This is a genomic window from Streptomyces sp. NPDC050509, from assembly GCF_044457965.1.
In the GTDB taxonomy this organism is placed as follows: Bacteria; Actinomycetota; Actinomycetes; order Streptomycetales; family Streptomycetaceae; genus Streptomyces.
Map to the genome: position 1 here is coordinate 115,344 of NZ_JBITHL010000006.1, position 56,980 is coordinate 172,323.

General features: G+C 71.4%; 46 protein-coding genes, 1 tRNA gene and 1 pseudogene (1 of these 48 running past the window's edge). 16 read left to right on the forward strand and 32 right to left on the reverse strand.

Annotated features, from left to right (window positions below; genetic code table 11):
• Positions 1-183, forward strand: partial view of a histidine phosphatase family protein gene (locus ACIBJC_RS18725; protein ID WP_399293437.1) — the final stretch only. It extends 414 nt beyond the left edge of the window; only the last 183 of its 597 coding nucleotides appear in the window; the start codon falls outside the window, past its left edge; it ends in the stop codon at positions 181-183.
• A gap of 41 nt (positions 184-224) precedes the next feature.
• On the opposite strand, the gene ACIBJC_RS18730 is transcribed toward ACIBJC_RS18725, so the two are convergent.
• Entirely contained in the window at positions 225-1,655 is a 1,431-nt protein-coding gene (locus tag ACIBJC_RS18730; protein ID WP_399293440.1) for a tetratricopeptide repeat protein, read from the reverse strand.
• 303 nt (positions 1,656-1,958) lie between these two features.
• Here ACIBJC_RS18730 and ACIBJC_RS18735 point away from each other — a divergent pair, with 303 nt between their 5' ends.
• The gene (locus ACIBJC_RS18735) at positions 1,959-2,399 is read left to right on the forward strand and encodes a hypothetical protein (protein ID WP_399294246.1); all 441 of its coding nucleotides are present in this window, start codon (positions 1,959-1,961) and stop codon (positions 2,397-2,399) included.
• 94 nt (positions 2,400-2,493) lie between these two features.
• The gene (locus ACIBJC_RS18740) at positions 2,494-3,351 is read left to right on the forward strand and encodes a spermidine synthase (RefSeq protein ID WP_399293442.1); all 858 of its coding nucleotides are present in this window, start codon (positions 2,494-2,496) and stop codon (positions 3,349-3,351) included.
• Between the two features lie 24 nt (positions 3,352-3,375).
• On the opposite strand, the gene ACIBJC_RS18745 is transcribed toward ACIBJC_RS18740, so the two are convergent.
• The gene (locus ACIBJC_RS18745; RefSeq protein ID WP_399293445.1) at positions 3,376-3,978 is read right to left on the reverse strand and encodes a hypothetical protein; all 603 of its coding nucleotides are present in this window, start codon (positions 3,976-3,978) and stop codon (positions 3,376-3,378) included.
• 122 nt (positions 3,979-4,100) lie between these two features.
• Between ACIBJC_RS18745 and ACIBJC_RS18750 the strand changes: the two genes are divergently transcribed.
• On the forward strand, positions 4,101-4,814 hold the full coding sequence (locus ACIBJC_RS18750; RefSeq protein ID WP_399293448.1) for a response regulator transcription factor: 714 nt from the start codon (positions 4,101-4,103) through the stop codon (positions 4,812-4,814).
• Positions 4,811-6,244, forward strand: coding sequence for a sensor histidine kinase (locus ACIBJC_RS18755; RefSeq protein ID WP_399293451.1), 1,434 nt, complete (start codon positions 4,811-4,813; stop codon positions 6,242-6,244). Before ACIBJC_RS18750 ends, ACIBJC_RS18755 begins: the two co-directional genes overlap by 4 nt.
• 70 nt (positions 6,245-6,314) lie before the next feature.
• Here ACIBJC_RS18755 and ACIBJC_RS18760 read toward each other — a convergent pair whose 3' ends face one another.
• The 4 genes from ACIBJC_RS18760 to ACIBJC_RS18775 form a co-directional block, all read right to left on the reverse strand.
• Entirely contained in the window at positions 6,315-7,724 is a 1,410-nt protein-coding gene (locus tag ACIBJC_RS18760) for a GH1 family beta-glucosidase (RefSeq protein WP_399293454.1), read from the reverse strand.
• 129 nt (positions 7,725-7,853) lie between these two features.
• A complete protein-coding gene (locus tag ACIBJC_RS18765) occupies positions 7,854-8,837 on the reverse strand; it encodes a carbohydrate ABC transporter permease (RefSeq protein ID WP_399293458.1) in 984 nt (327 codons plus the stop codon).
• Positions 8,838-8,846: 9 nt separating this feature from the next.
• Entirely contained in the window at positions 8,847-9,899 is a 1,053-nt protein-coding gene (locus tag ACIBJC_RS18770; protein WP_399293460.1) for a carbohydrate ABC transporter permease, read from the reverse strand.
• A 3-nt stretch (positions 9,900-9,902) separates the two neighbouring features.
• Complete coding sequence (locus ACIBJC_RS18775) at positions 9,903-11,234, reverse strand: extracellular solute-binding protein (RefSeq protein WP_399293463.1); 1,332 nt, start codon at positions 11,232-11,234, stop codon at positions 9,903-9,905.
• Positions 11,235-11,570: 336 nt separating this feature from the next.
• Here ACIBJC_RS18775 and ACIBJC_RS18780 point away from each other — a divergent pair, with 336 nt between their 5' ends.
• Positions 11,571-12,635: a LacI family DNA-binding transcriptional regulator gene (locus ACIBJC_RS18780; RefSeq protein WP_399293466.1), complete on the forward strand. Its 1,065-nt coding sequence runs from the start codon at positions 11,571-11,573 to the stop codon at positions 12,633-12,635.
• 190 nt (positions 12,636-12,825) lie between these two features.
• On the opposite strand, the gene ACIBJC_RS18785 is transcribed toward ACIBJC_RS18780, so the two are convergent.
• The 3 genes from ACIBJC_RS18785 to ACIBJC_RS18795 all read right to left on the reverse strand — a co-directional run bounded on the left by ACIBJC_RS18785 (position 12,826) and on the right by ACIBJC_RS18795 (position 14,828).
• Positions 12,826-12,898: transfer RNA gene (locus ACIBJC_RS18785), tRNA-His, on the reverse strand.
• 96 nt (positions 12,899-12,994) lie between these two features.
• Complete coding sequence (gene orn / locus ACIBJC_RS18790; protein WP_399293469.1) at positions 12,995-13,597, reverse strand: oligoribonuclease; 603 nt, start codon at positions 13,595-13,597, stop codon at positions 12,995-12,997.
• Positions 13,598-13,607: 10 nt separating this feature from the next.
• On the reverse strand, positions 13,608-14,828 hold the full coding sequence (locus ACIBJC_RS18795; protein WP_399293472.1) for a GlxA family transcriptional regulator: 1,221 nt from the start codon (positions 14,826-14,828) through the stop codon (positions 13,608-13,610).
• A gap of 1,069 nt (positions 14,829-15,897) precedes the next feature.
• Here ACIBJC_RS18795 and ACIBJC_RS18800 point away from each other — a divergent pair.
• Positions 15,898-16,419, forward strand: coding sequence for a universal stress protein (locus ACIBJC_RS18800; RefSeq protein WP_030354999.1), 522 nt, complete (start codon positions 15,898-15,900; stop codon positions 16,417-16,419).
• A gap of 535 nt (positions 16,420-16,954) precedes the next feature.
• On the opposite strand, the gene glmS is transcribed toward ACIBJC_RS18800, so the two are convergent.
• From glmS to ACIBJC_RS18860, 12 genes and pseudogenes are all read right to left on the reverse strand, one after another.
• Entirely contained in the window at positions 16,955-18,784 is a 1,830-nt protein-coding gene (glmS, locus tag ACIBJC_RS18805) for a glutamine--fructose-6-phosphate transaminase (isomerizing) (RefSeq protein ID WP_399293477.1), read from the reverse strand.
• A gap of 65 nt (positions 18,785-18,849) precedes the next feature.
• Complete coding sequence (locus ACIBJC_RS18810) at positions 18,850-19,125, reverse strand: hypothetical protein (protein WP_329826955.1); 276 nt, start codon at positions 19,123-19,125, stop codon at positions 18,850-18,852.
• A 136-nt stretch (positions 19,126-19,261) separates the two neighbouring features.
• Positions 19,262-20,176, reverse strand: a complete 915-nt coding sequence (locus tag ACIBJC_RS18815) for a DUF4429 domain-containing protein (protein WP_399293481.1) — start codon at positions 20,174-20,176, stop codon at positions 19,262-19,264.
• Positions 20,177-20,282: 106 nt separating this feature from the next.
• Positions 20,283-22,106, reverse strand: a complete 1,824-nt coding sequence (locus tag ACIBJC_RS18820; RefSeq protein ID WP_399293485.1) for an IucA/IucC family protein — start codon at positions 22,104-22,106, stop codon at positions 20,283-20,285.
• Positions 22,107-22,231: 125 nt separating this feature from the next.
• Positions 22,232-22,822, reverse strand: a pseudogene (locus tag ACIBJC_RS18825) (GNAT family N-acetyltransferase); the annotation flags it as partial.
• Positions 22,819-24,114 carry a lysine N(6)-hydroxylase/L-ornithine N(5)-oxygenase family protein gene (locus tag ACIBJC_RS18830; protein ID WP_399293488.1) on the reverse strand — a complete coding sequence of 432 codons (1,296 nt, stop codon included), beginning with the start codon at positions 24,112-24,114 and terminating at the stop codon, positions 22,819-22,821. The gene ACIBJC_RS18830 and the pseudogene ACIBJC_RS18825, both read right to left, overlap by 4 nt.
• Positions 24,098-25,540 (reverse strand): pyridoxal phosphate-dependent decarboxylase family protein, encoded by a 1,443-nt coding sequence (locus tag ACIBJC_RS18835; protein ID WP_399293491.1) that lies wholly within the window; start codon positions 25,538-25,540, stop codon positions 24,098-24,100. The genes ACIBJC_RS18830 and ACIBJC_RS18835 overlap by 17 nt, the downstream gene beginning before the upstream one ends.
• 170 nt (positions 25,541-25,710) lie before the next feature.
• Positions 25,711-26,643, reverse strand: coding sequence for a siderophore-interacting protein (locus tag ACIBJC_RS18840; protein WP_399293494.1), 933 nt, complete (start codon positions 26,641-26,643; stop codon positions 25,711-25,713).
• A 242-nt stretch (positions 26,644-26,885) separates the two neighbouring features.
• Complete coding sequence (locus ACIBJC_RS18845) at positions 26,886-28,046, reverse strand: acyl-CoA dehydrogenase family protein (protein WP_399293498.1); 1,161 nt, start codon at positions 28,044-28,046, stop codon at positions 26,886-26,888.
• Positions 28,047-28,050: 4 nt separating this feature from the next.
• Positions 28,051-29,052 (reverse strand): hydroxymethylglutaryl-CoA lyase, encoded by a 1,002-nt coding sequence (locus ACIBJC_RS18850; RefSeq protein WP_399293501.1) that lies wholly within the window; start codon positions 29,050-29,052, stop codon positions 28,051-28,053.
• The gene (locus ACIBJC_RS18855; RefSeq protein WP_399293504.1) at positions 29,049-31,157 is read right to left on the reverse strand and encodes a biotin carboxylase N-terminal domain-containing protein; all 2,109 of its coding nucleotides are present in this window, start codon (positions 31,155-31,157) and stop codon (positions 29,049-29,051) included. The genes ACIBJC_RS18850 and ACIBJC_RS18855 overlap by 4 nt, the downstream gene beginning before the upstream one ends.
• 28 nt (positions 31,158-31,185) lie before the next feature.
• Positions 31,186-32,889 carry a carboxyl transferase domain-containing protein gene (locus ACIBJC_RS18860; protein ID WP_399293507.1) on the reverse strand — a complete coding sequence of 568 codons (1,704 nt, stop codon included), beginning with the start codon at positions 32,887-32,889 and terminating at the stop codon, positions 31,186-31,188.
• Positions 32,890-33,029: 140 nt separating this feature from the next.
• Between ACIBJC_RS18860 and ACIBJC_RS18865 the strand changes: the two genes are divergently transcribed.
• Entirely contained in the window at positions 33,030-33,701 is a 672-nt protein-coding gene (locus ACIBJC_RS18865) for a TetR/AcrR family transcriptional regulator (protein ID WP_399293510.1), read from the forward strand.
• Here the strand turns inward: ACIBJC_RS18865 and ACIBJC_RS18870 are convergent.
• Positions 33,688-34,173: a peroxiredoxin gene (locus tag ACIBJC_RS18870; RefSeq protein WP_399293512.1), complete on the reverse strand. Its 486-nt coding sequence runs from the start codon at positions 34,171-34,173 to the stop codon at positions 33,688-33,690. The two genes, ACIBJC_RS18865 and ACIBJC_RS18870, sit on opposite strands and share 14 nt — an antisense overlap.
• A 170-nt stretch (positions 34,174-34,343) precedes the next feature.
• On the opposite strand from ACIBJC_RS18870, the gene ACIBJC_RS18875 reads away from it, so the two are divergent.
• Positions 34,344-35,123, forward strand: a complete 780-nt coding sequence (locus ACIBJC_RS18875; RefSeq protein WP_399293515.1) for a phosphatase — start codon at positions 34,344-34,346, stop codon at positions 35,121-35,123.
• A gap of 54 nt (positions 35,124-35,177) precedes the next feature.
• Here the strand turns inward: ACIBJC_RS18875 and tesB are convergent, their stop codons facing one another.
• The 3 genes from tesB to ACIBJC_RS18890 form a co-directional block, all read right to left on the reverse strand.
• The gene (gene tesB / locus ACIBJC_RS18880; RefSeq protein ID WP_399293518.1) at positions 35,178-36,077 is read right to left on the reverse strand and encodes an acyl-CoA thioesterase II; all 900 of its coding nucleotides are present in this window, start codon (positions 36,075-36,077) and stop codon (positions 35,178-35,180) included.
• A gap of 9 nt (positions 36,078-36,086) precedes the next feature.
• Entirely contained in the window at positions 36,087-37,244 is a 1,158-nt protein-coding gene (locus tag ACIBJC_RS18885) for an acyl-CoA dehydrogenase family protein (RefSeq protein WP_399293521.1), read from the reverse strand.
• 113 nt (positions 37,245-37,357) lie between these two features.
• Positions 37,358-38,296, reverse strand: coding sequence for an NmrA family NAD(P)-binding protein (locus ACIBJC_RS18890; RefSeq protein ID WP_399293524.1), 939 nt, complete (start codon positions 38,294-38,296; stop codon positions 37,358-37,360).
• Between the two features lie 137 nt (positions 38,297-38,433).
• Here ACIBJC_RS18890 and ACIBJC_RS18895 point away from each other — a divergent pair, with 137 nt between their 5' ends.
• Positions 38,434-39,000 (forward strand): TetR/AcrR family transcriptional regulator, encoded by a 567-nt coding sequence (locus ACIBJC_RS18895; protein WP_399293526.1) that lies wholly within the window; start codon positions 38,434-38,436, stop codon positions 38,998-39,000.
• A gap of 45 nt (positions 39,001-39,045) precedes the next feature.
• On the opposite strand, the gene ACIBJC_RS18900 is transcribed toward ACIBJC_RS18895, so the two are convergent.
• Together ACIBJC_RS18900 and ACIBJC_RS18905 are read right to left on the reverse strand one after the other, a co-directional pair.
• Positions 39,046-39,264 (reverse strand): DUF397 domain-containing protein, encoded by a 219-nt coding sequence (locus tag ACIBJC_RS18900; protein WP_399293529.1) that lies wholly within the window; start codon positions 39,262-39,264, stop codon positions 39,046-39,048.
• The gene (locus ACIBJC_RS18905) at positions 39,242-40,051 is read right to left on the reverse strand and encodes a Scr1 family TA system antitoxin-like transcriptional regulator (RefSeq protein WP_399293531.1); all 810 of its coding nucleotides are present in this window, start codon (positions 40,049-40,051) and stop codon (positions 39,242-39,244) included. Before ACIBJC_RS18905 ends, ACIBJC_RS18900 begins: the two co-directional genes overlap by 23 nt.
• Positions 40,052-40,198: 147 nt before the next feature.
• Between ACIBJC_RS18905 and ACIBJC_RS18910 the strand changes: the two genes are divergently transcribed.
• Entirely contained in the window at positions 40,199-40,525 is a 327-nt protein-coding gene (locus ACIBJC_RS18910; RefSeq protein ID WP_399294249.1) for a hypothetical protein, read from the forward strand.
• Between the two features lie 1,075 nt (positions 40,526-41,600).
• Here the strand turns inward: ACIBJC_RS18910 and ACIBJC_RS18915 are convergent.
• The 5 genes from ACIBJC_RS18915 to ACIBJC_RS18935 all read right to left on the reverse strand — a co-directional run bounded on the left by ACIBJC_RS18915 (position 41,601) and on the right by ACIBJC_RS18935 (position 47,163).
• Positions 41,601-42,221 carry an SRPBCC family protein gene (locus tag ACIBJC_RS18915; RefSeq protein WP_399293534.1) on the reverse strand — a complete coding sequence of 207 codons (621 nt, stop codon included), beginning with the start codon at positions 42,219-42,221 and terminating at the stop codon, positions 41,601-41,603.
• Positions 42,222-42,272: 51 nt separating this feature from the next.
• On the reverse strand, positions 42,273-42,635 hold the full coding sequence (locus ACIBJC_RS18920) for a hypothetical protein (protein ID WP_399293537.1): 363 nt from the start codon (positions 42,633-42,635) through the stop codon (positions 42,273-42,275).
• Between the two features lie 284 nt (positions 42,636-42,919).
• A complete protein-coding gene (locus tag ACIBJC_RS18925) occupies positions 42,920-44,200 on the reverse strand; it encodes a hypothetical protein (RefSeq protein ID WP_399293540.1) in 1,281 nt (426 codons plus the stop codon).
• 654 nt (positions 44,201-44,854) lie between these two features.
• Positions 44,855-45,490 (reverse strand): hypothetical protein, encoded by a 636-nt coding sequence (locus ACIBJC_RS18930; protein ID WP_399293543.1) that lies wholly within the window; start codon positions 45,488-45,490, stop codon positions 44,855-44,857.
• Between the two features lie 179 nt (positions 45,491-45,669).
• Complete coding sequence (locus ACIBJC_RS18935; RefSeq protein WP_399293547.1) at positions 45,670-47,163, reverse strand: PucR family transcriptional regulator ligand-binding domain-containing protein; 1,494 nt, start codon at positions 47,161-47,163, stop codon at positions 45,670-45,672.
• A gap of 176 nt (positions 47,164-47,339) precedes the next feature.
• Between ACIBJC_RS18935 and ACIBJC_RS18940 the strand changes: the two genes are divergently transcribed.
• The 5 genes from ACIBJC_RS18940 (at position 47,340) to ACIBJC_RS18960 (ending at position 56,889) form a co-directional block, all read left to right on the forward strand.
• A complete protein-coding gene (locus tag ACIBJC_RS18940; RefSeq protein ID WP_329826979.1) occupies positions 47,340-48,818 on the forward strand; it encodes a sodium:solute symporter in 1,479 nt (492 codons plus the stop codon).
• 157 nt (positions 48,819-48,975) lie between these two features.
• Complete coding sequence (gene speB, locus ACIBJC_RS18945; protein ID WP_399293550.1) at positions 48,976-50,001, forward strand: agmatinase; 1,026 nt, start codon at positions 48,976-48,978, stop codon at positions 49,999-50,001.
• The gene (locus ACIBJC_RS18950; RefSeq protein ID WP_399294251.1) at positions 49,998-51,680 is read left to right on the forward strand and encodes a thiamine pyrophosphate-binding protein; all 1,683 of its coding nucleotides are present in this window, start codon (positions 49,998-50,000) and stop codon (positions 51,678-51,680) included. Before speB ends, ACIBJC_RS18950 begins: the two co-directional genes overlap by 4 nt.
• A gap of 136 nt (positions 51,681-51,816) precedes the next feature.
• Positions 51,817-52,842, forward strand: coding sequence for a serine hydrolase (locus tag ACIBJC_RS18955; protein WP_399293552.1), 1,026 nt, complete (start codon positions 51,817-51,819; stop codon positions 52,840-52,842).
• Positions 52,843-53,025: 183 nt separating this feature from the next.
• Positions 53,026-56,889: an ABC transporter ATP-binding protein gene (locus ACIBJC_RS18960; RefSeq protein ID WP_399293555.1), complete on the forward strand. Its 3,864-nt coding sequence runs from the start codon at positions 53,026-53,028 to the stop codon at positions 56,887-56,889.
• Positions 56,890-56,980: the final 91 nt, after the last annotated feature.

The window sequence follows — 56,980 nt, forward strand, 5'->3', positions numbered from 1 at the left end:
CGCGACGTCCTGGTCTTCGCGCACGGCCACATCCTGCGTGCCATAGGGGCGCGTTGGCTGGGCGAGGACATCGCGTTCGCGGCCCGCATCCGGCTCGACCCGACGTCGATCTCGGTGCTGAGCTGGGCGTACGACCTGCCGGCGATCCAGGTCTGGAACGACACGGGGCACCTCGTGTCGTGAGCGGGGCCCGCACGGCCACCCCGCCCGCTACCCGCTACCCGCTATCCGCGCGCGTTGACCGTCGCGTGGCGCTCCAGGAACGCGCCCACCTCGGGCATCCGCCGGTGCGGCAGCAGCACCCGCGCCGTCGCGGCGAGCTTCGTCAGGATGCGCGAGGACTGGACGTCGTCCAGCAGGTCGAGCACCTGGTGCCCGGCCGCCGCCGCCTCGTCCGGCGCGCCCGCGCGGGCCAGGTCCGTGGCCAGCTCGGCGCGGTACAGGGCGAGGTTGCGGGCGAAGTGCGGCTGCTGGAGGACCGTCGCGCGGTAGGCGTGGCGCGCGGCCCGCGCCCAGTCGCCGAGCGCCGCGTGGCACAGCGCCTCCTGTGCCTCCAGCTCCGGTTCGCCGAAGAACGACATCCACTCCGGGTCGGAGTCCGAGGGCCCGCGCTCGAAGTAGCCGTGGGCCTGGGACAGCGCCTGCTCGCACCCCGTACGGTCGCCGAGCCAGGCCCGGCCGCCCGCCTCCCGCAGCGCGAGCAGCGACAGCAGCCGCTGCGAGGAGAGCCGGCCCGCCGCCCGCCGGCCCGCCTGTGCGGCGCGTACGGCTTCCCGGTACCGGCCCGCGTCCCTGGCCAGGAACGACGTGTTGCAGAAGGCGTGTGCCTCCAGGGCGTGATCGCCCGCGATCCGCGCCGTGGCCAGCGCCTCCGCGTAGTGCGAGCGCGCCTCGTCGAAGCGGCCGGAGTCATGGGCGAGCCAGCCCACCGAGATCGACAGTTCGCCCGCGCCCGAGTAGAGCCGGTCGGCGGTGGCGCGCCGGGTCGTCGTGCCCGCGTCGAGCAGGGTGTACGCGGCGCGCAGCGGCTGGGCGGCGCTCCGGTAGAGCCCGTCGGCGCCGTGCCGGTCGTCGAGCAGCCGGATCCGTCGTACGGCCTCCTCGACGGCGTGCACCTCGGCCTCGCCGACCCGCCGGGGGGCGGGCACGGAGGCGACGGCCGTACCGTCGAGCCCGAAGGAGGCGGCCATCACCGTGGCGGGGCCGCTCGTCATGAATGCGCGACGCAGCACGTCGCTCTCCTCGCTGGTGTCGCTGGGGTGGTTCGTCGGGGCCGTGGACACGGGGGTCCAGGCCGGTGCGGGTTTCGGGATGGAGGACGGGGTGGGGGAAGGGATGGAGGACGGGGAGGGGGAGGACAGGGGGCGGCGCTGGGCCGTGACCCGCGCCGCCCTGCCGCGTACGTCCTCGCGCGCCGAGAAGCCCAGGTCCCGCAGTGTCAGCCCGGGGAACATGTGCAGGAAGACCCGTTCGTACGCGTAGTTGGGGCAGCGGATCTCGCCGGCCTCCACGCGTCCGATGTATCGGGCGTCGCACGCGACGTGTTCACCGATCTCCCGCGCGGCCCTGCGCACGGCGGCGGCGAACTCCCCCGGCGAGCGCTGCCCGCGCAGTTGGCGGAAGGCGAGGTTGGGAACTGCCCGGGACGACGTCATGGCCGAGCCTCTCCTGGTGCAGCCGATCCACAGCCGATGTACAGCCGAATACGGCCGGTCCCCGGCCGGCGTGCGGCCGGTGTCCCGGCGAGCACGAACGTACCCTCCGTGACGGTGCCTATACGCAGGGTTTGCCTACAAATCGGATTTCTCGCCCACGATCCGCCATGAACTGCCATCCTTTGCGGCGGCGTTTCGCCGTAGCCGTTGACACCGCGTCGCGTTGAACCTGAAGGAGACGCTCAACGTGTCTGCGTTCGACGAGGAGGGCTTGCCTTGTTGGAGTGGGAGTGGGAGGTCCGTATGGAGACCAGTGGTGGCTCACGCACGACTGCTCAGCACGCACATCATCAGGAGTCCAGCGCACGCCCCGACGACACCGGGGAACCGTGCGACCTGGTGACCGTCCCGGCGCGCCAGGGGCTGGAGGCGGTGGACATCCTGCGGCGCGGCGCGGCCCCGGCGGGCGCCGTCCCCCGGGTGGGGCCGGTGCTGCACGACGGCTCCTGCGACACGCTCGGCTTCCTCGTGCCGCCCGGCACGGCGGCCGGCTGGGACCTGCCGGGCAGCGCCTGTACGCAGACGTTCGGCCGGGGCCTGCGGATCCCCTCGGAGCCGCCGGTCACCGGATCGGGCTGGCTGCTGCCGCCCGACGTCACGGGTCCTGTCACGGATCCGGTGGTGCTGCGGGCGGCGCTGGGGGAGGCGGCGCGGCTGATCGAGGCCGCCGACCGGTGCTCCTGAACGGGCGTTTCTGAACGGGCCTTCCTGAACGGGAGCTTCCGACCGGTACCGGCCCGAGTTTCCGCCCCGCCCACGCCTCCCCGATAATGGGGGCGTGGCACGCAGCAGGCGGGACCGGGCGGACGCCGTCGTCGAGAGCGTCGACGCCGGTGTCGCCGAGCTGACCCCCGACCGCGAGCGCGCCCGCGCCTGGACGCTGCTGATCGACGGCGCCCCGCAGTCCCATGTCGACCTCGACGACCCCGCGCACCTCTCCTTCGCGTACCAGCGCAGGCTCGGCCATGTCATCGACCTCGTGGCCCCCGCCCAACGGCCCCTGCACGTCGTGCACCTCGGCGGTGGCGCCTTCACGCTCGCCCGCTACACCGCCGCCACCCGCCCCCGCTCCACCCAGCAGATCGCGGAGGTCGACGCGGCCCTCGTCCGGTTCGTGCGGACCCATCTGCCGCTGGACCCCACCGCCCGGATCCGCGTCCGCTCCGCCGACGCCCGCGCCGCGCTCGCCAAGGTGCCCGACGGCTGGGCGGATCTGGTGATCGCCGACGTGTTCGGCGGTACGCGCACCCCCGCCCATCTCACCAGCGCCGAGTTCCTGACCGACGTACGGCGGGCCCTCAAGCCGGACGGCTGGTACGCCGCGAACATCGCGGACGGCCCGCCGCTCACCCACCTCCGGGGCCAGATCGCCACCGCCGCGGGCGCGTTCGGGCAATTGGCGCTCGCCGCCGATCCGGCGGTGCTGCGCGGACGGCGCTTCGGCAACGCCGTCCTGGTCGCCGCGGACCGGGAGCTGCCCGTCGCGGAACTGACCCGCAGGGTCGCGAGCGATCCGCATCCGGGACGCGTCGAACACGGGCGCGCGCTGGCCGACTTCAGCGGTGGGGCGGCCGTCGTGACGGACGCGGGAGCGAAGGCGTCGCCGCTGCCCCCGGCCGGTACGTTCACGTCCTGAAGCCGCCCGGTGCGCATCGCGGCGTCAGCGGTCGTCGAACTCCACCTTCGGCGGATGGTCGTGCCACGTGCAGAACACCGAGACCTCCCGGCCGTCCCGCGTGAACGTCACCCGGATCCAGTACTCCTCCGACCACGCCTGCACCTGCCAGCCCGCGTTCGGCGTCGCGGAGACCAACTCGGCGGAGGAAGAACCCAGTTCGAGGACGACCCGGCCGCCGTCCACCGCATAGCTCTCCACCGTGCCCTCGGAGCCGGAGCCGGAGCCGGAGCCGGAGCCGGGTCCTGGGGACGCGGACGGCTCCCGGCTCGCGTCCGGTTCCGTACCGGCGGGGGCGGACGGCGAGGCGGTACGGCCGCCCTCCGGAGTCTCCGGTGACGGTGACGGCGCCGTGGGCGAGGGCGTCGGCGGCTTCGCCGACGGGCTCCGGGGCCGCCGCGTCGAGGAGTCCAGCGGCGCGCGGGACGCGGCGGACACCTCCTGCGCGCCGTCCACCGGCAGTGGCAGCGCGCGCGGCGGGTCGTACGCCGTCCCGGCCATGACGGTGTGGACGCCCCACCAGGTCAGCGTGGTCGCCGCGCCGGTGGCGAGCAGCCAGGCGATCGTGTGTACGAGTCCTCTGCGCATCGGGGCCATAGTGCCCCACGTACGTCACCGCTGTCCCGCGGGTCGTCCCGGTCGCCCCGGTCCGGCGCCCGGCCCCGTGGGCCCGCCTCCCCGCGTCTCCCCGATGGCGTACGGTGCCGCCCATGCCCAGTGTGCTCGTGGTCGAGGACGACCAGTTCGTACGCTCCGCCCTCATCAGGCACTTGACCGAGGCTTCCCACACCGTACGGAGCGTCGGCACGGCCCTGGAGGCGCTGCGTGAAGTGGCCCATTTCCGGTTCGACGTCGTCATCCTCGACCTCGGACTGCCCGACCTCGACGGCTCCGAGGCGCTGAAGATGCTGCGCGGCATCACCGACGTACCGGTGATCATCGCCACGGCCCGGGACGACGAGGCCGAGATCGTCCGGCTGCTCAACGACGGCGCCGACGACTACCTCACCAAGCCGTTCTCCGTGGCCCACCTCTCGGCCAGGATCGCCGCCGTACTGCGCCGCTCCCGCGCCGCCGGGGGCGGGGCGCCGGCCCCGAACGTCCTGCGGGTCGGCGGGCTCGCCATCGATCCGCTGCGCCGCCAGGCCGAGTTGGACGGTACGCAGCTGGACCTCACCCGCCGCGAGTTCGACCTGCTGACCTTCCTCGCCGGGCGTCCCGGCGTCGTCGTACCGCGCAAGGAGCTGCTCGCCGAGGTGTGGCAGCAGTCGTACGGCGACGACCAGACCATCGACGTCCATCTGTCCTGGCTGCGACGGAAGCTGGGCGAGACGGCGGCCAGGCCCCGCTATCTGCACACCCTGCGCGGCGTCGGCGTGAAGCTGGAGCCGCCCGTGGAGTCCGGCGGGGAGCCGCGCCTATGAGATGGGCCCTGGTCAGGGTGTCCCTGGCGGTCACCGTGATGGTCGTCGTGGCCTTCGCCGTACCGCTCGGCCTCGTCATCAAGGAGATGGCCAGGGACCGGGCCTTCACCAACGCCGAGCGGCAGGCCGCCGCCATCGGACCCACCCTCTCCATCACCACCGACCGCGCCGAGCTGGAGCGCGCCGTCGCCTCCACGCAGGCGGGCGCCGACGGGCGGATGGCCGTACACGTCCCGGCCGCCGGGGCGGAGGAAGCGGCTGTGGAGATCGGCACGCGCCGGGCCGACCGGGACGACCTGGCGACCGTACGGCGCACCCCGCGCGCCGCCACGGCCGAGGTGGCGGGCGGCTCCGTGCTGCTCCAGCCGACCGCCCTCGGCCCGGGCCGTATCGCGATCGTCGAGATCTACGTCCCCCAGGACGAGGTCACCAACGGGGTCACCACCGCCTGGCTGGTCCTCGCGGGCGTCGGCGTCGCCCTGATCGTCGGCTCGGTCGCCGTCGCCGACCGGCTCGGCGTACGGATGGTCGAGCCCGCGCGGCAGCTCGCGGGCGCCGCGGGCGCCCTCGGCGAGGGGAAACTCGGGGCGCGCGTCCCCGAGGAGGGTCCGGCCGAACTCCACTCCGCGGCTGTCGCGTTCAACTCCATGGCCGACCAGGTCGTCCAGCTCCTCGCCAATGAGCGGGAACTCGCCGCCGACCTCTCGCACCGGCTCCGTACCCCGCTCACCGTGCTCCGCCTCAACGCCGCCTCGCTCGGCGAGGGCCCGGCCGCCGACCAGACCCGGGCGGCGGTCGAGCAGTTGGAGCGCGAGGTCGACACGATCATCCGGACGGCCCGCGAGTCCAAGCCCCAGACGGTCGCGGCGGGGCCCGCCGGGGGGTGCGACGTCTCCGAAGTGGTCAGGGAGCGGATGGACTTCTGGTCCGCGCTGGCCGAGGACGAGGGCCGTACGGTACGGGTCGCCGGCATCGGCCGGCCGGTGCGCGCCCCGGTGGTACGGACCGAACTGGCCGCCGCCCTCGACGCGTTGCTCGGCAATGTCTTCCGGCACACCCCGGAGGGCACCGCTTTCTCGGTCGACGTGCACAACGGGGAGGACGCGGTCCTCGTCCTCGTCTCGGACGCGGGCGCCGGGATCACCGACCCGCGGGCCGCGCTCGCCCGGGGCAACAGCGGGGGCCGCGAGGGCTCCACCGGCCTCGGGCTCGACATCGTGCGCCGGGTCGCGGAGTCGACGGGCGGCGACGTACGGATCGGCCGCTCCGTCCTCGGCGGTACGGAGATACGGATCTGGATCGGCCTCGACGGCTGGCGCTCCCCGGACGAACGGCGCGGCCACCGGCTGCGCGGACGGGGGCGCGGGCGCGGGAGATGGCCGGGGCGGCCGGGCCGGGGAGCGCGTACGTCCGAATCCGCGGAGGCGTGAACCGGCGGCCGGGGCGGGCAGGTTCCCGTCCCCCGGTCGCAGGTCCCCTCACTCAGCTCGCCCAGCTCGCTCAGCCGAGCGGCGGCTCCGGCAGCTCACCGGTCGCCGCGACCTTCGCGTACCACCGCGCGCTCGACTTCGGCGTACGGCGTTGCGTCTCGTAGTCCACGTGGACCGCGCCGAACCGCTTGCCGTACCCGTACGCCCACTCGAAGTTGTCCATCAGCGACCAGAGGAAGTAGCCGCGTACATCGGCCCCTTCCGAGATCGCGCGGCGCACCGCCGACAGATGGCCGTGCAGATAGCGGATCCGGTCGGGGTCGTGGACCGCGCCGTCGGCGGCCGGCTTGTCCTCGTACGCCGCGCCGTTCTCCGTGATCATCAGGGGCAGCCCCGGCGCCTCCCGCGAGTAGCGCATCAGCAGGTCGTACAGCCCGCTCGGGTCCACCGTCCAGCCCATCTCGGTCAGTTCGCCGGCCGGCTGGTGGAAGGCGATGTCGTCCACGCCGGGCCAGGGGGAGTGGTCGCTCGCGCCGTGGCCGTCGTGCCGGTCCGTGTCGGCCCCGGTGGCGGCCGAGACGACGGCGGGCTGGTAGTAGTTGATGCCCAGCGAGTCCAGCGGCTGACGGGCCACCGCCGCGTCGCCCGCGTGGACGAAGGACCAGTCGGTGAGCCGGACCGTATCGGCGAAGAGGTCGTCCGGGTACGCGCCCGAGAGCATCGGCCCGCTGAAGATCCGGTTGGCGAGGGCGTCGATCCGGCGCCGGGCGTTCAGGTCCTCGGGCGCCTGTGTACGGGCCCGTACACAGGACGGGTTGAGGCTCACCGAGACCTGCGCCCGCGCCGGGAGCACCGAGCGCAGCGCCTGCGTGGCAAGCCCGTGGCCCAGGTTGAGGTGGTGGGCGGCGCGCAGGGCGGCCACCGGGTCCGTACGGCCCGGGGCGTGCACCCCTGACGCGTACCCCAGGAACGCGCTGCACCAGGGCTCGTTGAGGGTCGTCCAGCGCTCCACGCGGTCACCGAGTGCCTCGCCGACGTACCGCGCGTACTCCGCGAACCGGTACGCCGTCTCGCGCTCCGGCCAGCCGCCCGCCGCCTCCAGCTCCTGCGGGAGGTCCCAGTGGTAGAGGGTGAGGACGGGCTCGATGCCGTGGGCGAGCAGGTCGTCGACGAGTTCGCGGTAGAAGTCCAGGCCGCGCTGGACGGCGGGACCGCGTCCGGTGGGCTGCACGCGCGGCCAGGAGACCGAGAAGCGGTACGCGTTCACGCCGAGGTCCGCCATCAGCCGGACGTCCTCGGCCCGGCGGTGGAAGTGGTCGACGGCGACGTCGCCGGTGTCGCCGTTGAACGTCTTGCCGGGCGTATGGCTGAAGACGTCCCAGATGGAGGGCGTACGGCCGTTCTCCTGGGGCGCGCCCTCGATCTGGTACGCGGCGGTGGCGGTGCCCCAGAGGAAGCCGGGCGGGAAGGTCTCGGACATGGTGCAGCTCCCAGTGACCGTAGGGATGGGGGGTGTGGGTGGGGGGTGAGATGCGGGGGAGACCCGGCGGGCGGCGGCGCGGAGTCAGCGGGGCGCGGGGCGCGGGGCGCGGGGGCGGGGGTCGCGGGGTCAGCCCTTGACCGCGCCCTGCATGATGCCGCCGACGATGTGCTTGCCGAACAGGACGAAGGCGATCAGCAGCGGCAGCGTGCCCAGCAGCGCGCCCGCCATGATCACCGACTGGTCGGGGATGTAGCCGCGGCCGAGCCCGGTCAGCGCCACCTGCACGGTGGGGCTGCCGTTCTGGGTCAGCGCGATGATCGGCCAGAAGAAGTCGTTCCAGGCCATCACGAACGTCAGCATCCCCAGGACGGCCATCGCGGGCCGCGCGGCGGGGAAGACGACGTGCCAGACCACCCGCCAACTGGCCGCGCCGTCCACCCGGGCCGCCTCGATCAGCTCGGTGGGCAGCGCCCCGATCAGGTACTGGCGCATGAAGAACACGCCGAAGGCGCTGACCAGCGTGGGCAGGATGACGGACTGGAGCCGGTCGGTCCAGGACAGCTCGGCGATCAGCATGTACAGCGGGACGACGCTGAGCTGCGGCGGCACCATCATCGTGCCGATGACCAGCAGGAGCAGCAGGTTCTTGAACCGGAAGCGGAGTTTGGCGAAGGCGAATCCGGCGAGCGTGGAGAAGAGCACCGTACCGGCGGCGATCGAACCGGCGACGATCGTCGTGTTGAGCAGGGCCGTCCCCATGTTGGCGTCGGTCCAGGCGATCTCCAGGTTCTTGAACAGGTTCCCGCCGAACCAGAACGGCGGCGGGGTCTGCGCGAGCCGGGTGTTGTTACGGGACGCCGCGATCGCCGTCCACACCAGCGGGAACAGCGAGCCGACGGTGAACACGATCAGGACGGCGTACGTGATCCGGCCACCGTGGAGCTGCCGCCCGGCGCCGCGCCCGCCCGTGCCCCGGGCGCCCTCGGACGGCGGTCCCGGTGTCCGGGCCCCCGCCGGCGACTTCCGCTCCGACTCGGACGACCGCGACTCGGACGACTGCGGCTTTGACGACTGTGGCTCTGACGACTGTGACTGTGTCGACGTGGACATGTGTCTCCCTCACCGGCCCTGCGAGCTCGTGCGCAGACGACGGCTGATCAGCCAGTTCACCGCGCCGACGACCAGCAGGATCAGGAACATCGTCCAGGCGATCGCCGAGGCCCGGCCGAGGTGCAGATTCACCCAGCCCTGCTCGTACAGATAGAGCCCGAGCGTCTGGAACTGATGGTTGGCCCCGCCGTTGGCGCCTCCGGCGCCGTTGAACAGCAGCGGTTCGCCGAAGAGCTGGGTCGCCCCTATCGTCGAGACCACGACCGTGAACAGAATGGTCGGCCGCAACGACGGCACGGTCACATGGATGAACTGCTGCCAGCGCGAGGCCCCGTCCAGCGCCGCCGACTCGTAGAGATCGTCGGGGATCGACTGCATCGCCGCCAGATAGATCAGCGCGTTGTAGCCCGTCCAGCGCCAGATGACGATCGTGGAGACCGCGAGCTGCGAGGTCCACGCGCCGTTCTGCCAGTCGACCGGATCGATCCCGGCCATGCCCAGCGCCCAGTTGATCATCCCGTAGTCGCGGCCGAAGAGCAGCACGAAGACGAGCGTCGCGGCGGCCACCGAGGTGGCGTACGGGGTGAGCACGGCGACCCGGAAGAACATCGAGCCGCGCAGCCGGTAGTTGAGCAGATGGGCGATGCCCAGCGCGATCAGGAGCTGCGGAACGGTCGACAGCACCCCGATGGAGAGCGTGTTCCTCAGAGCGTTCCAGAAGAACTCGTCGCTCAACAGCCGGGAGAAGTTCCGCAGCCCCACCCACTCCATGTCGCCGGGCGCGGTCAGCTCCACCCGGTGCAGCGAGGCCCAGCCGGTGTAGAGGAGCGGGAAGAGGCCGAAGGCCAGGAAGAAGACGAAGAAGGGCGCGACGAACGCGTACGGGCTCCACCGCACGTCGCGGCGGTACCAGCGGCTGCGCCGCTCCGCACGCTTCCCGTCGCGCTTCTCGTCACGGTGTGTCCGCGCGCGCCAGGTGCCGGCCGTGGCGTTACTCGGGGCCGGGGCCGGGGCCGCGCCCTCCTCCTCGGAGGGCGCGGCGGTGGGTGCGTCACTGGCCATCGGTCACTGGTCCAGCGCGTTGTCGATCGCCTTCACGGCCGCGTTCCAGCCGTCCTTCGACGAGGTCCCCTTCTGGTCGACCTGGAGCATGCCGACATCGGCCAGGTTCTGCGAGATGATGCCGTCCTTCGGGCCGAGGATCTGCACCGGCACCCCCTTGGCGGCCTGGACGAAGACCTCCCCGATCGGCGCGTTGCCGAAGTAGGCGTGCTTCGCGCCGGAGACCGCGGGCAGCGCGTACGCCGCCTGCGAGCTGGGGAAGCTGCCGCGCTTCTCGAAGAGCGTGGCCTGCTGCTCGGGCGCGGTCAGCCAGGCGGCGAGCTTGGCGGCGGCCTCCTTGTTCTTGCCCGCCTCGGGCACGGTGAGGAACGAGCCGCCCCAGTTGCCGGGCTTGGGCGCGGCGGCCACGTCCCACTTGTCCTTGCCCGCGTCCCCGGCCTTGTCCTGGATGTAGCCGAGCATCCAGGGCGGGCAGGAGACCGTGGCGAAGGCGTTGTTGGAGAAGCCCTGGTCCCAGGAGGGCGTGAACTGCTGGAGCTTGGCGGTCAGGCCGTTCCCGGCGAACGCGGCGGCGTCGTCCCAGGCTGCCCTCACCGCCGGGTTGGTCTTGTAGACGACCTTGCCGTCCGCGTCGTAGAAGCGCTCCGCGGAGCTGCCCATGACGGCGGCCAGCACGCCGCTCGCCGAGTCCACGAAGGCCGTTCCCTTGGGCGCCTTGGCCTTGAAGGTCTTCCCGGCCTCCAGGTACTTCTTCCAGTCACCCGCCCACAGCGCGCCGACCTCCTTGCGGTCGGTGGGCAGCCCCGCCCGGGCGAAGAGGTCCTTGCGGTAGCAGATGGCCTCGGGGCCGATGTCCGTACCGAGCCCTATGGTCCTGCCCGTCTTGGCGGTGGCCTGCTCCCACTTCCACGGTACGAAGCTGTCCTTCTGGACGCCGGGCGCCTTGCCCAGGTCGACCAGTTTGTCGCTCTGGGTGGCGGTGACCTCGGCGATGTTGGCGACCTCGACGGCCTGGATGTCCGCGAGCCCGCTGCCGGAGCCCAGGTGGGTGAGGAGCTGCGGGTAGTAGTTCTCGTTGCGCTCGATGGAGGTCTGCTTGATGACGACATCGGGGTTGAGCTTCGTGTACTGGTCGTAGAGCCCGGCCTCCTTGAGGCCGAAGGCGCCGAAGACACCCACGGTGATCGTGGTCCTGCCCTTGCCGCCGTCTCCTCCGCCGGTGGCGCTGCCGGAGGGTTCGTCGTCGGCGGCGCAGCCGGCCAGGGCGCCCGCGGCCAGGGCCGCGGCGGCGGCGAGGGCCGCCAGCCGACGGGACGAACGAGTACGTGTACGCATGACGTCCTCCTAGTGCCACCGACGTTGCCGGCCTCCGGCCAACCGCGTGCGTGCTGCGTGCTGTGTGCCGCTGTCCGCGGTGCGAGGGGGGATCCGGCGCGGTCGGGCCACGTGCGGGGCATGTATGGGTCAGGTACGGTGGGAGCGCTCCCACATGTGATGTGTTGAAGCGTCGCGGGTCCCCGTAGGGGTGTCAAGGGACAGGGCTGGACTCGGAACGGATTCCTCGGGCGGGCCGCCGCGGCGGCGCACCCGGACGCACGGGATCGGCCGGGATCGGGCATGACAGGGCGTGATCGGGCGGGTGCGTGTTCGGTGACTGACGGGGAGGCACGGATGACGTCTCGGATGTTCCGGCCGCGGGGCGGCAAGCTGCCCACGCTCGAAGAGGTGGCGGCGCGCGCCGGGGTCGGCCGGGGCACGGTCTCCCGGGTGATCAACGGTTCCCCCAAGGTGAGCGCCCAGACCAGGGCCGCCGTCGAGCGGGCGATCGCGGAGCTGGGGTACGTACCCAACCGCGCGGCCCGCGCGCTCGCCGCCAACCGCGCCGACGCGATCGCCCTGGTCGTACCGGAACCGGAGGCGCGGTTCTTCGCCGAGCCGTACTTCTCGGGCATCGTCAGCGGGGTCGGCGAGGCCCTGTCGGAGACCGGGATGCAGCTCCTGCTCACCTTCGCGGGCGGCGCCAGGGAGCGCCGCCGCCTCGCCCAGTACCTGGCCGCGCACCGCGCCGACGGCGTCCTGCTGGTCTCCGTGCACGCCGACGACCCGCTGCCCGAGCTGCTGGCCCGGCTCCCCATCCCGACCGTCATCAGCGGCCGCAGGTCCGAGGCCGAGCCGCTGCCCTCGGTCGACTCCGACAACGTGGAGGGCGCCCGTACGGCCGTGACGCACCTCCTCGTCCGGGGCCGCCGCACCATCGCGACGATCACCGGACGGCTGGCGGTGTTCGGCGCGGCCTGCCGCCTGGACGGCTACCGCCGGGCCCTGGCGGAGGCGGGCCACCCGCCCGACGAGGGGCTGGTCGCGGTGGCCGACTTCACCGAGGAGGGCGGCCGGCGGGCGATGACCGAGCTGCTGGCCCGCCGCCCGGACCTGGACGCGGTCTTCGCGGCCTCGGACGTCATGGCGGCGGGCGCCCGCCAGGCCCTGCGCGCGGCGGGCCGCAGGACACCGGACGACGTGGCCCTGGTCGGCTTCGACGACTCGGCGATAGCGCGCCTGATGGACCCGCCGCTGACCAGCGTCCGCCAGCCGATCGAGGAGATGGGCCGGGCGATGGCGGGACTGGTCCTGGCGGAGATCGCGGCCCGCGGGAACGGCGCGGGGACGCGCCTGGCGGGGGCGGGCCCGCGCCAGATCATCCTCCCGACGGAACTGGTCGTACGGGACTCGTCCTGACGGCTCCGCTGCCCGCGGCGGGCACGCGACGCGCTGACCGGCCGTCAGCTCCGGCCGCCGGTGCCGGGGCCGACGCCGGCGGCCGGAGACCCCGTACGGGTCGCTCCGCAAGCGAGGGCCGCAACGAAGATCACCCAACGAAGATCGCCCCCGGTGCCTGACCTACAGGCTCCGGGGGCGATCTCTCAAGGGTGAGTAACGGGACTTGAACCCGCGACATCCTGGACCACAACCAGGTGCTCTACCAGCTGAGCTATACCCACCACGACCGGTCTTTTCTTTCCCTGACCGGCCGAGAAAAAGTGTACAGGGTCCGTGAGGGTGCTCGCACCCGCGTTGTCGTGGGTGCGAAACGGGGCCTATTCCGCGCGCAGGACGTGCTTCGCCGCGATCTGCTTCGCCTTGTCGGAGTCCGGCCCCGGCTGCGGTACGAAGACCGCCTCCCGGTAGTAGCGCAGCTCCGCGATGGACTCGCGGATGTCCGCCAGCGCGCGGTGGTTGCCGCTCTTCTCCGGGCTGTTGAAATAGGCCCGCGGGTACCAGCGGCGGGCCAGTTCCTTGATCGAGGAGACATCGACGATGCGGTAGTGGAGGTAGCCCTCCAGCGTCGCCATGTCACGGAACAGGAAGCCGCGGTCGGTGCCGACCGTGTTGCCGCACAGCGGCGCCTTCCTGGGCTCCTTGACGTGCTCGCGTACGTACGCCAGGACCTGCTCCTCGGCGGCGGCGAGCGTGGTGCCGCCCGCCAGCTCGTCGAGGAGCCCCGAGGTGGTGTGCATCTGCCGCACCACCTCGGGCATGGTCTCCAGCGCCGCGTCCGGCGGGCGGATCACGATGTCCACCCCTTCACCGAGCACGTTCAGCTCCGAGTCGGTGACCAGCGCGGCCACCTCGATGAGTGCGTCGTCCGCCAGCGAGAGCCCGGTCATCTCGCAGTCGATCCACACCATTCGATCGTTCATACGCCTTACCCTACGGGGCGCTCCGCTGGCCGGGCAGACTCGGACGGCCCGAGCCTGTCGCGTACATGTCGGGACCGGCCTTGCCGTGGTCCGGCAGGGCCGCGGACGCCGCCGGGTGCCCCGGCGCGCTGGAGGCCGCCGCCGCCCGCCTGGAGTGCGCGGACGCCTGGGCGGGCACCATCGACTCCATGACCCCCGGTGGCATGGGATCGCCCTGCGGGCGCCTGGCCCGGTAGGCGGACCGGTACGCCGCGGGGGAGGAGCCGAGCTGCCGCCGGAAGTGCCCGCGCAGCGCCACCGGTGAGCGGAAGCCGCAGCGGCCGGCGACCTCGTCGACCGAGTAGTCGGAGGTCTCCAGGAGCCGCTGCGCCTGAAGCACCCGCTGGGTGATCAGCCACTGGAGCGGCGCGCTGCCGGTGAGCGAACGGAACCGACGGTCGAAGGTGCGGCGGCTCATGTACGCGCGCGCCGCGAGCGTCTCCACGTCGAACTGCTCGTGGAGATGTTCCAGCGCCCAGGCCACGACCTCGGCGAGCGGGTCGGAGCCGATCTCCTCTGGTAAAGACCTGTCCAGATAGCGCTCCTGACCGCCACTGCGGCGCGGCGGTACGACCAGCCGCCGGGCCAGGGCCCCCGCTGCCTCCGCGCCGTGGTCGGTCCTGACGATATGCAGGCACAGATCGATTCCGGCCGCTGTTCCGGCGGAGGTGAGCACGTCACCGTCGTCGACGAACAGCTCCCGTGGGTCCACATGGACGGACGGATAGCGTTTGGCGAGCGTCGGGGCGTACATCCAGTGCGTGGTGGCCGGGCGGCCGTCCAGCAGTCCGGCCGCCGCGAGCACGAACGCGCCGGTGCACAGTCCGACGATTCTGGCGCCCTCCTCATGGGCACGGCGCAGCGCGTCCAGTGCCTCCGGTGGTGGCGGTGATGTGATCGACCGCCATGCCGGCACGACCACGGTGCCTGCCCTGCTGATCGCCTCCAGGCCGTACGGCGCGGTCAGTTCGAGCCCGCCGGTGGTGCGCAGCGGGCCGTCCTCCCCACCGCAGACGAGCAGGCGGTAGCGGGGAACCCCGGCGTCCTGGCGGTCGATTCCGAACACCGAGAGCGGAATGGAGCTCTCGAAGATGGGGCCGCCGCTGAAAAGCAGCACGGCGACGACTTCCCGGCGTCGACGCCCGGAAAGCTTCCGTACTGACTCCGGTACGGCAGTGGAGTCCTGGCTCATGGCGCTAAGCCCCCCTCGGTGTTCTCGTCTCCCCGTTCTTGTCGGGCCTTTCGCTCCTGCACGATTCCCCTCGGTTTTGCACGGGTCCCCAGCCGTCGATCCTCATGATCGAATCTACTGTGTTCCGTGGTGCCGGCGTGACAAGTTCTCCAACCGGCGCTATGTCGACAAGGCAACTTGGCGCGAAGCATTCGATCACGAAGCGTTCCACTCGCGAGCCGAGAGTGGAAGTGGGCCTCGCATGCATGGCCCATCCCCGTAGGGTGCGGAGGGCCGTAGCGGTCCTTTCCTCCCTGGTGGCAAGGGGGTTGGCAGGCCATTTCATCAAAGGTTGGGCCCAAGTGCGAAGTTGGCTGAAAAGTGATGGGTGCGTCTGTGCGATGCGCTCAATCCCCCGGCGCACCTCCCTCGTACGCGCGTGAGACCTCCCGCGCCCCCTGTCCATCTGGTTGAACCCTCCACGAGTGACGGCTTCCGGACGGTCCGTACGTTCCGTACATCCTTGCGTACGGCGCCACCGTGTCCGACGGGGGTCGGCCCCCGGGCGGCGAGGATCCGCGAGACCCCGTGACGGGCCCGTGGAGGGCCTGTCGGAGGTCCGTGGGACCGCTCCCAGTATTCCGTGCGGCACGCCCTTCCGGGGGCCGGGAGGGGTCTGGAGGCGGGCCACCGGCCCCCGCCGCGGCCCCCGCGCACCCCGTGGCGCGTGGCGCCCCTGAGGGGCGGGCGCCGGATGGTGCGGATGCGAGGGGTCCCCGGGGGCGGCGGCGTGGCCGACGGCCGACGGGAAGCGGAACCCTCCGGTCACCCGTGGGGGTGATCCCGGATCTCCGCGGGGCTACCGGGGCACCGCTCGGGAAGCCTGTAGGGGCCATCCGGCATTGCGATCCGGGACCGCCTCGTGCATGCTCCCTGGAACGCCGCGTGTGACGCGGCGGGCTCTGGGCATGAGAGGAGTGTCGCCGTACCCTTTGGGGTATGGGGTTGGGAAGATGATTCCCGGACACAGCTCCGTCCGCCCCGCCACTCGTTGCTCCTTCTCAAGAGGACTTCTTTCGCCGAGACATCCATGGCCGGTCACGAAATCCCAGAACCCGCAGACCGCGAGCAGGTAGCCGACCCCCTGTCGGACCTCCAAGCGGCGGAACAGACACGCGCCTCCTGTGATCCGGCCTTCCGGCACGGAGTGGTGGTCGGCTTCGACGGCTCCATGTCCAGCGAGCGCGCGCTCGCCTACGCCATCGGCATGGCCCGGCGCCTCGGCTCCGGCCTGATCATCGTCCATGTCGCCAACCGGCTCCCGACCACGGTCTGGGCGGGGTGCGAACCCCCGGTCTTCGTGGACGTGCCCGACCACCGCACCGAAGTGCTCGGCCTGGAGTTGGCCTGCGCTGACTACCTCGCCGAGGTGCCGTGGATCCTCGTCGAACGAGGCGGCGACATCTGCCACGAACTCGAAGAGGTCGGGCAGGAGTACTCCGCCGACGCGATCGTCGTCGGCTCCACCCACGGCATCGTCGGGCGGATCTTCGGCTCGGTCGCCGGGCGGCTCGCCCGCCGCGCGCAGCGCCCCGTCGTCGTCATCCCGTAACGGCCCCTCGATCCGGTAACGGCCCTTGGGGGACGTCCGGTCGGTTCGGTCGGTTCCGAGGAGCCGTCACCCCCGGTGCTGAGGCACCGTCAACTCTCTTGCCCGTGGCGTGAATTTACTCACGCGTAGAGGTGCGGTGCGCACGGGTGAAGGGTACGTAACGGTCGCGGGGACTCCCTGCGCCCGTACCTCGTGAAGGGAGCCCGCCGTGGACGGTGACGCCTCTGCGGGAAGCGCCAATTCCGCTTCATTTCTCGGCCATCTTGCTCCCGGGCCCGCCCCGCTCGCCCGTGACGGCGCGCTGCCGGCCGGGGTGTGACGGCCACCGGCCAGGTCGGAGACCCGACCGTGGCAGCCGCGGGCCGGTGCCCGGGCAAGCACCGGCCCCTTCGGAGAGCGCCCTCGGTGTGACGGGTGGCACGCACCGGGGGCGCTCTCACCGCGACCGGACGGCTGCCGCGCGCCGGTGACCGGACGGCTGCCGCCCGACCGCGAAGGGACGGCTGCCGCGCGAACGCGACCGGCTTCTGTTCGACTACTCGACCGTGACCGACTTCGCGAGGTTACGGGGCTTGTCGATGTCCCGGCCCAGCGCCAGCGCCGTGTGGTACGCCAGCAACTGGAGCGGGATGCCCATCAGGATCGGGTCCAGCTCCGTCTCGTTCTTCGGCACGACGATGGTGTGGTCGGCCTTCTCCTGCTCCTGGTGCGCCACCGCCAGGATCGGGCCGCTGCGCGCCTTGATCTCCTCCAGCGCCGCCCGGTTCTTCTCCAGCAGCTCGTCGTCCGGGACGATCGCGACCGTCGGCAGCGCCGGCTCGATCAGCGCGAGCGGACCGTGCTTCAGCTCGGACGCCGGGTACGCCTCGGCGTGGATGTACGAGATCTCCTTCAGCTTCAGCGACGCCTCCAGCGCCACCGGGTAGCCCCGTACCCGCCCGATGAACATCATCGAGCTGGCACCCGCGTACTCCGCCGCCAGCTTCTCGATCTCGTTCTCCGTCGCCAGGATCTCCGCGATCTGCTCGGGCAGCCTGCGCAGCCCCGCGATGATCCGCTTGCCGTCCGCCACGGACAGGTCGCGGATCCGGCCCAGGTGCAGCGCCAGCAGCGCGAACGAGACCACGGTGTTGGTGAAGCACTTGGTGGAGACCACACAGACCTCGGGGCCCGCGTGCACGTACACCCCGCCGTCCGTCTCCCGGGCGATCGCGGAACCCACCACATTGACCACGCCCAGCACCCGGGCGCCCTTGCGCTTCAGCTCCTGCACCGCCGCCAGCACGTCGTACGTCTCACCGGACTGCGAGACCGCCACGTAGAGCGTGTCCGGGTCCACGACCGGGTTGCGGTAGCGGAACTCGGAGGCCGGCTCGGCGTCGGCGGGGATCCGGGCCAGCTCCTCGATGAGCTGCGCCCCGATCAGACCCGCGTGGTACGAGGTGCCGCAGCCGAGGATCTTGATCCGGCGCACCCCGCGCGCCTCACGGGCGTCCAGGTTCAGCCCGCCGAGGTGCACGGTGGAGAACCGGTCGTCGATCCGGCCGCGCAGCACGCGGTCCACGGCGTCGGCCTGCTCCGAGATCTCCTTGTGCATGTACGTGTCGTGGCCGCCCATGTCGTACGACTCGGCCTCCCACTCCACGGTGGTCGGCGTGGCCGAGGTGGACGACCCCTCGGTGGTGTACGTACGGAAGTCGTCGGCCTTGAGAGTGGCCATCTCGCCGTCGTCCAGGGTCACGACCTGGCGGGTGTGCGAGACCAGCGCCGCCACGTCGGAGGCGACGAACATCTCCTTCTCGCCGATGCCCAGCACCACGGGGGAGCCGTTGCGGGCGACGACGATACGGTCCGGGAAGTCCGCGTGCATGACGGCGATGCCGTACGTGCCCTCGACGAGCTGGAGCGCCTGGCGGACCTTCTCCTCCAGGGTGTCCGCCTGGGAGCGGGCGACGAGGTGGGTGACCACCTCGGTGTCGGTCTCGGAGAGGAAGACGACACCGTCCGCCGCCAGCTTCACGCGCAGCTCGGAGGCGTTGTCGATGATGCCGTTGTGGACGAGGGCGACCTTGCCCTCGGCGTCCATGTGCGGATGCGCGTTCTCGTCGCTCGGGGCGCCGTGCGTGGCCCACCGGGTGTGCGCGATACCGCTGGTGCCGGCGAAGCGCTTGGGGACCCGGGCCTCCAGCTCGCGGACGCGGCCCTTGGCCTTGACCATCTTCAGCGTGGCGGCCTTGCCCGCGGCCGGCTTGCCGGTGATGACGATGCCGGCGGAGTCGTATCCCCGGTACTCCAGTCGCTGCAGGCCCTCCAGCAGCAGTGGTGCCACGTCACGCTTGCCGATGTATCCGACGATTCCGCACATACGGTCTCTGCCCCTCCTGAAGTTCTCACGGTGTGTGCCCGGACCCGGTGGCCGGTGGGCCGGTGTCAGCCGTAGACGATGCGGCGCAGTTGCCGGAGCGACAGCTCCGGGGGCGCCACCGCGCGGTGCGGCAGTTCGGCGGCGATCCGTTCGAAGATCTCCGCGTTGGCGGCCCCGCCGGACTGCAGTTCCCGGTGGCGGCGCCGTACGAACTCCTCGGTCGTCTCGTCGAAGTACGCCAGGACGTCGAGCACCACACGGGCGGCCTCACCGCGCTGGAGCGCGGTGCTGCGCACCAGATGGTCGATGAGGTCGTCGTACGACGGGCGGCGTTCGAGCACTCGTCGATATTGCGGGCGCGCGAGGGTGTTTGCAAGATTCCTGCCCGGAATCGGGCAGGATCCGCTGAAAGTGAGAGCTGAATGAGGGAAGGACTCAGAGAGAGGCCGGGGGAGCGGGGGCGGTCCGGCCGTCTCCTCAGAGGCGTCCGAGGACGGCCTTCTTGGCGGTGGCGAACTCCTCGGCGGTGAGTATCCCCGACTGATGCAGCTCGCCCAGCTCCCGCAGCCGGCGCAGCAGGGCGTCATGATCATCGCCGCCGCCCCCGGCCGCGGTCGCCGGAGCGGGCGTGCTGTCGGGGGCCTCCACCGGCCCGGCGCCCGGAGCCTCCCCGATCGGGGACGCCGCCCGCGGGTGCGGCAGCCGGGCCACCACCGCGGCGCCCACCAGCGCCATCAGGGGGTCCTTCCGGAACCCGTACAGATCCACCGCGTGCGGGTCGTACTTCGGCGGGGTCGATGCCGCCGACGTGCCACCCGTCACCACGAAGCGGAGATAGCCGTTCTCCAGGCCGGCGCTCGCCAGCCACTCCACCGCCGCGACATCGTCGAGGGCGAGCGTCCGGGGCCCGCCGGAGGACTTGGACTCCTCGGTCTTCCAGTTCCACTCCAGCCGGATCCGCTCCCCGTCGAAGGAGACGGTCGCGTCGCCCGCGCCCACCGTGATCGGCAGGGCGGGGCCCGGCAGCAGATAGCGGTCGACGGGGCCGGGGTCCACCTGGTCGAGCAGGAGCGCGTTGCGCACCTCGTCCACCAGGTACTCCGCCACGCCGAAACGGTCCTTCTCGACGGTGAGCCGGTACGGCTCGGAAGCGTCGTCCAGCTTGCCGCCGGTGATCCGCAGCAGCGGATCGGCGCCGTCCCGCAGGCGCAGCCGCAGCCGCCCCGACTTGCGCCCCGCCTCGAAGGAGATCCCCGCCAGCGCCTCCAGGGGCACCGCGATCTCGCCGAGTGTCCTGCGGAACAGACTCACCCCCTTGTCCTTGCCGGGCACGATGCGGACCGTGTCCCCGTCGAAGGTCCAGGTGCCGTCCCTTTGGATGATTTCCGCCATGCGGGGATTCTTCCATCAGGCGTGGAGCGCGGGCGAGACGGGAACGGGCGCCGGGGCTCTGCCGAACCCCGGCGCCCGCGCGCGTCAACCCCTGTTCCCCCTGCGCCTATTGCGCGAACCGGGCCAGCGGGTTGGTCAGCGTGCCGATGAGCTGGAGCGCGCCCGCCGGGTCCGCGATGTCGACCATCTGCTCGTTGTTGCGGAGCTGGAGCCGGTTGAGGCAGGACAGCGCGAACTCCTCGTCGAACAGGTCGTACTGGCGGAATTTGTCGGCCAGTTGCGGCAGCGACTCCTGGTACCCCCGGACGCACTCCGCAACCGTACGCCAGAACGTGTCCTCGTCGGGCAGTGTGCCGTCCGAGACGAGGTCCGCGCTCAGGAAGCGGAGGAAGCAGTCGAAGACATCGGTGAAGATCGACAGGACCTTCATGTCCTCGGGCACGTCCGCGCGGATCCGCTCGACCGCGGGCGGCAGCACCGCGTCCGGGTCCATCACCGCGATCTCCTCGGCGATGTCCTTGAAGATCGCCCGCTGGACGACACCGTCCTCGATCACCAGGATGACGTTCTCGCCGTGCGGCATGAACACCAGGTCGTACGCGTAGAAGGAGTGCAGCACCGGCACCAGGTACGCGTCCAGGTAGCGGCGCAGCCAGTCGGCCGGCGCCAGCCCCGACGCGGCGATCAGCGCGCCGGCGAAGGACGAGCCCTCCCGGTCGGTGTGGAGGAGGGACGCCATCGTGGCGAGCCGCTCCCCGCCCCGGAGCGAGGGCACGGGGCTCTCGCGCCAGAGCGCGGCCAGCATTTTCAGGTACGGGGAGCCCTTGGCGGTGGCGGCCTCGTACTGCCGGTGGTGGTACCCGATCGCCGCCCGCTCGCGGATGATCGAGAAGCGGGCCGCGCGCAGGGTGTCGTCGCGCTCGATCAGACCGGCGAGCCAGTCGTTGATCGCGGGCGTGGCCTCCATGTACGCGGCGGAGAGGCCGCGCATGAAGCCCATGTTGAGGACGGACAGCGCGGTCTTGACGTAGTGCTTGGCCGGGTCGGTCGTGTTGAAGAAGGTACGGATCGACTGCTGGGCCAGATAGTCGTCGTCGCCCTCCCCGAGACAGACGAGATGGCGCTGGGCCAGCTCGGCGGCGAAGGTGACGGAGAGTTTGTTCCACCACTGCCAGGGGTGCACGGGGATCAGGAAGTAGCCGTCCGGGTCGAGCCCCTGGGCGTGCAGGATCCCGGCGAACCGCTCCATCGTCGCGGCGGACAACTCCTCGCGTATCAGGGAGGAGTAGTCGAGCCCGGCGCCCGCGGTGAAGGTGGCCCGGTCGCGGCGGGCGGCGAGCCAGACGAGCCGGATCGGGCTCGCGGCCTCGGGGGCGTACGCGCGGTACTCGTCCACGCCGAAGCCGAGCCGGCCGTTGTTGGCGACGAAGCAGGGGTGACCCTCGGTCATCCCCGTCTCGATCTCCTGGAATCCGGCGCCGGCCAGCTCCGCCGAGATGACCGGCTTCTTGGTGAGTTTGTACGCCGTGCCCGCGAGGGTGGAGGAGATCTCCTCCAGGTAGACGGGCAGGATCGCGGCGGAGAGCCCCAGCGTCTCGCGCAGCTCGATGAAGAAGTCGAGCGCGTCCAGCGGCAGTTCCGCGTCGCCGCGGTGGCGCTGTACGGAGTCGGCGGGTATCTGCCAGTGGTCGAGGGCGAACCGGCGCGCGGTGAAGCGGTACTCGGTCGCGTCGTCGTCGCTCCGTACCCGGTAGCGGTCCCCGCCGAGGGAATCGGGGGTCAGGATGCGCTCGTGGGAGAACTCCGCGAGGGCTTTGCGGATGAGCAGCCGGCCGGCCTGCTCCCAGAGCGCCGGGGTGAGATGGGCGACGCTGTCCGTGGTGTTCGCGGGTGCTTTGCCGGGGGCGGGGGAGACGGTCGGGCTGCTCATCGGGTGACTCCTTGTGCTGCTTGAGCGGTCTGCTCGGCCGGGGTGGCCTGCTCGGCCGGTGCGTCCTGCTCGGTCTGTACGGCCTGCTCGGTCTGTACGGCCTGCCCGGCCGGTGCGTCGTGCTCGGTCGCTGCGGCGAGCGCGGCGTGGAACATCTCGCGCGTGCAGATGCTCAGATAGGCGTCCTTCTCCGGCTTCTCGAGTTTTTTCTCGATCCGGAAGCCGACCGCCTCGTTGAGGGCGTGGACGGCGGCGTTGCGTACGTCGGGCTCGACGACCACGCGGCGTACGGACGGATCGTCGAAGAGCAGCGCCATCACCGTGGTGATCACGGCGCGTGTGAAGCCGTGCAGCCGCCGCGAGCCGTCGACCGGGGCGACCAGGAAGTGCATCCCGATGTCGCCGGTCTCGGCCTCGTACAGGCCCTTCAGCTCCACCTCGGCGGGGTTGTACCGCTCGATCAGGAAGGCGGGGACGCCGTTGTGCAGCCCGATGAACGCGTCGTGGTTCGAGGCGGCGGCGATGCCCAGGTACTCCCGCTCGACATCCGGCAGCGTGGCGCCCTGCATCAGCCAGAAGGCCGCTTTGGGGTGGGTGACCCAGCCGTGCAGCAGTTCGATGTCGGCGAACGGGTCGACGGCGCGTACCTCGAAGAGGCCCAGCCGCTCGTCCGTACGGGAGAACAGGATCTCCGGCTCCGGGGTGCGCTCGGTCATCGAAGGGTGCCTTCCGGTGCGGCGAACTCCTGGAACGCGATGGCCTTCTCGACCGGGTAGTACTCCCGCCCCAGCAGCTCACCGATGATGTACGCGTTGCGGTACGGGCCCATGCCCAGGTCGGGCGAGGTGATGCTGTGCGTGTGCACGGCGGCGTTCTGGAGGAAGATCCCGCGCCCGGTCGTGTCGATGCTGTAGTTGCGGGCGACGTCGTACCGGCCGTGCCCGTCCAGCCTGATCCGGTCCGCGACCGGCTCCAGGAAGGCGGGGGCGACGTACTTGTAGCCGGTGGCGAGGACCAGCCCCTGCGTGGCGAGGGAGAAGTCCTGCTCCTGCTCCTCCTGGCGCAGCCCGAGCGTGTACGTCCCGTGTTCGTACGACGCCGAGGTCAGCGCGGTGTTGGCCATCAGCCGGGTCCGGACCGGGCCCTTGAGGTTCTTCTGGTAGAGCAGGTCGAAGATCTCGTTGATGAGATCCGAGTCGATGCCCTTGAACAGCCCCTTCTGCCCCGACTCCAGCCGGTAGCGGGTGGCCTCCGGCAGCGCGTGGAAGTAGTCGATGTACTCCGGGGAGGTCATCTCCAGCGTCAGTTTGGTGTATTCGAGCGGGAAGAAGCGCGGCGACCGGGTGACCCAGTTGAGCTGGTAGCCGTGCGCGTCGATGTCGGAGAGCAGGTCGTAGTAGATCTCCGCGGCGCTCTGCCCGCTGCCGACGAGGGTGATGGACTCCTTCTTCTGGAGCTCCGCCTTCCCCTGGAGATAGCGGGAGTTGTGCAGGAAGTCACCGCCGAGCCCCTGGCAGGACTCCGGGACGTACGGCGGGGTCCCGGTGCCGAGCACCAGGCGCCGGGCGCGGTACGTCTCGTCCGCGGTGCGGACCACGTACAGCTCGCTCTCCTCCTCGTACGAGACGGAGGTCACCGTACGGTTGAAGCGCACGCCGGCGAGTTTGGCGGCGGCCCAGCGGCAGTAGTCGTTGTACTCGGTCCGCAGCGGATAGAAGTTCTCGCGGATGTAGAACGAGTACAGCCGCCCGGACTCCTTCAGGTAGTTGAGGAAGGAGTACGGCGAGGTCGGGTCGGCCAGGGTGACCAGGTCCGACAGGAACGGCGTCTGGAGGTGGGCGCCTTCGAGGAACATCCCCGAGTGCCATTCGAAGTCGGGTTTCGACTCCAGGAAGACTCCGTCGAGTTCGTCGATCGGCTCGGTCAGGCAGGCGAGTCCCAGGTTGAAGGGGCCGAGCCCGATGCCGACGAAGTCGTACGGCGCGCTGCGCTCAGGAAGCGTGGACAAGGTTCTCTCCCAGGTACTGCTCGGCGTGGCCGGAGATCAGATCGAGGACGGCGGCGATGTCGTGCACGGTGGTCTCGGGGTTGAGCAGGGTGAACTTCAGGTACTGACGCCCGCCCACGGTCGTCCCGGCGACCACGGCCTCGCCGGAGGCGAACAGTGCTTTACGGGCGTGGAGGTTGGCGCGGTCGATCTCGGTGGGGCTGGTGATGTGCTCGGGGATGTAGCGGAAGACGAGCGTGGAGAGCTGGGGCTCCACGACGACGTCGTAGCGCGGGTCGGCGGCGAGGAGCTGCCACCCCTCGGCGGCCAGGTCGCAGACCTCGTCGAAGAGTTCCCCGATGCCGTCGGCGCCCATGACGCGCAGGGTCATCCACAGTTTGAGGGCGTCGAAGCGGCGCGTGGTCTGGAGGGACTTGTCGACCTGGTTGGGGATGCGCTCCTCGACGGTCCTGCGCGGGTTCAGATAGTCCGCGTGGTACGTGGCGTGCCGCAGGGTGGCCCCGTCCCGTACCAGCACGGCCGACGAACTCACCGGCTGGAAGAAGGACTTGTGGTAGTCGACGGTGACGGAGTCGGCGTGCTCGATGCCGTCCAGGAGCGGGCGGCGGGTGAGGGAGGCCAGCAGTCCGCAGCCGTACGCCGCGTCGACGTGCATCCAGGTGTCGTACTGCTCGCAGAGCGCCGCGATCTCCGGCAGCGGGTCGATGGAGCCGAAGTCGGTGGTGCCCGCGGTCGCGACGACGGCCATCGGGGTCAGCCCCTCGGCGCGGCAGCGCTCCAGCTCGGCGGCGAGGGCCACGGTCTGCATGCGCTTGTCGCGGTCGCAGGGGATGGAGACCACGGCGTTCGGGCCGAGCCCGAGCAGGGTGGCCGACTTCTGCACGCTGAAGTGGCTGCACTCGGAGGCGAAGACGCGCAGTTTCGACAGCTCGTCCGCTTTGGCCTCCTCGCGGGCGAAGAGCAGCGCCTGGAGGTTGGACTGGGTGCCGCCGCTGGTGAAGACGCCGTCGGCACAGGCGCCGAGCCCGATGCGCCGCGTGGTCCAGTCGATGAGCCGGCGCTCGATCAGGGTTCCGCCGGCGCTCTGGTCCCAGGTGTCCAGGGAGGAGTTGACGGCGGAGAGCACGGCCTCGCCGAGGACGGCGGGTATGACGACCGGGCAGTTGAGGTGCGCGAGGTACCGCGGGTGGTGGAAGTAGACCGCGTCCCGCAGATAGACGCTCTCCAACTCGTCGAGCGCGGCCGAGGCATCTCCGAGCGGCTGGTCCAGGTCGACCGCGGAGACCACCGGGGCCAGTGCGTCGGGGGTGATGCCGCTGAACGGCTTTTTCGTTGTGGCGAGTTGGTTCGCCACCCGCTCGACTCCTTCGGTCACGGAGCGCCGATAGCGGTCCGCCGTCGCGCCATTGAGCAGGTGCGCACGCATGCTGGGGTCCTCCCGGATGTGGGGGTGCGGGGGTGAGGGGTGGGGCTCGATGAAGGCTTGGTTAGGTTAGCCTAACCTAACTTCATCTTTCAATCTCGCATCGGAGTCGCCCCGTTACGCAGGTGGCAGGGCGGAGGGCATGCCTGTGGTGCTGAAGGCCGTATACGGGGCTACGCGGCCCGCGCCGCCTCCTCGGTCCTCTCCCGGACCGTTGCCCCGGCGGTTTCCCTGGCGCTCTCCCTGACGGTCTCTCCGGCAGCCTTCCTGGCCGACTCGGTCGCCGCCTCGCGCAGTTGCTCCTCGCTCAGACCGAGCCGCCAGTAGCCGACGAAGGTCACCCGGCGCCGGTCGACACCCCGCTCGTGCACGAGATGGCGGCGCAGCGCCTTGACCGTGCCCGACTCCCCGGCGATCCACGCGTACGGGGAGCTCCCGCGCTGCTCGAAGGCGCGGACGGCCTCCAGTGCGGACGGCGCGCCCTCGTCCCGCACCAGCCAGGTGATCCTGGCGTCGGCGGCGGTGGTCAGCGGCTGCCGGTCGGCGGCGTGCGGCACGTCGATCCAGACGTCGGCCTTCAGGCCGGCGGGCAGCCACTCCAGGATCGCCGACGCGGCGGGCAGCGCCGTCTCGTCGGCCCAGATCAGTACGGAGTCGGCGTCGGCCGGCGGTCGGAACCGTACCGCCGTGTTGTCCGCCACGGCCGGCCCCAGCACCAGCACCCGGTCACCGGGCGACGCCCGGCCCGCCCAGCGGCACGCGGGGCCGCCGTCGGGGTGCAGCGCGAAGTCGATGTCGACCTCGTCCGGGTCACGGCGCTGCTCCCGCAGGGTGTACGAGCGCATCACGGCCCGTACGTCGTCGGGCAGCGCCCGCCAGGCGCTCCACCAGCCCTCGCCCTCCTCGACCGGCACGACGGGCGCGTCCTGGCCCGGGTGCGGGAGGAAGAGCGACAGGCTCTGATCGCGGCCCCCGGCGGCGAAATCGACGAGATCGTCGCCGCTTCGGCCCCCGAAGGTGACGCGGACCAGGGACGGGCTGAGGCGCCGCGTCCGTACGACCTGGAGGGAGAAGAAACGGAACGGGGCTGTCTCAGCCGTCTTCATGGGGGTTAGCCGACCTTCCTCGCGGTTTCGGTTGCCTGGGCCGGACCGGAGTCTGTGGGCATGACGTTTCCATCCCTGGGTGGTGGGAACGGCCTGTCACGGCCGGATTGCTCATCCGAAGGTAGGTTAGCCTAACCTCACTGAGTATCCCAGGGTGCGTCCGGCACTCGGACGCGGAAAAGCAGGGGCAGGTCGGCCGGCCCCCGCCGAGCGGCGTGACCGGCGGTCGGGGAAGGCCCGTATCAGTCCGGCAGGCCCAGTTCCCGCGCGATGAGCATCCGCTGGACCTCGCTGGTGCCCTCGCCGATCTCCAGGATCTTGGAGTCGCGCCACATCCGGGCCACCGGATACTCGTTCATGAAGCCGTAACCGCCGTGGATCTGGGTGGCGTCACGGGCGTTGTCCACGGCGACCGTCGAGGAGTACAGCTTCGCGATCGCCGCCTCCTTCTTGAACGGCTCCCCGTGCGTCAGCCGCGAGGCCGCGTCCCGCCAGCCGATGCGCGCCATGTGCGCCCGCGTCTCCATGTCCGCGATCTTGAACTGGATCGCCTGGTTGGCGCCGATCGGCCGGCCGAAGGCGTGCCGCTCCCGGGCGTACCTGACCGACTCGTCCACACACCCCTGGGCGAGTCCCGTCGCCAGCGCGGAGATCGCGATCCTGCCCTCGTCCAGGATCCGCAGGAACTGGGCGTATCCACGGCCCTCCTCGCCGAGCAGGTTCGCCAGCGGGACCCGTACGTCGGAGAAGGACAGCTCGCGGGTGTCCGACGCGTTCCACCCGACCTTGGAGTACGGGGCGGCGACCGTGAAGCCGGGGGTGCCGGACGGGACGATGATCGCGGAGATCTCCGGACGCCCGTCCTCCTTGCGGCCGGTGACGGCGGTGACGGTCACCAGGCCCGTGATGTCCGTCCCCGAGTTGGTGATGAAGCATTTGGTGCCGTTGATCACCCAGGTGTCGCCGTCGCGCACGGCCGTGGTGCGCGTACCGCCCGCGTCGGAACCGCAGTCGGGCTCGGTCAGCCCGAACGCGCCCAGCAGCTCGCCCGAGCAGAGCCGGGGCAGCCACGCGAGCTTCTGCTCCTCCGTGCCGAACCGGTACACGGGCATGGCGCCCAGCGAGACCCCGGCCTCCAGGGTGATCGCCACGGACGAGTCGACGCGCGCCAGCTCCTCCAGGGCGATCCCGAGCGCGAGATAGTCGCCGCCCATGCCGCCGTACTCCTCCGGGAACGGCAGCCCGAACAGCCCCATCCGCCCCATCTCGCGGACGATCTCGTACGGGAACTCGTGCCGCTCGTAGAAGTCGCCGATCTTGGGCGCGACCACTTCGCGGGCGAACTCCTCGACGGTGCGGCGCAGTTGTTCGTGCTCGACGGAGAGGCGGTGGTCCAGGGACATCGGGTCACTCCTTGGGAGGCTGGGCCATGGGGGGCCGGGACGCGGGGGCCTGGGCCGGGGCGGACGCCGTCCGGCCCGACAGCGCGCGGACGGTACGGGACGGGCTGGGGCGGCCCAGCTCCCCGGCCAGCCAGATGCTGGTGTCCGCGAGCCGGCCGAGATCGACGCCGGTCTCCACCCCGAGGCCGTCGAGCATCCACACCAGGTCCTCGGTGGCGAGATTCCCGGTGGCGCTCTTCGCGAAGGGGCAGCCGCCCAGCCCGCCGGCCGACGCGTCCACCGTCGTCACGCCGTGCTGGAGCGCGGCCAGGGTGTTGGCGAGCGCCTGGCCGTAGGTGTCGTGGAAGTGCACGCCGAGGGCGCTGGTCGCCACGCCCTCCTCGTTCAACTCGGCCAGCAGCGCCTGGACATGGCCGGGGGTGGCGACCCCGATGGTGTCGCCGAGGCTCAGCTCGTCGCACCCCAGGTCCATGAGCGCCTTGGCGACGGTGACGACCTGGTGGACCGGGACGGGGCCCTCCCACGGATCGCCGAAGCACATGGAGAGGTAGCCGCGGACGTGCATCCGCTCGTCACGGGCGCGGGCGACGACCGGCGCGAACATGGCGAGCGATTCGTCCACGGTCCGGTTGAGGTTGGCCTTGGCGAAGGACTCGGTGGCGCTGGCGAACACGGCGACCCGGCGGGCCCCCAGCGCCAGCGCGCGGTCCAGACCGCGCCCGTTCGGCACGAGGACCGGCAGCGCCACCTCGCCCTGGAGATCCGCCACCAGAGGGAAGAGCGCCTCGGCGTCGGCCAGTTGGGGGACCCACTTGGGGTGGACGAAGCTGGTGGCCTCGACGGTGGTCAGCCCGGCGTGCGCGAGCCGGTGGATGAACTCGGCCTTCACCTCGGTCGGTACGACCGCCTTCTCGTTCTGGAGCCCGTCCCGCGCCCCCACCTCGTGGATACGGACCCGGGGCGGCAGCCCCTGCGCGGGAACGGCCATGGGCAGCCCGTCGGTCATGACTCCTCCTGTGCGCCGGACTGTGTGCCGGACCGTGTGGCGGACGGCGCGGGTACGGCGGGTACGTGGGGTACGGCGGGTACGGGGGTGGCGTCGCCCGGTTCGGGGACCGGCTCCCGGGGCGGCCGTGTCGCGGGCGGTTCGGCCGGGGTGACCACGGCCAGTACCTGGTCCATGGCGACCGTGGAGCCGGGCGTGACATCCAGCTCGGCGACCGTGCCGTCGTGCGGGGCGGAGATGACGTGCTCCATCTTCATCGCCTCCACGACCAGCAGACTCTGCCCCGCCACGACCGCGTCCCCGACGCCCACCTTCACGACGGTGACCGTCCCCGGCATGGGCGCGGTCAGCGCGTCCACGCCGCCGCCCGCCCCGGCGCCGCGCAGCGCCGCCTCCACCGGGTCGAAGTCCTGTACGTGCCAGCTCTCGCCGTCCCTGCCGAGCCACCGCCCCGCCCGGTGGAAGGTGTGGGTCACACCGTCCAGGGTGACGGTGACAAGACCGGGCTCCACCCGGAACCCGTCCGAGGGCGAGATCTCCTGAGTGACGGGTTCCTGTCCCGCGATACGCAGCGTGTGCCGTACGGGGGCGGGCGCACCGCCCAGCCGCCAGCCGCTCGGCACGGAGAAGGGATCCACCCACCCCGTGGCGGCTCCCGATCCCGCCGCCCCCGGCTCCAGCTCCGCCTGGCGGACGGCCGCCGCTGCCGCGTACACCTCCGGCGGTACCCCGTCGGGCACCAGGCCGGCCATCTCGCGCTCCACCAGCCCCGTGTCCAGCTCGCCCGCGACCACCGACGGATGGGCCAGCAGCCGGCGCAGGAACCCGGCGTTCGTCGGGACGCCGAGCGTGACCGTGTCCGCGAGGGCCGCCCGCAGGGTGCGCAGCGCGGTGGCGCGGTCCGGGCCGTGGGCGACGACCTTCGACAGCATCGGGTCGTACGTACTGCCGACCTCCGTGCCGACCGCCAGGCCGGAGTCCGTCCGTACGCCGCCGCCCTGCGGCTCGTGCAGCGCCAGCACCGTGCCCCCGGAGGGCAGGAAGCCCCGGCTGCCCTCCTTCACGGAGACCGTCTCCGCGTAGATCCGGGCCTCCACCGCGTGTCCGGTGAAGGTGATGTCGTCCTGGGTGAGGGGAAGTTCCTCCCCGGCGGCCACCCGGAGCTGCCACTCCACCAGGTCGAGGCCGGTGATCAGCTCCGTGACCGGATGCTCGACCTGGAGGCGGGTGTTCATCTCCATGAAGAAGTACGACGCGGGGTCGTCGCCCGGGACGATGAACTCGACCGTCCCCGCCCCCGCGTAGCCGCACGAGCGCGCCGCCCGCACCGCCGCCTCGCCCATCGCCGCCCGCGTCGCCCCGTCCAGCAGGACGGACGGCGCCTCCTCCACGACCTTCTGGTGGCGCCGCTGGAGCGAGCACTCGCGCTCGCCCAGATGGACCACGTTCCCGTACGTGTCGCCGAGGACCTGGATCTCGATATGGCGCGGCCGGTCCACCCACCGCTCCAGCAGCAGCGTGTCGTCCCCGAAGGAGGAGCGCGCCTCGCGCCGCGCCGCCGCGATCTCCTCCGCGAGCACCGCCTCCGCGCGCACCAGCCGCATGCCCTTGCCGCCGCCGCCCGCCGACGGCTTCAGCAGCACGGGCATCCCGATCCGGGCCGCCGCCTCGGTCAGTTGGGCGTCCGTCAGCCCGCTGCCCGAGGAGCCGGGCACCACCGGGACGCCCGCCGCCCGTACGGTCTCCTTCGCGCGGATCTTGTCGCCCATCAGCTCGATCGCGGCGGCGGGCGGCCCGATGAAGACCAGCCCCGCGTCCGCGCAGGCCCGCGCGAACGCCGCGTTCTCCGAGAGGAAGCCGTACCCCGGGTGGACCGCCTCCGCGCCCGTACGCGCCGCCGCTTCGAGCAGCCGGTCGGCGCGGAGATAGCTCTCCGACGCCGCCGCCGGGCCGATCCGTACCGCCGTGTCCGCCTCGCGCACATGGCGGGCGTCCGCGTCCGCGTCGCTGAAGACCGCGACCGAGCGCACGCCGAGGGCGCGCAGCGTACGGATCACGCGGACCGCGATCTCGCCGCGATTGGCCACGAGGACCGTGTCGAACATTCCCGCTCCCACCCTCACCATCGCCCTCTCACATCCGGAAGACGCCGAAGCCCGCTGCGCCCAGCGGGGCGTTGGCACACGCGGTCAGGGCGAGACCCACGACCTGGCGGGTCTCCAGCGGGTCGATCACGCCGTCGTCCCAGAGGCGCGCCGTCGCGTAGTAGGCGTTGCCCTGGGTCTCGTACTGCGCGCGGATCGGGTCCTTGAACGCCTCCTCGTCCTCGGCGCCCCACTCCTCGCCGCGCGCCTCGATCTGGTCCCGCTTCACCGTCGCGAGGACGGAGGCGGCCTGCTCGCCGCCCATCACGGAGATCTTGGCGTTGGGCCACATCCACAGGAAGCGGGGGGAGTAGGCCCGGCCGCACATCGAGTAGTTGCCCGCCCCGTACGAGCCGCCGACCACGACCGTCAGCTTCGGGACCCGCGCGCAGGCCACCGCCGTCACCATCTTCGCGCCGTGCTTGGCGATGCCGCCCGCCTCGTAGTCCCGGCCGACCATGAAGCCCGAGATGTTCTGGAGGAAGAGCAGCGGGATGCCGCGCTGGTCGCACAGTTCGATGAAGTGGGCGCCCTTCTGGGCGGACTCGGAGAACAGGATGCCGTTGTTGGCGACGATCCCGACCGGGTGGCCGTGGATGTGCGCGAAGCCCGTCACCAGCGTCGTACCGAACTCGGCCTTGAACTCGGCGAACCGCGAGCCGTCCACCACCCGCGCGATCACCTCCCGCACGTCGTAGGGCGTACGGGAGTCCACCGGCACCGCGCCGTACAGCCCGGCCGGGTCCACCGCGGGCTCCTCGACCGGCTCCACCGACCAGGGGAGCGCCCCGCGCGCGGGCAGCGTCGAGACGATGGTGCGCACGATCCGCAGCGCGTGCGCGTCGTCCTCCGCGAGATGGTCGGTCACCCCGGACGTACGGGAGTGGACCTCGCCGCCGCCCAGCTCCTCGGCCGTGACCACCTCGCCCGTCGCCGCCTTCACCAGCGGCGGGCCGCCCAGGAAGATCGTGCCCTGCCCGCGCACGATCACCGCCTCGTCGCTCATCGCCGGGACATACGCCCCGCCCGCCGTGCAGGAGCCGAGGACGGCGGCGATCTGCGGGATGCCGGCGCCCGACATCCTGGCCTGGTTGTAGAAGATCCGCCCGAAGTGCTCCCGGTCGGGGAAGACCTCGTCCTGGAGCGGGAGGAAGGCGCCGCCCGAGTCGACGAGATAGAGGCACGGCAGCCGGTTCTCCAGGGCCACCTCCTGGGCGCGCAGATGCTTCTTCACCGTCATGGGGTAGTACGTGCCGCCCTTGACCGTCGCGTCATTGGCGACGATCACCACCTCACGGCCGCTGACCCGGCCGATCCCGGCGATCACCCCGGCGGCCGGGGCCGCCCCTCCGTACATCCCCTCGGCCGCGAGCGGCGCCAGCTCCAGGAAGGGCGAGCCGGGGTCGAGGAGCGTGTCCACCCGCTCGCGCGGCAGCAGCTTCCCGCGCGCGGTGTGCCGGGCGCGGGCCTTCTCGCCGCCGCCCAGACGCGCCGCGCCGAGCCGGGCGCGCAGGGCGTCGGCCAGCGCGCCGTGCGCCACCTCGTTGGCCTTCCAGGCCGCGGACGCCGGGTCGGCGGAGCTGGTCAGTACGGGGGCCCGCTGCGCCGCCGGCCGCACGGCTTCCTGTACCGCCGTGGCACCCGCCGTCTGCCCGTTCACCTGCTCGTTCACCTGCCTGGTCGGCTGCTGCATCGCTGGTGGCTCCCTTGCTCCGGCCCTGCTCCGGCCCCCGTGTGTCCCACCCGCAAGGGTTTCTGCCCAGACGTTAGTGAGCGTTAACCTCGCTCGTTCAGGTTAACGATCGCTAACGACCCTGTCTAGAATGATTTCTCATGAGCACCCGGACCGCCGCCCCGACCCGCCGCGAACAGATCCTCAAGCAGGCCGCGCGCCTCTTCGCCGAGCGTGGCTTCCACGGCGTGGGCGTCGACGAGATAGGGGCGGCGGTCGGGATCAGCGGGCCGGGCCTGTACCGCCATTTCGCGGGCAAGGACGCGATGCTCGCCGAGCTGCTGGTCGGCATCAGCGGCCGACTGCTGGACGGCGGCAGGCTGCGGGTCCGCGAGGCGAACGGGGCGGAGGCGGGGGAGGGCCAGGACCCGGCCGCGCTGCTGTCCTCGCTGATCGACGGGCACATCGACTTCGCGCTGGACGACCGTCCGCTGATCACCCTCCACGACCGCGAGCTGGACCGGCTCAGGGACAGCGACCGCAAGCTGGTGCGTCAGCTCCAGCGGCAGTACGTGGAGCTGTGGGTCACGGTCGTGAGGGAGCTGTACCCGCGCGTCCCGGAGGCGCAGGCGCGCGGCGCCGTGCACGCCGTCTTCGGGCTGCTCAACTCGACACCGCACCTCGGCTCGTACGGCGGCAGCCTGCCGGGCCGGGCCAAGACGGAGGCGCTGCTGCGCCGTCTGGCCCACGGCGCCTTCGCCGCGCTGGGCGACGAGGGCGCCGCGGACGGCGAAGGCGCCGGGGACCCGGTGCTGCGGTTCAGGCGGCCTTGAGTCCCGACAGCTCCCTGGCCAGGGTCTCCACGGGCTGGAAGGTCACCCCGAGCAGCGCGACATGCTTCCAGTGCAGCGAGCCGTCCGGCGCGACGAGGAACACCGAGCGGCGCACCCCGATGCCGGGCGCGGCCACCCCGAACGCCTTCGCGACCGACCGGTCGGTGTCGGCGAGCAGCGGAATCCGCAGGTCGTGCTTGCGCGCGAAGGCCTCATGGCTGTCGACGTCCTGCGGGCTGATGCCCCAGACCTCGGCCCCCAGGTCCGTGAAGGTCTCCAGGCCGCTGGAGTACGAGCAGAGCTGCTTGGTGCAGACGGTGGTGTCGTCCCCGGGGTAGAAGGCGATGACCAGCGGATGCCCCTGCCGTTCTTCGAGCCGGTACTCCCGTCGTACGAAGGTGTCGCCGTCGAACACGCCGCCCGGCAGGGCGAACGGCTCCAGGGGACGGCCGAGATCGGGTGAAGCTGCCACAGGACACTCCCGGTTGAGGTGGGACGGACGTCGGACGTACGGACGTACGGACAGTGGACCACTGCGCGCGGCCCGTACGGCACCGGGGTCCCGCCCGACCACCCGGGGAAGTTCGTCCCGGGGGGCGGGACACCCGGCGCGCCGCGCGGGCCTGACGGCACAATGGGCACATGCCGATACCCAGCCGCCCCGCCCTCGTCGACCATCTCGTCCGTACGCGCATCGCGGGCAACGTCGCCACGCCCCGCGACAACAACCTCAGCCACTACCGCAAGCTCGCCAACGGCGACCGCCACTACTGGCTGGGCCTGGAGCTGGGCGACCGCTGGACCGACGAGCAGGACGTGCTCGCCGTGATGGCCGAACGCTGCGGTGTGAGCGACGACCCGGAGCACCGCGTCGGCCAGGACACCATCGACCCCGAGCTGACCGTGGACGGCCTGGAGCGGATGGCCGCGCGGCTGCGCAAGGCCGCCGACGCCCAGGAGCGCGTCCTCTTCGCGACCGGCCACCCGGGCGGGCTGCTGGACGTGCACCGGCAGACCGCCGACGCCCTGCGGGCCGCGGGCTGCGAGATCGTGACGATCCCCGCCGGGCTCACGGCGGACGAGGGCATGGTCTTCCAGTTCGCCGACGTCGCGGTGCTGGAGCGCGGCGCGACCCTGTGGCACACGCACTCGCCGGAGCCGATGCGGGCGATCCTGGACGGTCTGGAGCGCGACGGCAGACCGCAGCCGGACCTGGTGGTCGCGGACCACGGCTGGGCCGGGTGCGCGGGGCAGCGCGGCCTCGACTCGATGGGGTACGCGGACTGCAACGACCCCGCGCTCTTCCTCGGCGAGGCGGAGGGCACGCTCAGCGTGACGATCCCGCTGGACGACCATGTCACGGACCCGCGCTTCTACGACCCGATGACGGCGTACCTGCTCAACGCGGCGGGGCTGCTCTGACGGCAGCGGCTGCTCCGACCCACCGTTCCGGGGGACAGGGGAGGGACGGCCGGCTCAGTCGCGCGGTACGCGGATCAGGCCCTCCTGGATCACCGAGATCGCCAGCCTGCCGTCCCGGGTGAAGATCCGCGCCTGCCCCAGCCCGCGCCCGCCCGACGACGACGGGGACTGCTGGTCGTACAGCAGCCACTCGTCCGCCCGGAACGGCCGGTGGAACCACATCGCGTGGTCCAGACTCGCCCCCACCACGTCACCGACCGTCCAGCCGCCCCGCCCGTGGGCCAGCAGCACCGAGTCGAGCAGCGTCATGTCGGAGACGTAGGTCGCCAGACAGACGTGCAGCAGGGGATCGTCGGCCAGTTTTCCCGCCGTACGGAACCACACCTGGGAGCGCGGCTCGCGCGGCTTCCCCACGCCGGCGTACGGCGGCGCGTCCACATAGCGCAGATCGACCGCCGCGCGCGCCTCCAGCAGCCGGTCCACCACCCCCGGGTCGACGAACCGTTCGGCGTACCGGGGCAGCAGCTCCGCCCCGGTCGGCAGCGTCTCCGGATCCGGCGCCTCCGGCATCTCCGTCTGGTGCTCCAGGCCCTCCTCGTACGTCTGGAAGGAGGCGGAGAGATGGAAGATCGGCCGGCCGTGCTGGACGGCCACGACCCGCCGCGTGGTGAAGGAGCGCCCGTCCCTGATCCGGTCGACGGTGTAGACGATCGGGGCGCCGGGATCGCCCGGCCGCAGGAAGTACGCGTGCAGGGAGTGGGCCGTACGGTCGGCGGGGACCGTACGGCCCGCGGCCACCAGCGCCTGGGCGGCGACCTGCCCGCCGAAGACGCGCGGGACGACCGCGGACGCGGAGGAGCTCCGCCCGCGGAAGATGTCCCGCTCGATCCGCTCCAGGTCGAGCAGACCGAGCAGGGTGCCGAGGGCGTCGGCGGTGTCCGGGGCGTCGTTCATCGGTGCGGCTTACAGCCCCATCGACTTGGCGATGATCATCTTCATGACCTCGCTGGTGCCGCCGTAGATCCGGTTGACGCGGTTGTCCGCGTACAGGCGGGCGATCGGGTACTCGTTCATGTAGCCGTAGCCGCCGTGGAGCTGGAGGCACTTGTCGATCACGCGGTGCGCGACCTCGGTGGTGAAGAGCTTCGCCGAGGCGGCCTCGGCGGCGGACAGCTCGCCCAGGTCGTGCGCCTCCAGCGCGCGGTCCACGACGGCCTCCGCCGCGTCCACCTCGGCCTTGCAGGCGGCCAGCTCGAACTTGGTGTTCTGGAAGGACGCGACGCTCTTGCCGAAGACCGTACGGTCCTGCACGTACGCCTGCGCGAACCGGATCGCCGCTGCGGCCTGCGCGTACGCCCCCACCGCGATGCCCAGCCGCTCCTGCGGCAGGTTCTGGCCGAGGTAGGAGAAGCCCTTGTTCTCCTCGCCGAGCAGATCCCCGACCGGCACCTTCACGTCGGTGAAGGACAGCTCGGCGGTGTCGGAGGTCTTCAGCCCCAGCTTGTCGAGCTTGCGGCCGACCGCGTACCCCTGCGCCTTCGTGTCCACGACCAGCAGCGAGATCCCGTACCGCCGGTCCTCGGGCGTCGGCGCGGCGGTCCGCGCGCAGACGATGACGCGGTCCGCGTGGACGCCGCCGGTGATGAAGGTCTTCGCGCCGTTGAGGACGTAGTGCGTGCCGTCCTCGGAGAGCTTGGCGGTGGTCTTCATCCCGGCCAGGTCGGAGCCGGTGCCCGGCTCGGTCATGGCGATCGCGTACATCGTCCGGCCGCTGACGAAGTCGGGCAGCCACCGCTTCTTCTGCTCGTCGGTGGCGTACGCCTTCAGATACGGCAGACAGAGCGCGACATGCACGCCCGACCCTCCGAAGGAGACACCGGCGCGGGCGCACTCCTCGGTGATGACGGACTGGAACTTGAACGACTCCTCGCCGGCGCCGCCGTACTCCTCGGGCACCTCGATCCCGAAGATGCCCAGCTCACCGAGGGTGTAGTAGAAGTCGCGGGGCGCCTGCCCCGCCGCGTACCACTCGTCGTACACGGGCACGACCTCGGCCTCGATGAAGGCGCGTATGGTCTCCCGGAACGCCTCGTGGTCCTCGTTGTAAACGGTACGGCGCACGGGAAAACCTCCTGCGGTTCGCGACTGGCCGGAGCATTCGATTAAGCGCTTGCTCAGCCCAAGTTACCCGGCGGTTCGTTCGGGTGTCCAGAGGTGGAGATGGCGTGGACCGGTCACGCGGTGGCGTGCATGTGACCCCGCGCCCACTCCTCGAAGGAGGTGAGCGGGACGCCGAGGGCCCGCGCGTACGCGGGGCGGGCCGGCTGGCCGGCCACGTTCATGAACGCGTGCGCGGCGCCCATCGCCGGCATCCCGGCGGCGAGCGCCTCCTCCTCGGTCAAGTCGGGCGCGGCCAGCTCCGTACCGAGGGCGCGGGAGAGGACCGCCGCGACCTCCGTCATCGTCAGACGGTCGCTCGCCAACTCCAGCTCGACCCCGTCGAACCGCTCCGGCGCGGCGATGGCGGCGGCGGCCGTGGCGCCGATGTCGCCGACCGCGACCAGCGACAGGCGGGTCCCGGGCTTGATGACGCTCACCAGGCCGCCCGCGACGCCGCGCGGGAACAGGAAGGCCATGGAGGGCAGGAAGTTGTCCATGAAGAAGGCCGGCTTGATGAGCGTCCAGTGCGCGAAGCCCGCCTCGCGCACCCGGTCCTGGAGCCCGGACTTGGTGGTGTAGTACGGCTCCATCGCCGCCCAGCGGCCTTCGGTCCATCCGGGAGCCTCGGTGTGCTGCCCGGCGCCGGAGACCGAGGTGTGCACGAACTGCTCCACCCCGGCGGCCTTCGCGCCCTCGATCAGGTTGACGCCCTGGGTCAGCTCGCCCGCGTAGTCGACGCCGTCCCCGGTCATCTCGGGCATCTGTACGGAGAAGACGGCGCGGGCCCCTTCGGCCGCCCTGGTCACGGAGGCACGGTCGAGGAGGTCGCCGGTGACCAGCTCGGCCCCGAGCGCTTCGACTGCCTTCGCCCGCTCGGTCGCCGGGTCGCGGACCAGCGCCCGGACGGGGACGCCCGCCGCGAGCAGGGCGCGGGCGGTGGCGCCGCCCTGCCGGCCGGTGGCGCCGGTGACCAGGACGGGTGCGGGACCGGTGGGTACGGCATCTGCGGACATGGCGGCTCCTCGGGCAGTGCGCGGCCGGCCCACTGGCGAGGTGCGGCCGATGCGCGACGTTAAACGGCGGGGCCCGCCGTTTCTTGTTTCGGTAAGATACGGAGGGCCCCGCCACTTAGCAACCCCGGAGGTACGCCATGCCCGGCCAGCGCGCGGACGCCCGGCGCAACTACACGCGCATCCTCGCCGTGGCCGAGGCGGAGGTCGCCGAACGCGGCGCCGACGCCTCCCTGGAACGGATCGCGCGCGTCGCAGGCGTCGGCTCCGCCACCGTGCGCCGGCACTTCCCCAGCCGCCGCGCGCTCCTGGACGCCGTCTTCCACGAGCAGGTCGACGCCCTGTGCACCCGCGCCCACGAACTGGCCGACACCGCCGACACCCGGGCCGCGCTGCTGGAATGGCTGGGAGCCCTCACCGCGTACGCCGCGTCCGCCCGGGGCCTGGCCACCGCGCTGACCCCCGACGCCCCGCTCACCTCCGACGCGGCGCACGCCAGCGCCTGTGCGGCGAAGTTCACCGAAGCGCTCGCCCCCCTGCTACGCCGCGCCGCGCGGGACGGCGCGGTAGCACCGGACCTGACCGTCACCGACCTGCTCACCTTGGTCGCGGGCATCGCCTGGGCCACGGAACACCACCACGACGCGGCTGCGGAGGCGGACCGGCTGCTCGGCGTGATGGTGGCGGGGGTCAGCCCGGGGAGGTGAGGGCGGCGGCCGTTGGTCGTCGGCCGTCGCCTGTCGGCCGTCGGCCTAGAGGAACGCCTCGTCCTTGACGGCGGCGACGAAGGACGCCCAGCCGACCGGGGGGAAGAGGAGGCTGGGGGCGTGGGGGGTCTTGGAGTCGCGGACGGGGACGCCGGTGGGGTGGTTGTCGAGTACTTCTAGGCAACTGTCCGCGTCGTTTCCGCTGTAGGAAGACTTGCGCCAGCGGCTTACCCTGGTGGCGTCAGGGGCGGTCTTCTCGGTCATGGTGTCTGTATTCCTCTGCTGCTGCCCTGAGAAGGGCTAGTGATTCCCTCGTGGGCAGTGCGTCGCCCAGCGCCAGATCGTAGGCGGCTTGGATCCGTTCGACCATGGCTGGTTCATCGTGAACCTTGGCCATGTAGATCGCTTCTGAATAGGCCACAGGGGGCTGATCCTCGAACCACATCAACGTCAGCATGCTCTGCTGGAGCGGGTGGGCTCCCAGGCTGTGCGGTAGCACGTAAACCCGTACGCGCCGATTCTCGGCCAAGCGCACAATATGCATGATCTGTTCCGTCATGACCTCCGGTCCGCCGACCGGGCGACGCAGTACCGACTCGTCAAGCAGCGCCCATACTACGGGGGTCACCGGGGAGTTGAGGATCTTTGCCCGCTCCAGCCGTGTGACGACGATCCTGTCACTTTCTTCCTTGCTCCAGGGTGGGGATGCCGTGTCGAGAACCGCACGCATGTAGCGTTCCGTCTGAAGAATTCCAGGCACGAGGGAGAGCGCGAACTCGCGGATCGCCGTTGCTTGTTGTTCGAGTTGCCGTGCGGTTTCGAATCGATCCGCAACAACCGAGTCATCCCGTGGCAGGAAGCTGCGTAGTACGTTTCCCGTGTTCAGCGCCTTGTCCAGCCGTCGTGCGTCCTCCTTGGACGGGACGCGACGCCCTGCCTCGATATGTGAGATGTGCGAACGCGTCATAACTGCCGCAATCGCCAACTCCTGCTGAGTCAACCCCGCCGCCACGCGCTGCTCTTTGAGCCAATCACCGTAGATGCTGCCCATTTGCTGACTCCCGTGCGACAAACGCTCTGTCACCTGCTACCTACTGGCGAGCCTAGCCAGATTCGTCGCAGCCTGTGAGGGAATCGCTACGCAGGGCGTTCCTGTGGGCGTGACCATCAACCAACAGGAGTTGACGTCGTGTTCAGTATGTCTGCCCTCGATGGCTCAGGAGAGGCATTGCGATTGCTTCCCTGGTCCGGCACGGATGGCAAGCCGTGCTACCTCGCCGGTGGCGGGAACGGTTACATCTCCCGGATGGCCGATGAGATGGAGGACGCGCAACTCGACATGGCTGCCGAACTCATGGGGCACGCGGCCGACATGCTCGCCGACTCCAAGGCCACCTCGGTGCAGCTCCGCTTCCTGGCGAACCGCATGTCCGAGGCGCTGCGCGACGTCTGCCGTATCGCGGAGAGCCGAGGTGCGCGCATTCCTGAGCCTTCGTATCCCGATGCGGATGGCTCTGAGGGCTGATCTGGGGGTTCGGGCGGGTCTGTCGGGGTGGGCCGGTGGTGAGTTGGGCGCCGTAGCCCGCCCCCTCCCTGGTTCGATGATCGCGGCTCCGGGGTGTGCGTCAAGGGCGCTCCTGCGTCGCGTCGGCTTCGCCGATGGCCTCCGGCCACCCTTGACTCACACCCCTGCGCCGCTGGAAAAGGCGTGGGGAGGGGGCGGGGGGGAGGGGTCCCCTGGGAAACACGGCTGTTCCTCCGCTCCGTTCCAGGCTTGCGGTCGGCTCGCCCTGCGGGGCGCGCGGTAGTGGAGTGGGGTGGTGGCGCGTCTCGTCAAGCGTCCGTCGACCGGTCGTGCGCTGGGCTTCATGCCCCGCTGTTCACTCGCCGTGGGTGGGGCCGGTGGTGAATGCGGCGTGGAGTGGGGCTGACTTGGCGGAGCTGGCCGGCTTGGCGGAGAAGGTCTGCCTGGCGGAGCCGGGGTGGTGGGGTGCCGGGGCAGGGTGCGGTGCTGGGAGGCCCGATTGGGTGCCTCCTCACCAAAAAGCATGCCTTATGCCCCAGTTTGCCCTGGTTGGTTGGGGGGTTGGTTGTCGTTGTTCCGTGACTGCGCGCAGCCAGCGCACTGTGCCGGGACTCTCGGCACACACTTCCCTGTTGCGCACCCCTCCCGCCCCGCACGTCACATCAACCCCGAGTCCACCCGGCCTCCTCGCTCACGGCGGGTGACCAGCGGGGCATGAAGCCCGGCCGTCATCCGGTGGGGAGCCGCTTGACGAAAGCCGGGCCACCCCACTCCACGACCGCGCGCCCCGCAGGGCGAGCCGACCCGCAAGCCTGGAACGGAGCCCAAAGGCATCGGTGTTTCCCAGGGGACCCCTCCCCCCCGCCCCCTCCCCACGCCTTTTCCAGCGGTGGAGGGGTGTGGGTCAAGGGTGGCCGGAGGCCATCGGCGAAGCCGACGCGACGCAGGAGCGCCCTTGACGCACACCCCGGAGCCGCGATCATCGAACCAGAGAGGGGGCGGGCTACGGCGCCCAACTCACCACCGGCCCACCCCGACAGGCCCGCCCGAACCCGCCCACACCCCCACCACCGGCTCAGCGGCCTGCGCGGGCCTCCGCCGTGGCCTTCAGTTCGCTCAGCCAGGCTTCGAGGCCGTCGTGGAGGATCTTGGTCGCGGTGGGGACGTCCGCTTCGACCTGGGCTCCGGTGTGGGTCTCCTCGGTGCGTACGAGGACGCCGCCCTTGACCTTGGTGAAGTTCCATACGTGGACGCCGTCGATGTGCAGTCCCTCGGCGATCGCGGGGCCGGTCCAGCGGATGCAGGAGTTGCGCTTGATCTGCTGGACGGTCGAGGTGACCTCCAGGCTGGTGGCGGTGGTCGCGGGGTTGGGTGGCAGCGGAGCCGTCCACCTGAACGCCGAACCCTTTCGGAAGGGGCCGTGGTCGAGGCGTTCCACGGTCTCGACCGGGGTCTGCCAGGTCGGCCAGCGCTTCACGTCGGTCTGCAGTTTCCAGATGGTGCTCAGCGGCGCGTGGATCACGGCCTCGATCCTGGAGCGGACGAGGGCCTTGGAGTCGACGCCCTCTCCGCGACAGGTGAGGGGCCTGTCGGGGTGCGGGGTGGCTCCGGCGGGCGCGGCGGCGGTGCCGAGGAGGCCGGCGATGACGAGCGGGAGGGCGAAGAGGGCGGCGCGGGTGCTGCGGGTGCGGGGCATGGCGTTCTCCTTGTCAGGTGCTGTGGTGGCGTGCGGGGTCGGGCGGTGGCGTCACTGGGCGGGGAGGCGTCGGCGGGCCCGGTGGAGGGTCAGGAGGTGGGCGGCGGACGCGGCGATGATCAGTCCGGCGAACGCGGGGTGCATGTCCTTGGACAGGCTCGGCGCCCCGTCGGGCCGCGTCAGCCATACGACGAGCGGGACCGCGAAGGTGGCGGCGACGAGCGTGGCCGCCCGGCGCACCGCCCGGTCGTGGACGTGGCGGAGCGAGCCGGCCAGTGCGATCACGACCGGGACGCCTGAGACGAGGGCGAACTGACCGACGATCATGACCGGGACCGCCCAGGCGGAGATGGTCACCGACAGCGGAACGCTCCGGCCTGTGCGGGTGGGGTGCGACTCGACCGTGGTGGTCATGGTGCTCTCCTCGTCCGGCGGTGTGCACGGTTGCGCGGCACGCCGCGCACTCCGCATCGAGCTAGAGGCCCGTGCGTTAGTTAGAGGTTATAACGTCATGGGGTGGGGGAGCAACAGGGCGGTGGATCCCGGCCCGTTGACCGGTGACGCGTTCGGTGCGTTCGGTGCGTTCGGGGTGCTCGGGACGCGAGAAGCGGCCTGCTCCTCCTGATGTCAGGGGGAGCAGGCCGCTTGGTCGGTGCCGTACAAGGCGTGGTGGAAGGTGCCGGGGTATCGGGCCGGGCTCAGATGGGGGTGACCGAGCTGCACTTCTTGAACGGGAGCCAGGGGCGGCTCCCGTCCTCGCGCGGCGCGCCCGCGTAGGTCGGGTCGCCGATCAGCTTCTGCTCCTCGTGCTCGTGGCTGGTCTCCAGGCCGAAGAGCTTGAAGCCCGTGCTCAGCTTGTGGAGGGACGTACCCAGGCTGAGTGCGAACCCGGCCTTCCACCAGTCGATGTTGACCTTGTAGTCGAGGCTGCTGAGCTTGGCCTTGTCGTGCAGGAGCTTCTCGAACGGGGTCGCGTCGGGGGCCAGTGGCTCGGACGCGGAGTGCGGGGAGGGGATGCCCGCGTTGTGGATCTGCTTGATTCCGCTGTCCTCGCCGTCCTCCCCGTTGCGCAGGTAGTTCTCGACCGCCTCGCTGTCCTTGGGGTCCTTGAGGTCCAGCTCCGCCACCTCGGTGTGCACCTCGGTGTCGGTCTTTCCGCCGCCGCCCTCGACATGCAGGCTGAACGGTCCCGCGGGCACCGATCCCCGTATGTCGACGCCCGGATTGCCGCTCATGCCGCGCTCGGCCGTGGAGATCCTGAGCCGGGTCGGGCGGTGCTCCTTGCCCTCCTTCTTCTCCTTGTCGTAATCCTCGGCGTTGTACGTCACGTAGAACTGCTGCATATGGCTGCCTTCACCCTGATAGCCATTGCCGACCCGGCCGTTGATCTCCATGGTGTAGACGAAGGTGATCTCACCGTTGCCGCGCATGACGAGGGTGTCGTTCATCCAGGTGCCCTGGGCGCCCTTGCCCGTGACCTGGCCGACGCTCTTGTTCTCCTTGCCCGTTCTGAGGCTCTTGCCGAACTTGACGTCGCCGGACTTCTCGCTGGTGGTCCTGGTGATGTCGAGGTCGGGCTGCCGGTCCGGCTTCAGCTCCGGCAGCTTGTCCTTGTTCGAGTGGTTGCAGACCATGCCGAGTTCGGTACCGTACGCCCGGGGCGGACCGCTGTTGCATTTCGCGGCGCCCTTCAGGTATTCCGCGAACTGCTTGGCGTCGTTGTAGTTGTTCTCCAGGTCCTTCTGCGGGTCGTCGCTCTGATGACCGTCGAACAGCCACCGCCCGCCGCCCCCGCCGCCCTTGGTGTAACTGCCGCTCAGCGAGGCGCTGCCGCCCCACTTCTTGAGCCCGGGGAAGTCGATGCCGCCCTCCACCCCGCCCTGCACCGTGCCCGTGGAATCGAGGGTGACCGTTCCGTCGGACCATTGTGTGACCTTCAGTTCACTGCTGGAACTGATCTTGATGAAGAGAATGCGCATGACGGTCTTTTGTTTGTCGGTCTCCGACGCCAGGATGCATTTGTCGGGCTCGAACGCCACATCTTCGGACTTCGGTTTGTCGTCCCCGGGCCCCGGACCCGGCAGTGTGGTGACTCCGTCCTCCCCGGAACCGCCTCCGGAAGCATCCGGGTTCGGCAGCGCACTGTCCCCACCGTTGTCGGAACCCGGGCCCGACGCACAGGAACCGCTGCTGACCAACAGGCATATCGCCCGGTGGAGTCCGCCGGTCACCTGTGTCCCGACCGGTGTGAGCGTCATGGTCAGCACCAGGCTCACCACGACGCCGAGCAGCCCGAGATATTCCACGGATGTCTGCCCACGGGCCCGGGAGAATGAGGGGGGTCTCAAACCGTTCCTCCGCATGTTTTCGCCTCTCATCCCCGCTGACGGGTGGGGACTTGAGCGAACGCTACGGAGCGGGGAACGGCGACGGCGTGGGCCCCGGGACCCAGGCCGGGACCCAATTCCCCTGGTGTCCGAGGGGCTTTGGGCCCTGGGGTGTCGGAAGGTGAACGCGCAGGTGAAGCGGGTGCTGCGGCATGGTGAACGCGAGGCGCGCGGGCCGGACCCGAGGGGGGCGGTCCGTCCCGAGGGCAGGCGCCGAAGTGCGTGCCGGTTTCTCCCGAACACCGTTCACATGGCTCGGTATTCGCCCGACCCAGAGGCGCTTCGGCGAATCTGGTGTTCCACGCGGTGACGCATGTACGCGTCGGAATGCGACCGGGCGATTGCCACTGCGGAATCGACGAGGGGGCGGAGATCAGGCGGGTACGCCGCCGGGTAAAGGGGCAGCCCCGGAAGAATGCACCGTCGTACGTCCAGATGCTCGTTGCCGACGAACTCCCGCAGTGCGGCCTCACGCCACGCGGTCGCGATATCCGCCACGTCTTCGATCCCGGCCTCGCTCTTCCCGTCCGGGATTCCCGATTCCATGTCTTTCCGGGGAGGGAGCGCCGACCAGTACCAGGCCCGCGCCGCCCCCGCGCGCTCCGGATCCGTTCCCGTGCGCAGGTGGTGGAGCAGCGCCAGTTGGACGCGGCGATGCCCGAAGGCGAACAATGCCGGTTCGACGAACTGGCGGTTGAAACTCGGGTTCGGGTCGTGGACCGCCGCCTTCATCAGCGCGTCGAAGCACTCCTCCGGCAGGCTCGACCGCTCGTCGAGCGCCGTGCGCAGCGCCGTCCTGGCCTGCTCCTCCCACGTCCATCCGCTGCGCACCCCCTGCCCGGGAGGCACATCGACCTCCAGCAACCGGACGAGTTCCGCCACGCACCGATGGAACGACGGTGCCCCGTCCTCCGTGCGCTCCGGCAGAGCGGCGAACGTCCACGGCGCGTCCGCCGGCTCCTTCCCCTCAGTCGTACCGTTCTCCCGCACAGACCGTCCCCCTGTTGTGTCCCGCTCCGTCGTGTCCCGCCCTGCAGCCCCCGCGCGGTCGCCGCATTGTGTCAGCCGGGCGGAGCGGCCTGAGGCGGCTCCCGCAGCGCGAACCACAGCTCCATCCGTACGTCGGGGTCGTCCAGGTCCCGCTCCAGCAGGGCCGCGCAGCGGGTGATGCGGTGGCGGACCGTGTTGCGGTGGACCGTCAGTGCCACCGCCGTGCGGTCCCAGCTTCCGTGCAGGGAGAGCCAGGCGCGCAGCGTCTCGGTCAGGGCCGGGGCGCCCGGTGCTTCCGTGAGCGGGGCCAGGAGGGCGCGGGCGTGGGCCGCGGCCTCCTCCGGGGCGATCAGGGCGGCGAGTCCGGCCGCCGGGCCGGCCGGGTCGTGGCGTACGAGCGGGGTACGGGTGGCCTCCGCGCGGCCCAGGGCGCGCAGCGCGCGGGTGGCCGCGGCGGCCAGGTACTGCGGAGGGACCGGGTCGCTGACGCCGAGGGTCCAGCCGGGCTGGGCCGTGACCTCGCGGTCGGTGAGGACGCGGACCGTGGTGCCGTCCGTGTCGGCCAGCGCGCTGCCCAGGGCCGCCGCCAGCGCGCCCGCCGCGAAGGGGGTGGCCCCGCCACGTCCCTGGACCACCCGCCAGGGCCCGGGGCCGAGGAGCGGCGCCGTCTCGGCGGGGGTGGCGCCGAGCAGCAGCCGTACCAGCGCGGCCGAGCGGCCCGCCTCCGCCGCGCCCTGATGGGGCGCGGTCAGGAGGGAGAGCAGGACGACGGCGACGCCCGCGACGGTGTGGTCGCCGGGTTCGCGCCGTTCGGCCGCCACGCCGAGGACCAGGTCCTGGCCGCCGCCGAGCGCGTACGCGGCGAGATGGGCGCCCTGGGTCGTGTCCGTGGCCGAGGAGGGCGCGGCGCCGTGCGACGCCGGGTTGACCACCCTGGCCAGGCGCGCGAGCGCCGTACGGGCGCCCGGGGACGGGGTGCGGCCCGTGGAGTGCAGCTCCGCGCCGTCCGGGGCGAACAGGACCGCGCGGCCCGCGAGCCCCACCGCGAGCTGATGCAGGACGGCGGGCACCGGGTCCTGCCTGGCCGCCGCGGCGGCCAGGCCCTGCTGGGCCCGGGTCACCCGGCGCAGCTCGCGGTGGCGTGCCTCCGCCATCAGCCGCCACACCGCGCGTGCCACCGCCGTGAACCGGGTATGGGGCGGCACCTCCAGCAGCGGCAGACCGTGCCGGTCGCACGCGTCGACCAGGGCGGGCGGCACCGTGTCGTACACCGGTGTCACCCCGAAGCCCAGCGCCGCCGCGCCCGCCTCGACCACGCGCCCCACGTACTCCCGCGCGTACGCGTCGGTGAGCTGGACGCCCGCGGTCAGCAGCAGCTCGCCGCCGAGCAGATACGGGTACGGGTCCGCCATCTCGGAGGTGTGCACCCAGTGCACCACCTGGGAACCGTCGTCCGGCGGGCCCGCGATCCGGCGCAGGCCCAGCGTCCGGTCCGCCAGCAGATCGGCGAGCGGGACCGGGGGAGTGGGCGGGGAGGAGGAGGGGGCGGCGGTGGTGTCCGACATGGATGATCCATCCATCTTCGGCGGAAAGGTTGGATGAAACGTACACTTCAGCGTCGCTTACCGGCCACCTACCGTCATGACCCACACGCTCGGCCCCTATGAGGACGCGTATCGGTACGCGTGCCTCTTGGAGGGACACGAGCATCCTCGGGCGTGAGACGAGACGGAGGAAGCCCATGGCTGTCGACTACGCGGTGATCGTCGTCTATCTGGCCGGCATGCTCGCCATGGGCTGGTGGGGCATGCGCCGCGCCAAGTCCAAGAGCGAGTTCCTGGTGGCGGGCCGCAGGCTCGGCCCCTGGATGTACTCCGGCACCATGGCCGCCATCGTCCTGGGCGGCGCCTCGACCATCGGCGGCGTCGGCCTCGGCTACCGCCACGGCCTCTCCGGCGCCTGGATGGTCTTCGCCATCGGCCTCGGGCTGCTCGCCCTCTCCGTCTTCTTCTCCGCGCGGATCGCCCGGCTGAAGGTCTACACCGTCTCGGAGATGCTCGACCTGCGGTACGGCGGCCGGGCGGGGCTCATCTCCGGCATCGTGATGTGGGCGTACACCCTGATGCTCGCCGTCACCTCGACCATCGCGTACGCCACGATCTTCGACGTCCTCTTCGACCTGAACCGCACCGTCGCGATCATCCTGGGCGGCGCCATCGTCGTCGCGTACTCGACGCTCGGCGGCATGTGGTCCATCACGCTCACGGACATGGTGCAGTTCGTCGTCAAGACCATAGGGGTGCTGCTGCTCCTGCTGCCCATAGCGGTCGTCAAGGCGGGCGGCTTCGGCGAGATGAGGGACCGGCTGCCCTCCGCGTACTTCTCGCCGTTCGGCATCGGCGCCGAGACGATCTTCACGTATGTCCTGATCTACACCTTCGGCATGCTCATCGGACAGGACATCTGGCAGCGGGTGTTCACCGCGCGCGGCGACAAGGTCGCGCGCTGGGGCGGCACCGTCGCCGGTACGTACTGTCTGCTGTACGCCCTGGCCGGCGCGGTCATCGGAACGGCCGCCAAGGTGCTCTACCCGAACCTGGCCAGCGCGGACGACGCGTTCGCGACCATCGTCAAGGACGAACTGCCCATGGGCGTACGCGGACTGGTGCTGGCCGCCGCCCTCGCCGCCGTGATGTCGACCTCCTCGGGCGCGCTGATCGCCTGCGCGACCGTGGCCAACAACGACATCTGGGCGCGGCTGCGCGGAGCCGTCGGACGGGGCGGCGAGAACCGCGGTGACGTCGACGAGGTGCGGGGGAACCGGCTGTTCATCCTGGTCATGGGCGTCGGCGTGATCGCCGTCGCCATCGCGCTGAACAATGTCGTCGAGGCCCTGACCGTCGCGTACAACCTGCTCGTCGGCGGACTGCTCGTACCGATCCTCGGCGGGCTGCTGTGGCGGCGCGGCACGGTGTACGGCGCGCTGGCCGCCGTGGTCGTCGGCGGGGTCACGGTCGTGGGGCTCATGGCGGCGTACGGAATCCTCGCCAACCAGCCCATCTACTACGGCCTGCTGGCCTCGCTGGCCGCGTACGTGATCGTCAGCCTGGCGACGCGGCCGACGGACGAGGCGGTCCTCGCGGCGTGGCGCGCCCGGCTCGCGGGAGAGGCGCCGGAGGAGGCCGGGGAGCCCGCTGTCAGTGGGCTGGTCCATTCTTGAGACAGAACACTTGAGACAGAACACTTGGGACAGAGCGATTGAGGCGGAGCACTTGGGACAGTGCATTGCAGAACGGTCATAGCGTGTCACGCGGTGCGGAGCCGCACGAAGCGACAGCGCGGCACAGCGATACAGCGACACCCGGAGAGGCCCGACGATGAGCAGCAACGGACACCACGGACACCGGAACAGCCCGCGCGGGCCCGTGGACTCGTCCCGTGTCCCGAGGTACGCGGGACCGGCCACGTTCGCCCGGCTGCCCCGGCTGGACGAGGTCGGTACGGCCGATGTCGCCGTCGTCGGCGTCCCCTTCGACACCGGGGTCTCCTACCGGCCCGGCGCCCGCTTCGGCGGCAACGCGATACGCGAGGCGTCACGGCTGCTGCGCCCGTACAACCCGGCGCAGGACGCCTCGCCGTTCGCGCTCGCGCAGGTCGCGGACGCCGGGGACATCGCGGCGAACCCGTTCGACATCAACGAGGCGGTCGACACGATCGAGGCGGCGGCCGACGACCTGCTCGGGACCGGCGCGCGGCTGATGACCCTCGGCGGCGACCACACGATCGCGCTCCCGCTGCTCCGCTCGGTCGCCAAGCGGCACGGACCGGTCGCGCTGCTCCACTTCGACGCCCATCTCGACACCTGGGACACCTACTTCGGCGCGGAGTACACGCACGGCACCCCGTTCCGCCGGGCCGTCGAGGAGGGCATCCTCGACACGGAGGCGCTCTCCCACGTCGGTACGCGCGGCCCGCTGTACGGCAAGCGGGACCTGGACGAGGACGCCAGGATGGGGTTCGGGATCGTCACGTCCGCCGACGTGATGCGCCGGGGTGTGGACGAGATCGCCGACCAGCTCCGGCAGCGCATCGGGGACCGGCCGCTGTACATCTCCGTCGACATCGACGTCCTGGACCCGGCGCACGCGCCGGGGACCGGCACACCCGAGGCGGGCGGACTGACCTCGCGGGAACTCCTGGAGATCATCCGGGGGCTGGCCTCCTGCCGGCTGGTCTCCGCGGACGTGGTGGAGGTCGCGCCCGCCTACGACCACGCGGAGATCACCTCCGTCGCAGCCTCCCACACGGCGTACGAACTGACGACGGTCATGTCCCGCCAGATCGGCGCGGCGGGGGCCGGCGCCCCTGAGGCCGCCGAGAGTTTCGCGGCGGAGGTGCGCTGATGCACGATCACGACCACGAACCCGTACGCCTCACCCCCGAACAGACCGCGGCGGCGCTCACCCCGCCGCCCGGACGCCGCGGCGGCGACCTCGTCGTCGAGACGTTGTACGGGCTCGGCGCCACGACCGTCTTCGGTCTGCCGGGGCAGCACGCGCTCGGCATGTTCGACGCGCTGCGCCGCTCCTCGCTCCAGTACATCGGGCTGCGCGTGGAGAACAACGCGGGGTTCGCCGCCGACGCGTACGGCCGGGTCACCGGAGAGGTCGCCCCGCTGCTGCTCTCCACCGGCCCCGGCGCCCTGACCTCGCTCGCCGCGCTCCAGGAGGCGGCGGCGGCCTCGGCGCCCGTACTGGCGATCTCCAGCCAGATCCCGGCGGCGGGTCTGGGCGGCGGGCGCCACGGGTATCTGCACGAGCTGCGCGACCAGCAGGCGTCCTTCCGCGACATCGTGAAGTCCGTGCACCCCGTCCGTGCGCCCTCGCAGATCCCGTCCGCGATCGCCGCCGCCTGGGAGTCCGCGCTCACCGCCCCGCACGGCCCGGTCTGGGTGGAGATCCCGCAGGACGTGCTGCTCGCCGAGGTCTCGCTGCCGGTCGTCACGGCGATGGACGCCACCCCGCGCGAGCTGCACCCGCGCCCCGAGCTGACCGCCGTCGCGGCGCACACGCTGTCCCACGCGGTACGGCCGGTGATCATCGCGGGCGGCGGGGTGGTCCGGGCGGACGCCTCCGGCAAGCTGCGCGCCCTCGCCGAGAAGCTGGACGCGCCGGTCGTCACGACGGCCGGGGGCAAGGGCGCCTTCCCCTGGGAGCACCCGCTGTCCCTCCAGTCCTGGATGGAGGACCGCCACACCACGGACTTCCTGGAGGACGCGGACGTGGTGCTGGTGGTCGGCTCAGGGCTGGGTGAGCTGTCCTCGAACTACCACACGTTCCGCCCGCGCGGCCGGGTGATCCAGATCGAGGCGGACCTCGGCAAGCTGGAGTCCAACCACCCGGCGCTCGGTATCCACGCCGACGCCAGGAACGCGCTGTCCGCGCTGCTGGAATCGGTGAGCCCCCGCGAGGACCCGGCCGCCGCCGCGTCCGTCGCCACGGTCCTGGGGAAGGTACGGGACCGGATCGCGGCCCAGGACCTCACGCTGGAGCGGCGGGTGCTGGCCGCCGTCCGCGAGGCCCTGCCCGCCGCGTCCCCCAGCTTCTGGGACATGACGATCCTCGCCTACTGGGCCTGGTCCGCCTGGCCGGGCCCCATGCACTCGGGTCAGGGCGCGGGCGGTCTCGGCTACGGCTTCCCCGCCGCGCTCGGCGCCGCGGCGGCCGACCGTACGAAACCGGTCCTGGCGGTGTCGGGCGACGGCGGCGCGATGTACTCCATCGCGGAGCTGGCCACCGCCCGCCAGTACGACCTGCCGGTCACCTGGCTGATCGTGGACGACGGCGGCTACGGCATCCTGCGCGAGTACATGACGGACGCCTTCGGCGAGCCGACGGGGACGGAGCTGTCCCGGCCGGACTTCGTCGCCCTGGCGGAGTCCTTCGGCGTCCCCGCGCTCCGTACGACACCGGAGTCCCTGCGCGAGGACCTGGCGAAGGCGCTCGCGGAGCCCGGCCCGTCCGTCGTCGTACTCCCCGCCGTGCTGCGGATGTTCGCCCCGACGCACCTGGACGCGCCATGAGGTCCGGTACGGACGCGATGAGGCTTAATACGGAAGCGTGACGTTGTTCCGTACAACCGTTCCCTGACGCCGGTACGTCATACCGGTGGGTGCGCCGCGGGGGTGCACCCACCGATACCAGGGGCGGGAAGCCGACATGACACATCAGCAGATACCGGCGCACAGAGCGAGTCCCTCCCGGCGGGCCCGGGGCGCGCTCTCCGGGGCGCTCGCCGCGGGCGTGCTCGTCCCGGTCGTGGCCGTCGCGGGAGCCGCGCCCGCCGCCGCCGCGCCGACTGCCACGTCGGCTGCCGCGCCGGCCGCCGCCGCACCCGCCGTCGTCTGCGCCTCGGGCAAGGCGGGGCTCGCCGCCCAGCTCACCAAGGACATCACCGCGGCGCTCAAGAACAGAACGTCCACGACCGCCGTCGCCGTCCTGGACCGTACGACCAGGACGACCTGCACCCTGCGGGCGACACAGAAGTACGACTCCGCCAGCGTGGTCAAGGTGACCGTCCTCGCCACCCTGCTCTGGGACGCGAAGAAGACGAACCGCTATCTGACGCAGCGTGAGGTCGACCTCTCCACCGCCATGATCACCAAGTCGGACAACGCGGCGACCACCACCCTGTGGAAGCAGCTCGGCCTGACGAAGATCAAGGGCTTCCTCAAGGCCGCCGGCATGACCCAGACCGTCCCCGGCACCGGCGGCTACTGGGGCCTCACCCAGATCACCGCCCAGGACGAGCAGAAGCTGCTGGCGCTGACCACCGCGAAGAACACCGTGCTCAGCGACAACGCGCGCGCCTTCCTCCTGGAGCGGATGCGCAAGGTCGTCTCGTCGCAGCGCTGGGGCGTGCCCGCCGGAGCCCCGGCGACCGCCACCGTCCAGCTCAAGAACGGCTGGCTCTCCCGCTCCACCCACGGCTGGCGCGTGCACAGCGTCGGCGCGTTCACCGGGAAGGGGCACGACTACATGATCAGCGTGCTCACCCACGACAACAAGACGATGAACGACGGCGTCAACACCATCCAGGCCGTGGCGAAGGCCGTCCACAAGGACCTCAACCCGGCGACGAAGATGGCCGGGGCCGCCGTCCACTCCGTACCCGAGACACCGTACGAGGCCGTCCCGGCGACGCCGGAGAAGGCCGCGAGGGACGCGGTCCCGGCGACGCGCTGAGCCCTTCCCTCCGGTAATCGAACGAACGCACGGGTCCCCGGTCCTAGGTCCGGGGACCTGTCTTTGTTGCGGAGGGATGAAATCCGCCGTCGCCCGCGTTGGTGCCTTCCGGCAGATCAGGACGATCGGCCGGATCAGGACGATCATCGGATCAGCACGGTGAGCACGATCAGGAGGCACGTAGTGGCGGAGGCGTCGGCAGAGCAGGGCTGGGCACGGCGGCTGTCCGGGTACGCGTGGCGGTACCGGCGCAACGTGGTGCTCGCGCTCGGATCGTCGCTCGCCGGCATGGCGGTGATGGCCCTCGTCCCGCTGATCACCAAGGTCGTCATCGACGAGGTGATCGGGTCGGGACAGCGCTCGCTCCTCGTCTGGACGGGGCTGCTCATCGCGGCCGCGCTCGTCGTCTACGTGGCGACCTACATCCGCCGCTACTACGGCGGACGCCTCGCGCTCGACGTCCAGCACGATCTCCGTACGGACATGTACGCCACGATCGCCCGGCTCGACGGACGCCGTCAGGACACCCTCTCCACCGGGCAGGTCATCGGCCGCGCCACCAGCGACCTCCAGCTCATCCAGGGGCTGCTCTTCATGCTGCCGATGACCATCGGCAACGTCCTGCTCTTCCTGATGTCCCTGGTGATCATGGCGTGGCTGTCGCCGCCGCTCACCCTGATAGCCCTGGCCGTCGCGCCCGCCCTCTGGTACATCGCCCGCCGCAGCCGTACCAAGCTGCACCCCGCCACCTGGTACGCGCAGGCGCAGGCCGGCGCCGTCGCCGGGGTCGTGGACGGCGCCGTCTCCGGGGTCCGGGTCGTCAAGGGCTTCGGCCAGGAGGACCAGGAGACGGGGAAGCTCCGCGAGGCCGGGCGGAAACTCTTCGCGGGCCGGCTGCGGACCATCCGGTTCAACTCCCGCTACACCCCCGCCCTCCAGGCGGTCCCCGCACTCGGCCAGGTCGCGATGCTCGCGCTCGGCGGCTGGCTGGCCACCCGGGGCCAGATCACCCTCGGCACCTTCGTCGCCTTCTCCACCTATCTGGCCCAGCTCGTCGGCCCCGTCAGGATGCTCGCCATGGTCCTGACCGTCGGCCAGCAGGCCCGCGCCGGTGTCGAACGCGTACTGGAGCTGATCGACACCGAGCCCACCCTCCAGGACGGCACGAAGCGGCTCCCGGCCGACGCCGAGGCGTCCGTCGAGTTCGACGACGTGTCCTTCGCGTACCAGGACGGCCGCCCCGTCCTCGACGGCTTCTCGCTGGAGCTGGCCCCCGGCGAGACAGTCGCCGTCGTCGGCGCCTCCGGCAGCGGCAAGTCCACCCTCTCGCTCCTGCTGCCCCGCTTCTACGACGTGACCCACGGCGCCGTTCTCGTCGGCGGCCACGACGTCCGCGAACTCACCCTCGACTCGCTGCGCTCCGCGATCGGCCTCGTACCGGAGGACAGCTTCCTCTTCTCCGACACCGTCCGCGCCAACATCGCGTACGGCAAACCCGGCGCCACCGACGAGGAGATCGTCCGGGCCACCCGCGCCGCCCAGGCCCACGGCTTCATCAGCGAACTGCCCGGCGGCTACGACACCACGGTGGGCGAACAGGGCCTCACCCTCTCCGGCGGCCAGCGCCAGCGCATCGCCCTCGCCCGCGCGATCCTCACCGACCCCCGGCTGCTCGTCCTGGACGACGCCACCTCCGCCGTCGACTCCCGCGTGGAACACGAGATCCACGAGGCGCTGCGCGCGGTGATGGCCGGACGCACGACCCTGCTCATCGCCCACCGCCGCTCCACCCTCGGCCTGGCCGACCGTATCGCCGTACTGGACGACGGACGGCTCTCCGACGTCGGCACCCACGAGGAGCTCCAGCGGCGCTCCGCGCTCTACCGGCGGCTGCTGACCGAGCCCGACGAACTGACCGGCACCTCGCCGGGGGGCGCGCGCGGTGCGGCCGACGCGGCGCAGGCGCGTACCGAGGACGGCTGTCCGGTGACGGACGGCCGCCCGGCCGACGACCTCGCCCTCCAGACCGCTCCGCAGGTCGACCAGGTCCAGCAGGAGATAGACGCCGAGTTCGACGCGGAGCGCGGTGTCACCCCCGCCCTCTGGGTACGGGACGACACCGTCGCCGGTGACACGGCGGCCCCCGGCGCCACCCCCGAACTGCTCGCCCAGGTCGAGGCGCTGCCCCCGGCCACCGACGTCCCCGAGGTCGACGAGGCGCGCGCCGTCGCCGCCGAGGAGTCGTACGGACTGCGCAGGCTGCTGCGCGGCTTCTGGCCGGCGCTGCTGGTCAGCCTGGCGCTCGTCGCCGTGGACGCCGGGATGGGGCTGCTGCTGCCGGTCCTCATCCGGCACGGCATCGACCAGGGCGTCGAACAGCTCGCGCTCGGCGCGGTCTGGGTGGCCGCCTCGCTGGGCCTGCTGACCGTCGTGCTCCAGTGGGCGGCGCAGATCGGCGAGACCCGCAAGACCGGCCGCACCGGCGAAAGGATTCTCTACTCCCTGCGCCTGAAGATCTTCGCGCAGCTTCAGCGGCTCGGACTCGACTACTACGAGCGCGAGCTGACCGGCCGCATCATGACCCGGATGACCACCGACGTCGACGCCCTGTCGACGTTCCTGCAGACCGGGCTGGTCACCGCGTTCGTCTCCGTCGTCACCTTCGCCGGCATCCTCGTCGTGCTGCTGGTGATCGACCTGGAGCTGGCGCTCGTCGTCTTCGCGACGCTGCCCGTGCTGATCGTCGGTACGGTCTTCTTCCGCCGCAAGAGCGTCCAGGCGTACGAGCTGGCGCGCGAGCGCATCAGCGTCGTCAACGCCGACCTCCAGGAGTCCGTGTCCGGGCTGCGGATCGTGCAGGCGTTCCGGCGCGAGGGCGACAGCCGCGAGCGCTTCGCCGCCCGCAGCGACCACTACCGCGCGGCGCGGGTACGCGGCCAGTGGCTGATATCGGTCTACTTCCCCTTCGTCCAGCTCCTGTCGTCGGTCGCCGCGGCGGCCGTGCTGATCGTGGGCGCGGGACGGGTGGAGGCCGGGACGCTGACGACGGGCGCGCTGGTCGCGTACCTCCTCTACATCGACCTCTTCTTCGCCCCCGTGCAGCAGCTCTCGCAGGTCTTCGACGGCTACCAGCAGGCGACCGTCTCGCTCGGCCGGATCCAGGAACTGCTGCGGGAGCCGACCTCGACGGCGGCCCCGAGGAAGGCCCTCGACGTGCTGTCGCTGCGCGGTGAGATCGCCTTCGAGGACGTCGACTTCGCGTACGGCGGGACGGAGACGGACGGCGGGACGGAGACGGATGGCGGCGTGGAAGGCGGTGTGGACCGCGGCTCGGGTGTCGAGGGGGAGACCGCGCTCAAGGGCGTGAACCTGCGCATCCCGGCCGGGCAGACCGTCGCCTTCGTCGGGGAGACGGGCGCGGGCAAGTCGACGCTGGTCAAGCTGGTCGCGCGGTTCTACGACCCGACCGGCGGCCGGGTCACGGCGGACGGTACGGACCTGCGCGACCTGGACCTGACGGCGTACCGCCGCCGGCTCGGCGTCGTGCCCCAGGAGGCGTACCTCTTCGCCGGTACGGTCCGGGACGCCATCGCGTACGGGCGCCCCGAGGCGACCGACGCGGAGGTGGAGGCCGCGGCGCGCACGGTCGGCGCCCACGAGATGATCGCCACGCTGGACGGCGGCTACCTCCACGAGGTCGCCGAGCGCGGCCGTAACCTCTCGGCGGGGCAGCGCCAGCTCATCGCGCTCGCCCGCGCCGAACTGGTCGACCCGGACATCCTGCTGCTGGACGAGGCGACCGCCGCACTGGACCTCGCCAGCGAGGCACTGGTCAACCAGGCGACCGACCGGCTCGCGGGCCGCCGTACCACGCTGGTCGTCGCGCACCGGCTGACCACCGCGGCGCGCGCGGACCGCGTGGTCGTGATGGACCACGGGCGGGTCGTGGAGGACGGCACGCACGAGGAACTGCTCGCGCTGGACGGCCGGTACACGCGGCTGTGGCGGAGCTTCATCGGGGAAGAAGAGCCCGCGGTCGTCTCATGAGCCGGGTGCGGTCCGCTCCGTAACCCTCGTCCCTCCGCAACCACCGGGACCACCTGGACCGTTGGGACCACCTGGACCGCCGGGATCGCCA

Coding starts and splice junctions, on each gene's coding strand:
- ACIBJC_RS18735 (WP_399294246.1), top strand. CDS start 1,959: ATGGAGACCAGTGGTGGCTCACGCACGACTGCTCAGCACGCACATCAT.
- ACIBJC_RS18765 (WP_399293458.1), bottom strand. CDS start 8,837: ATGTCCACGTCGACACAGTCACAGTCGTCAGAGCCACAGTCGTCAAAG.
- ACIBJC_RS18955 (WP_399293552.1), top strand. CDS start 51,817: ATGACACATCAGCAGATACCGGCGCACAGAGCGAGTCCCTCCCGGCGG.
- ACIBJC_RS18855 (WP_399293504.1), bottom strand. CDS start 31,157: ATGTTCGACACGGTCCTCGTGGCCAATCGCGGCGAGATCGCGGTCCGC.
- ACIBJC_RS18890 (WP_399293524.1), bottom strand. CDS start 38,296: ATGTCCGCAGATGCCGTACCCACCGGTCCCGCACCCGTCCTGGTCACC.
- glmS (WP_399293477.1), bottom strand. CDS start 18,784: ATGTGCGGAATCGTCGGATACATCGGCAAGCGTGACGTGGCACCACTG.
- ACIBJC_RS18865 (WP_399293510.1), top strand. CDS start 33,030: ATGAGCACCCGGACCGCCGCCCCGACCCGCCGCGAACAGATCCTCAAG.
- ACIBJC_RS18815 (WP_399293481.1), bottom strand. CDS start 20,176: ATGGCGGAAATCATCCAAAGGGACGGCACCTGGACCTTCGACGGGGAC.
- ACIBJC_RS18730 (WP_399293440.1), bottom strand. CDS start 1,655: ATGACGTCGTCCCGGGCAGTTCCCAACCTCGCCTTCCGCCAACTGCGC.
- ACIBJC_RS18940 (WP_329826979.1), top strand. CDS start 47,340: ATGGCTGTCGACTACGCGGTGATCGTCGTCTATCTGGCCGGCATGCTC.
- orn (WP_399293469.1), bottom strand. CDS start 13,597: ATGAACGATCGAATGGTGTGGATCGACTGCGAGATGACCGGGCTCTCG.
- ACIBJC_RS18795 (WP_399293472.1), bottom strand. CDS start 14,828: ATGAGCCAGGACTCCACTGCCGTACCGGAGTCAGTACGGAAGCTTTCC.
- ACIBJC_RS18875 (WP_399293515.1), top strand. CDS start 34,344: ATGCCGATACCCAGCCGCCCCGCCCTCGTCGACCATCTCGTCCGTACG.
- ACIBJC_RS18860 (WP_399293507.1), bottom strand. CDS start 32,889: ATGCAGCAGCCGACCAGGCAGGTGAACGAGCAGGTGAACGGGCAGACG.
- ACIBJC_RS18745 (WP_399293445.1), bottom strand. CDS start 3,978: ATGCGCAGAGGACTCGTACACACGATCGCCTGGCTGCTCGCCACCGGC.
- ACIBJC_RS18895 (WP_399293526.1), top strand. CDS start 38,434: ATGCCCGGCCAGCGCGCGGACGCCCGGCGCAACTACACGCGCATCCTC.
- ACIBJC_RS18760 (WP_399293454.1), bottom strand. CDS start 7,724: ATGTCCGAGACCTTCCCGCCCGGCTTCCTCTGGGGCACCGCCACCGCC.
- ACIBJC_RS18900 (WP_399293529.1), bottom strand. CDS start 39,264: ATGACCGAGAAGACCGCCCCTGACGCCACCAGGGTAAGCCGCTGGCGC.
- ACIBJC_RS18920 (WP_399293537.1), bottom strand. CDS start 42,635: ATGACCACCACGGTCGAGTCGCACCCCACCCGCACAGGCCGGAGCGTT.
- ACIBJC_RS18915 (WP_399293534.1), bottom strand. CDS start 42,221: ATGCCCCGCACCCGCAGCACCCGCGCCGCCCTCTTCGCCCTCCCGCTC.
- ACIBJC_RS18905 (WP_399293531.1), bottom strand. CDS start 40,051: ATGGGCAGCATCTACGGTGATTGGCTCAAAGAGCAGCGCGTGGCGGCG.
- ACIBJC_RS18800 (WP_030354999.1), top strand. CDS start 15,898: ATGGCCGGTCACGAAATCCCAGAACCCGCAGACCGCGAGCAGGTAGCC.
- ACIBJC_RS18850 (WP_399293501.1), bottom strand. CDS start 29,052: ATGACCGACGGGCTGCCCATGGCCGTTCCCGCGCAGGGGCTGCCGCCC.
- speB (WP_399293550.1), top strand. CDS start 48,976: ATGAGCAGCAACGGACACCACGGACACCGGAACAGCCCGCGCGGGCCC.
- ACIBJC_RS18755 (WP_399293451.1), top strand. CDS start 4,811: ATGAGATGGGCCCTGGTCAGGGTGTCCCTGGCGGTCACCGTGATGGTC.
- ACIBJC_RS18835 (WP_399293491.1), bottom strand. CDS start 25,540: ATGCGTGCGCACCTGCTCAATGGCGCGACGGCGGACCGCTATCGGCGC.
- ACIBJC_RS18910 (WP_399294249.1), top strand. CDS start 40,199: ATGTCTGCCCTCGATGGCTCAGGAGAGGCATTGCGATTGCTTCCCTGG.
- ACIBJC_RS18820 (WP_399293485.1), bottom strand. CDS start 22,106: ATGAGCAGCCCGACCGTCTCCCCCGCCCCCGGCAAAGCACCCGCGAAC.
- ACIBJC_RS18770 (WP_399293460.1), bottom strand. CDS start 9,899: ATGGCCAGTGACGCACCCACCGCCGCGCCCTCCGAGGAGGAGGGCGCG.
- ACIBJC_RS18935 (WP_399293547.1), bottom strand. CDS start 47,163: ATGTCGGACACCACCGCCGCCCCCTCCTCCTCCCCGCCCACTCCCCCG.
- ACIBJC_RS18750 (WP_399293448.1), top strand. CDS start 4,101: ATGCCCAGTGTGCTCGTGGTCGAGGACGACCAGTTCGTACGCTCCGCC.
- ACIBJC_RS18845 (WP_399293498.1), bottom strand. CDS start 28,046: ATGTCCCTGGACCACCGCCTCTCCGTCGAGCACGAACAACTGCGCCGC.
- ACIBJC_RS18840 (WP_399293494.1), bottom strand. CDS start 26,643: ATGAAGACGGCTGAGACAGCCCCGTTCCGTTTCTTCTCCCTCCAGGTC.
- ACIBJC_RS18780 (WP_399293466.1), top strand. CDS start 11,571: ATGACGTCTCGGATGTTCCGGCCGCGGGGCGGCAAGCTGCCCACGCTC.
- ACIBJC_RS18925 (WP_399293540.1), bottom strand. CDS start 44,200: ATGCGCATTCTCTTCATCAAGATCAGTTCCAGCAGTGAACTGAAGGTC.
- tesB (WP_399293518.1), bottom strand. CDS start 36,077: ATGAACGACGCCCCGGACACCGCCGACGCCCTCGGCACCCTGCTCGGT.
- ACIBJC_RS18775 (WP_399293463.1), bottom strand. CDS start 11,234: ATGCGTACACGTACTCGTTCGTCCCGTCGGCTGGCGGCCCTCGCCGCC.